Source organism: Micromonospora sp. C51, from assembly GCF_018070435.1.
In the GTDB taxonomy this organism is placed as follows: Bacteria; Actinomycetota; Actinomycetes; order Mycobacteriales; family Micromonosporaceae; genus Micromonospora; species Micromonospora sediminimaris.
In genome coordinates this window covers 173,015-223,138 of the sequence record NZ_JAGPXQ010000008.1, presented here as the reverse complement: position 1 = coordinate 223,138, position 50,124 = coordinate 173,015, and the positions used below count along the sequence as shown (strand labels likewise).

Annotated in this window: 35 protein-coding genes and 2 pseudogenes (1 of these 37 running past the window's edge); 26 read left to right on the top strand and 11 right to left on the bottom strand. The window is 66.3% G+C overall.

Annotation, left to right across the window (positions count from 1 at the left end):
• Nucleotides 1–712: 712 nt before the first annotated feature.
• On the top strand, nucleotides 713–1,582 hold the full coding sequence (locus KBX50_RS12610; protein ID WP_307870936.1) for a hypothetical protein: 870 nt from the start codon (nucleotides 713–715) through the stop codon (nucleotides 1,580–1,582).
• A gap of 122 nt (nucleotides 1,583–1,704) precedes the next feature.
• Nucleotides 1,705–2,504 (top strand): IS5 family transposase gene (locus KBX50_RS12605; protein WP_210937220.1). Its coding sequence is split into 2 segments (ribosomal slippage): nucleotides 1,705–2,041 and nucleotides 2,041–2,504, totalling 801 coding nucleotides; the frame shifts between segments, so codons are not numbered across the junction.
• Between the two features lie 138 nt (nucleotides 2,505–2,642).
• Here the strand turns inward: KBX50_RS12605 and KBX50_RS12600 are convergent.
• The gene (locus tag KBX50_RS12600; protein WP_210937201.1) at nucleotides 2,643–3,755 is read right to left on the bottom strand and encodes a hypothetical protein; all 1,113 of its coding nucleotides are present in this window, start codon (nucleotides 3,753–3,755) and stop codon (nucleotides 2,643–2,645) included.
• Nucleotides 3,756–4,044: 289 nt separating this feature from the next.
• Here KBX50_RS12600 and KBX50_RS12595 point away from each other — a divergent pair, with 289 nt between their 5' ends.
• Both KBX50_RS12595 and KBX50_RS32790 read left to right on the top strand, forming a co-directional pair.
• Nucleotides 4,045–4,230 carry a hypothetical protein gene (locus tag KBX50_RS12595; protein ID WP_158240193.1) on the top strand — a complete coding sequence of 62 codons (186 nt, stop codon included), beginning with the start codon at nucleotides 4,045–4,047 and terminating at the stop codon, nucleotides 4,228–4,230.
• A 176-nt stretch (nucleotides 4,231–4,406) separates the two neighbouring features.
• A pseudogene (locus KBX50_RS32790) lies at nucleotides 4,407–4,538 on the top strand (hypothetical protein); the annotation flags it as partial.
• A gap of 269 nt (nucleotides 4,539–4,807) precedes the next feature.
• Here the strand turns inward: KBX50_RS32790 and KBX50_RS12585 are convergent.
• The gene (locus KBX50_RS12585; protein WP_307870935.1) at nucleotides 4,808–5,152 is read right to left on the bottom strand and encodes a hypothetical protein; all 345 of its coding nucleotides are present in this window, start codon (nucleotides 5,150–5,152) and stop codon (nucleotides 4,808–4,810) included.
• A 214-nt stretch (nucleotides 5,153–5,366) separates the two neighbouring features.
• Between KBX50_RS12585 and KBX50_RS12580 the strand changes: the two genes are divergently transcribed.
• On the top strand, nucleotides 5,367–5,966 hold the full coding sequence (locus tag KBX50_RS12580) for a DUF6228 family protein (protein WP_307870934.1): 600 nt from the start codon (nucleotides 5,367–5,369) through the stop codon (nucleotides 5,964–5,966).
• Between the two features lie 151 nt (nucleotides 5,967–6,117).
• Here KBX50_RS12580 and KBX50_RS12575 read toward each other — a convergent pair whose 3' ends face one another.
• On the bottom strand, nucleotides 6,118–6,543 hold the full coding sequence (locus KBX50_RS12575; protein ID WP_210937199.1) for a hypothetical protein: 426 nt from the start codon (nucleotides 6,541–6,543) through the stop codon (nucleotides 6,118–6,120).
• Between the two features lie 157 nt (nucleotides 6,544–6,700).
• On the opposite strand from KBX50_RS12575, the gene KBX50_RS12570 reads away from it, so the two are divergent.
• Entirely contained in the window at nucleotides 6,701–7,279 is a 579-nt protein-coding gene (locus tag KBX50_RS12570; protein ID WP_210937198.1) for an NUDIX hydrolase, read from the top strand.
• A 136-nt stretch (nucleotides 7,280–7,415) separates the two neighbouring features.
• Here the strand turns inward: KBX50_RS12570 and KBX50_RS12565 are convergent, their stop codons facing one another.
• Both KBX50_RS12565 and KBX50_RS33580 read right to left on the bottom strand, forming a co-directional pair.
• Nucleotides 7,416–8,207 (bottom strand): hypothetical protein, encoded by a 792-nt coding sequence (locus KBX50_RS12565; RefSeq protein WP_210937197.1) that lies wholly within the window; start codon nucleotides 8,205–8,207, stop codon nucleotides 7,416–7,418.
• A 37-nt stretch (nucleotides 8,208–8,244) separates the two neighbouring features.
• Nucleotides 8,245–14,487 carry an RHS repeat domain-containing protein gene (locus KBX50_RS33580; protein ID WP_210937196.1) on the bottom strand — a complete coding sequence of 2,081 codons (6,243 nt, stop codon included), beginning with the start codon at nucleotides 14,485–14,487 and terminating at the stop codon, nucleotides 8,245–8,247.
• Between the two features lie 489 nt (nucleotides 14,488–14,976).
• On the opposite strand from KBX50_RS33580, the gene KBX50_RS12555 reads away from it, so the two are divergent.
• Entirely contained in the window at nucleotides 14,977–15,756 is a 780-nt protein-coding gene (locus tag KBX50_RS12555; protein WP_210937218.1) for a transposase family protein, read from the top strand.
• Between the two features lie 167 nt (nucleotides 15,757–15,923).
• Here the strand turns inward: KBX50_RS12555 and KBX50_RS12550 are convergent, their stop codons facing one another.
• Entirely contained in the window at nucleotides 15,924–16,640 is a 717-nt protein-coding gene (locus KBX50_RS12550; RefSeq protein ID WP_210822060.1) for a creatininase family protein, read from the bottom strand.
• A gap of 12 nt (nucleotides 16,641–16,652) precedes the next feature.
• Complete coding sequence (locus KBX50_RS12545) at nucleotides 16,653–17,822, bottom strand: hypothetical protein (protein ID WP_210937195.1); 1,170 nt, start codon at nucleotides 17,820–17,822, stop codon at nucleotides 16,653–16,655.
• 269 nt (nucleotides 17,823–18,091) lie between these two features.
• Between KBX50_RS12545 and KBX50_RS12540 the strand changes: the two genes are divergently transcribed.
• Nucleotides 18,092–18,736 (top strand): HAD family hydrolase, encoded by a 645-nt coding sequence (locus KBX50_RS12540; RefSeq protein WP_210822056.1) that lies wholly within the window; start codon nucleotides 18,092–18,094, stop codon nucleotides 18,734–18,736.
• Here the strand turns inward: KBX50_RS12540 and KBX50_RS12535 are convergent.
• The 3 genes from KBX50_RS12535 to KBX50_RS12525 form a co-directional block, all read right to left on the bottom strand.
• On the bottom strand, nucleotides 18,733–19,704 hold the full coding sequence (locus KBX50_RS12535; protein ID WP_210937194.1) for a hypothetical protein: 972 nt from the start codon (nucleotides 19,702–19,704) through the stop codon (nucleotides 18,733–18,735). The two genes, KBX50_RS12540 and KBX50_RS12535, sit on opposite strands and share 4 nt — an antisense overlap.
• A gap of 602 nt (nucleotides 19,705–20,306) precedes the next feature.
• Nucleotides 20,307–20,501, bottom strand: coding sequence for a DUF397 domain-containing protein (locus tag KBX50_RS12530; protein WP_210822044.1), 195 nt, complete (start codon nucleotides 20,499–20,501; stop codon nucleotides 20,307–20,309).
• A complete protein-coding gene (locus KBX50_RS12525; RefSeq protein ID WP_307870933.1) occupies nucleotides 20,498–21,310 on the bottom strand; it encodes a helix-turn-helix transcriptional regulator in 813 nt (270 codons plus the stop codon). The genes KBX50_RS12530 and KBX50_RS12525 overlap by 4 nt, the downstream gene beginning before the upstream one ends.
• A gap of 776 nt (nucleotides 21,311–22,086) precedes the next feature.
• Between KBX50_RS12525 and KBX50_RS12520 the strand changes: the two genes are divergently transcribed.
• The 14 genes from KBX50_RS12520 to KBX50_RS12455 all read left to right on the top strand — a co-directional run bounded on the left by KBX50_RS12520 (nucleotide 22,087) and on the right by KBX50_RS12455 (nucleotide 36,393).
• Nucleotides 22,087–24,450, top strand: a complete 2,364-nt coding sequence (locus KBX50_RS12520; RefSeq protein ID WP_210937193.1) for a nitrate- and nitrite sensing domain-containing protein — start codon at nucleotides 22,087–22,089, stop codon at nucleotides 24,448–24,450.
• Entirely contained in the window at nucleotides 24,447–24,851 is a 405-nt protein-coding gene (locus KBX50_RS12515) for a roadblock/LC7 domain-containing protein (RefSeq protein WP_210937192.1), read from the top strand. The genes KBX50_RS12520 and KBX50_RS12515 overlap by 4 nt, the downstream gene beginning before the upstream one ends.
• Nucleotides 24,848–25,438: an ATP/GTP-binding protein gene (locus KBX50_RS12510; RefSeq protein WP_210937191.1), complete on the top strand. Its 591-nt coding sequence runs from the start codon at nucleotides 24,848–24,850 to the stop codon at nucleotides 25,436–25,438. Before KBX50_RS12515 ends, KBX50_RS12510 begins: the two co-directional genes overlap by 4 nt.
• Before the next feature lie 40 nt (nucleotides 25,439–25,478).
• A complete protein-coding gene (locus tag KBX50_RS12505; RefSeq protein WP_210937190.1) occupies nucleotides 25,479–26,693 on the top strand; it encodes an ABC transporter substrate-binding protein in 1,215 nt (404 codons plus the stop codon).
• Nucleotides 26,694–26,731: 38 nt separating this feature from the next.
• Nucleotides 26,732–27,592 carry a branched-chain amino acid ABC transporter permease gene (locus tag KBX50_RS12500; RefSeq protein ID WP_307870932.1) on the top strand — a complete coding sequence of 287 codons (861 nt, stop codon included), beginning with the start codon at nucleotides 26,732–26,734 and terminating at the stop codon, nucleotides 27,590–27,592.
• On the top strand, nucleotides 27,592–28,623 hold the full coding sequence (locus KBX50_RS12495; RefSeq protein ID WP_210937188.1) for a branched-chain amino acid ABC transporter permease: 1,032 nt from the start codon (nucleotides 27,592–27,594) through the stop codon (nucleotides 28,621–28,623). Before KBX50_RS12500 ends, KBX50_RS12495 begins: the two co-directional genes overlap by 1 nt.
• The gene (locus tag KBX50_RS12490; protein ID WP_210937187.1) at nucleotides 28,620–29,417 is read left to right on the top strand and encodes an ABC transporter ATP-binding protein; all 798 of its coding nucleotides are present in this window, start codon (nucleotides 28,620–28,622) and stop codon (nucleotides 29,415–29,417) included. The genes KBX50_RS12495 and KBX50_RS12490 overlap by 4 nt, the downstream gene beginning before the upstream one ends.
• Nucleotides 29,401–30,132 carry an ABC transporter ATP-binding protein gene (locus KBX50_RS12485; RefSeq protein WP_210937186.1) on the top strand — a complete coding sequence of 244 codons (732 nt, stop codon included), beginning with the start codon at nucleotides 29,401–29,403 and terminating at the stop codon, nucleotides 30,130–30,132. Before KBX50_RS12490 ends, KBX50_RS12485 begins: the two co-directional genes overlap by 17 nt.
• A 68-nt stretch (nucleotides 30,133–30,200) precedes the next feature.
• Nucleotides 30,201–31,151, top strand: coding sequence for a hypothetical protein (locus KBX50_RS12480; protein ID WP_210937185.1), 951 nt, complete (start codon nucleotides 30,201–30,203; stop codon nucleotides 31,149–31,151).
• Nucleotides 31,148–31,933, top strand: a complete 786-nt coding sequence (locus KBX50_RS12475; protein ID WP_210937184.1) for a class I SAM-dependent methyltransferase — start codon at nucleotides 31,148–31,150, stop codon at nucleotides 31,931–31,933. The genes KBX50_RS12480 and KBX50_RS12475 overlap by 4 nt, the downstream gene beginning before the upstream one ends.
• A gap of 666 nt (nucleotides 31,934–32,599) precedes the next feature.
• Nucleotides 32,600–33,271 carry a hypothetical protein gene (locus KBX50_RS12470; protein WP_210937183.1) on the top strand — a complete coding sequence of 224 codons (672 nt, stop codon included), beginning with the start codon at nucleotides 32,600–32,602 and terminating at the stop codon, nucleotides 33,269–33,271.
• A gap of 343 nt (nucleotides 33,272–33,614) precedes the next feature.
• The gene (locus KBX50_RS12465; RefSeq protein ID WP_210937182.1) at nucleotides 33,615–34,262 is read left to right on the top strand and encodes a hypothetical protein; all 648 of its coding nucleotides are present in this window, start codon (nucleotides 33,615–33,617) and stop codon (nucleotides 34,260–34,262) included.
• A gap of 150 nt (nucleotides 34,263–34,412) precedes the next feature.
• Nucleotides 34,413–35,165 carry a DUF981 family protein gene (locus tag KBX50_RS12460; protein WP_210937181.1) on the top strand — a complete coding sequence of 251 codons (753 nt, stop codon included), beginning with the start codon at nucleotides 34,413–34,415 and terminating at the stop codon, nucleotides 35,163–35,165.
• Between the two features lie 289 nt (nucleotides 35,166–35,454).
• On the top strand, nucleotides 35,455–36,393 hold the full coding sequence (locus KBX50_RS12455) for a DUF6545 domain-containing protein (RefSeq protein ID WP_210937180.1): 939 nt from the start codon (nucleotides 35,455–35,457) through the stop codon (nucleotides 36,391–36,393).
• Here KBX50_RS12455 and KBX50_RS12450 read toward each other — a convergent pair.
• Nucleotides 36,346–38,808 (bottom strand): EAL domain-containing protein, encoded by a 2,463-nt coding sequence (locus tag KBX50_RS12450; protein WP_210937179.1) that lies wholly within the window; start codon nucleotides 38,806–38,808, stop codon nucleotides 36,346–36,348. The genes KBX50_RS12455 and KBX50_RS12450 overlap by 48 nt on opposite strands.
• A gap of 918 nt (nucleotides 38,809–39,726) precedes the next feature.
• On the opposite strand from KBX50_RS12450, the gene KBX50_RS12445 reads away from it, so the two are divergent.
• From KBX50_RS12445 to KBX50_RS12430, 4 genes and pseudogenes are all read left to right on the top strand, one after another.
• Nucleotides 39,727–46,707, top strand: a complete 6,981-nt coding sequence (locus KBX50_RS12445; protein ID WP_210937178.1) for a polymorphic toxin-type HINT domain-containing protein — start codon at nucleotides 39,727–39,729, stop codon at nucleotides 46,705–46,707.
• A gap of 20 nt (nucleotides 46,708–46,727) precedes the next feature.
• Nucleotides 46,728–47,186: an SMI1/KNR4 family protein gene (locus tag KBX50_RS12440; RefSeq protein ID WP_210937177.1), complete on the top strand. Its 459-nt coding sequence runs from the start codon at nucleotides 46,728–46,730 to the stop codon at nucleotides 47,184–47,186.
• Nucleotides 47,187–47,485: 299 nt separating this feature from the next.
• Nucleotides 47,486–48,660: pseudogene (locus KBX50_RS12435) on the top strand (IS701 family transposase).
• A 1,045-nt stretch (nucleotides 48,661–49,705) separates the two neighbouring features.
• A protein-coding gene (locus tag KBX50_RS12430; protein ID WP_307870931.1) for a tyrosine-type recombinase/integrase crosses the window boundary here: on the top strand, nucleotides 49,706–50,124 show its start. It continues 646 nt past the right edge of the window; the window shows 419 of its 1,065 coding nt (coding positions 1–419); the start codon lies at nucleotides 49,706–49,708; its stop codon lies beyond the right edge, outside the window.

Below are 50,124 nucleotides of genomic sequence, written 5' to 3'. Positions count from 1 at the left end.
TACAACGCGACCGCGTCGGCCTTGAACTCGGCGGGGTAGTGCTTCATCACCATCTGTCAGGGACTCCTGATCTCCCCGGACCATCACGATCCAAGGCTCAAGTGTCCAGGACCAGGGGGCAACTCCCAGCCGCTGACGGGCGTGATGACAGTGGTGTCGGCGTACAGGGCCGGGTGTACAGGCAGGTACGCCAGAGCGTACAGAGATCCACGTCCCTGAAGAGCCGACGACGCCTTGTCGAGCAACCTCCACGCCACAACGGCCGACCCACTGGCCGATTACACTCTGTCACTGCCGGGGTTAGTCGCGCTCGTACCGGATGGCGGCAGATCCGTGCATTTGATCTTGGTGGACCTGCGGCGGCGATCAAGGCAAACCACGCTGTCAACGGCGGCCTCAGCGCGTTCGCTGCCCGGCGAGCAGGAGTAGTGGATGAAGTTGAGAACAGCGACGGTGGGAAGCTGAAAGCGGGGAATGCGCGACCGCCTGCGTCTGGAAAGCCGCTGGAGCGAGAAGGTGTGTCCGCCTAACGTGGTCAGTTATGGATGTAATCGCCGAGGGTGACCTGCCGACGTTGCAGCGCTGGCTCGATGGCGTCGAAAACCACCCGCTGCGCTGGTTCTTCAAGTCCCGTCGCCGGGATCCGCTACCGCCGGGCACGGTCTACGCCTGGTGGCGCAACCCGATCCTCACCCCGATCGAGGAGACGCTGGTGCTCCTCGAGGCCGCCGCGCCGGCTGGACTCGGCGCGAAACGGCGCGAGTTTCGGGCCGCCCGCGGCATGGGTCAGCCGGCGATGGAGAGGTTCATGCCGCTACGGGCGGAGCTTATCGTCGCGTCGCTGCTGGCCGAGGCGACGGTGCCGTTTCGGTTCAACACCGGCGCCGGTCCTGACCTGCTCGTCGGCGGCGACCCGCCCGCCTTCGGCATCGAGATCGGCTCCCGCAGTCCGAGCAGCCTGTCGCACCTGAGCCGGGCGTTGAGCGCCGCACTGCGCGAGCGCGGCCTTCCGGACGGAGTGGAAATTCGCACCGACCCGATCCCGCCGGTCGCGATCCGTAGCAGCGTTCAGCGGTCGATCATCGAACAGTTCGTCCCGCCGGACGGCAGTCCCGGTGTCACCGCGCTGCGGGTGATGGCCGCCCCAGCCCGGCCGGCCGACGGCATCCCGGCGTCGTGGTTGACAATCCGTCGCGGCGGGAGCACCACGTCGTCGATGGCACCGTTCAACAGCCCTCATATGCTTGCCCTGGCCCAGTCCGTCGCCATGGAGGTGCTACGTTACAAACGCAAGATCCGCCAGTCGCAAAAGCTGCCGACGTTGCTGATCGTCGATCTAAGCGGCGGCGACCTGCCCGACGTTCGCTACTGGGAGACCACCTTTGGTCCGCTGTGGCAGCCCACCGACACCTATCTCGCTCTCGGCGCCATGCACGTGCTCACCACCCGCCGCGTGCCCGAGATCCGCTTCTCGATCAACCCGTACGCCGACAAGGCCGCCGTCGGCATCGTCTCCGAGCCACTGCGCGGCGTTGCCGCCCTTGCCGATCTCGCGAACCGGGCCAACCGTCAGCCCCGCTGACGACAGTCGAGCCAAACGACAAATGCCGGGTTAAGAGCTCCTAACGAAATGAAGGTTGGCGTGTCCTCGGGACGTGAGGGTCGTTCTGTCTGAACGTGAGGAGGGGTGAGCAGCCGCCGTGGATTGTCTCGGACGAGCTGTGGGCCGAGATCGTGCCGCTGCTGCCACCCCGACCACCGCGGCGGCACAGGTTTCCCGGCCGTGAGCCCTTGGATGATCGCAAGGTGTTGTGCGGGATCCTGTTTGTGCTCTACACCGCGATCCCGTGGGAGTACCTGCCCCAAGAGCTCGGGTTCGGTTCGGGGATGACCTGCTGGCGCAGGTTGCGGGACTGGAACGACGCCGGCGTGTGGCAGCAACTGCACGAAGTCCTGCTGGGCAAACTCCGGGCGACCGGGCAACTGGATCTGTCGCGGGCGGTGATCGACGGCTCCCATGTCCGGGCGCTCAAGGGTGGCCCAAAACCGGTCCGAGCCCGGTCGACCGCCGCAAGCCAGGCTCGAAACACCACGTCATCACCGACGCGGGCGGCATCCCCCTCGCCGCTAGTCTGACCGGCGGCAACCGCCACGACGTCACCCAGCTCATGCCCCTGGTCGACAAGGTCCCCCGGATCAAGGGCATCCGCGGCCGGCCCCGGCAACGACCCGACCAGCTCTACGCCGACCGCGGCTACGACTACGACTGCTACCGCCGCGACCTACGGACCAAAGGCATCACCCCGGTCATCGCCCGACGCGGAACCGGTCACAGCTCCGAACTCGGCACCCGACGGTGGGTCGTCGAGCAGACCATCGCCCTGCTGCACTGGTTCCGCCGCCTGCGGATCCGCTGGGAGATCCGCGACGACATCCACGAAGCCTTCCTCACCCTCGCCTGCGCCATCATCTGCTGGCGCCGACTCCAACACTCAAAGAGTTAGGAGCTCTAAGTAAGGTACGTAGCGCACACCTCGGCACTACTGGACATCCAGACCGAAGCGTCGGGCCGAGGTGCACAGCACGGAGTGTGGCGAGCGCTTCGCGGCATCAGAGTATGCCGCGGCGAGCGCGCGAAGAGCCTAGGTGTACTGGAGCACTTTCATCATTCTTTTGGCGGCCAACTCGGCCCGAAGTGTTTGATCGAGACTTAATAGGTACCTAACGGGCGAGCTGGATTTCAGTCCGTCCAGGGTTACCTTGCGTTGCCACCAAGCTTGGCCTAGAACGAGGCTAATTCCCGCAACTGTTGCAATCTTGGGGAAGCTTTGAAACCCAGGAGCAACAACTGCTGGAAGCGCTAAGCTTTGGACTGTGATGAGCCCCTTTATCGTCTCGACGTTGAGTAGTCGATAGCCCTTTTTTAGCCGCCCCAAAGGCTGCTTCACTTTTACCTCAAGATGTGCTGCGAACTTCTCAGCAAGAATGTCGGGCTCGCGCGTTATCGCGAGCTCTTCGAGGTCCTGACGCTGCTCCGAGACAAAGATTCGGAACCCGCTTAGTTCTTCTGACAACTTTTCACGAATTTCAAGTAGACGTTCGATCTTAATGTTCTTGAGATCGCGCGGCACTACGGAGTCTATCGCCAACATCGCAAACATTGCGCAGTCTGGCGAAGAGGGTTTCGGTGGACTCTCCGCCTGAACACCGATCAGCATGTACATTGCAGCTTCTACGCCCTTGACAGGCCCTAGATGCTCCGCTTGATCCGTGATTGGCTCGAGTCGATTCGCGCTCGCACACGCACTGGCGAGAGCCATCATGTAAGCTTTTGCAACAGTTTCGTGAACCCCCACCCACTGCCAATCGTTCCCGCGGCCGATTCGGGCCATCCCTTCCTCGTGAACGAACTGAGCGAATCCCTGGCTCATCTTGCTAGCGTGAATCCAGGCAAGTCCTCCGCTGGGTCCTTCCGGACCGTCGCTGCCCCAGTTCGGCCCGTCGGCATCATTGATAGCATTCCGAATTGAGAATCGCTCCCTCAGCAATGATCGGTGTTCACTCATAAAGTGGAGAAGTTCTGCGGCCGTCTCCATAGTGTATTTTTCTGGCTTGAGTGGTCTCACGAGACCTTCATTAACTAGGGTCTGGGTTTCTGCATCGTCGTTAATTTGATAAATCGCGGGCTGGAGTCGCCAGACCTTATCCCAATAAAGCATGCTGACCTTGAGCCATTCCAGATCGCGGACTCGCATGAACGGGTAATATAGTCCGTGCGCCTGCATATTGACCAGCCCCCAGGTCGCTCTAACGACGGAATTAGAGACGCAAGAAGGACCTAGCGTATCGCCTCCGCGCTACATATGCCTAGGTTTTTCCCGAGCGCAAATGCAGGAAACTGCTGTTGCCGCGTCCGTGCACTCATCTCGGCACGACCGGATGCCAGTGCCTCCGATGTCCGCTACGCGATGTGACGCTCGGCCTGCGGCCAGATCAGTGCGTCCGGATGACTGCACGGCCACGTGCCCTGGCAAACTCAGCAGCGTGTTGACCACCATCACCCTCCGGAACGTCGGTACCGCCGCTATCGTGGTCGGACTGCTCATCGCCCTGTTGACCCTCGGCACAACCACCGACCGTCCATTTACGCTGGCCTGGCTGCTCGTACTCGTCGGGACGGGCCTGCGGTTGGAGGCCGCCATCCGTGCGCCGAAACGCCAGGCACGATAGCCTCGACCGCTAACCTTCCCGGCAGTACAGCAGCCCAGCTGTCGGTGCGGCAGGCATGGAGGCTGGCGCAGTCCCATCGGTACGAGCGTGCTCCGACAGGTTGCCCGACAACGTGCGGTGCGTGACGGACTGCCGTCGCCGTCACGCACCCGGTTCGCGGCGCGTCTGGCTCTCTCGTGCGAGAGACGTCGTGGACATCCACCGGTTTGCCAGCCGCGGGCACTTCGCCGTCCTGGAACGGCACCGCACCCCTGGACGCGTCCTCCGGCGACCAGCATCGCGATCGCCTGTCCCGAGCCGGGAACCGGCGCATCAACCGGGCGCTGCACATCATGGCCGTCGTTGAACTGTGCCACGACACCGAAGGACGCGCGCCGATGGCATCGCTGACCCGAACGCCGCGCCAATCTTCGACGCGCAGGTCGCCAACTGGCTCCGCGCGCCGGCGCAGGTGGAAGCCGGGATCTTTCACCTCGCTACGGGGCGTTGAGGAACGACGGGCCTTGCAGCACGCGCGGAGAGGTCGCCTACATACCGCTCTGCGGAAGTTCCGGATGCACGCGACGTCTGGCTGGCGTCACACGGTGGCCGTCACAGCCAGTAGCAACCCGGGGTCGAGGTTCAAGGGGTTGCTGGTGCGTAGGCTGGCTTCCAAAGCAGCCGCCGCGTCACGTTCGGGCGAATCGGCATGGCACTCACAGTCCAGCCATTCGGATGCGTAGTAGGCGTCGCCGATCACGCCGAGGGGGTAGCCGAGGGATGGGCTCAGCCGCGCCAGTTCCCGGACCGCCGCGAACTCGTCAGAGTCTGTTCGCGCAGCTACCGCCTGCCCAACCACACGTCCGACCAACTCAATGGCCTCGTCTGCGGGCAGCTCGGTGATCGAAAGTTCAGCCAGCAACTCGGGCACCAACTGGTCCACGACCCAAGGCGACGCCATCCGAGACAGGCCGGCAAGCTCCGCGACCGCTTTCCCCTCCGCCCCTTGTGCGAGCAAGTGAGCGGCTACATCTGGCCAGTGACTGGTCAGTATGAGCCCAAGTTGGTGAGCGCAACCAACGGCGCGACGTTCATCGGTGGTGAGCACTCCGTCCACTCCACTGCCTCCGGTTTCGTCACCATCCGCACCCAACATCATGCCCCGACGTCCGGGACGTCCGACGTTGCTATTCGGCTACGACCGGCCGCCAGCACCTGCCCTGATCCCAGCTTCGATCACTAGCGCCACGCGGCAGAAGAGTGAACCGGCTGAGCCACCGTGGATTGAAATCAGCGCGAGGTCGGCTCGCATCACTGGCATGCTCTGCCTCGTGCTCCGGCAGTTGGATGATGGCATCGAGCTCACGGCCGAACCGGGCCGAGGGTCCGTACGCCTTCGTAGTCCCCACAGACCTTGGGATGACTTGGTGCTCGACCTTCGATGTGAGGTGGACGATGCCGGCGTCAACGCTGCGACCTTGGTCCGCACGCTCGACGGTGACGGGATCGTGGCCTGGACGGACTCTCTGGCTGAGTCGTTTTACGGCTGGGATGGCGTGCGTAGCTGGCAGTCACTCGAACATGAGCTCCGCATCGACGCGACGCACGACGGACGCGGTCTTGTCAGCCTCCGTTTCGTCATCCGAGGTCCGCAGGGCTACGAAGCGGAAGCGTGGGAGGCCTCTGTCGTGGTGACCCTTGACAGTGGCGAGGACATGCGACGTCTCGTCGCCGAACTCACCTCGTTGATCTCGTAGCACGCCTGGCCGGAAGCACGGCCGGCTGCTACTTTCGAACATTGACCGCACGGCCGATCACGACGCGTGAAGGCCCCGACTGAGCGCCGCGCACGATCGGCGGCAGATCAAGGCATCCGGGCGATGCGGTGTTGGCCGGCCGGCGTTGCGCTCAGAAGCCTCGAAAAATGCCGTCCGGGCCTGCCAAGCGCGCGAACTCAACAAGGTCCATGTTCGCGATCGATAGGTTGTTCTCGATCGCCTGGACCTGCCGTGGCAGTGTCCTGAACGGGTCAGTCTCGTCCCTTTCGTTCAGATTAACGACGAGCAAGGGACGTTCCGGCAGCGCGATGGTGACGGCGTCGACGACGAACACCACCGGGTGTCTGTACTGACGTGGGTAGGCGCGAGGATAGCCGGCGGCGATTGCCGCACCGCTGAGGCCGTTCAGCGCTCGGTCCTCGGCGAACTCGACACCGGCCACGAAGCCCTCTTCCGTGGGGCTCACGATCTCGCCCTTGAGTTGCTCCCACACGCCGTCGTCGCGGAAGTCCGCACGTACGACCGGAACACACCACGTCTCTGGCAGATCGGCCACAGTTAAAGCGTAGCGAGACGGACGTTCCTCCGGTGGCGGCAGGGGGCGCATTGTTCTCGCCACGACCGGTGCCGGGTTGATCCGGTTGCGGTGACGCCGCGTAGCGCGCGGCCTGCGGCAGATCCGGACGGTCCTCGCGCACTGAGAGACTGAGCTGATGCAGGCGACGACCAAACTCCTCGACGAGATCTACGCGCTCATCGACAAGCTGCAACCCTACGACGACCTTGAGGCTCGTCATCGTCAGGAGTCCCTCGCCTGGCTCCGCGAGACCGACGACGTGTTCCGCCGTGTAAAGCCGCGGACCCCCTCGCCGCACCTGGTCGCTTACTTTCTCCTGCACGACGACCTGGATGGAAGTGTCCTCCTGGTAGACCACATCAAAGCCGGCCTGTGGCTACCCGCCGGCGGTCACGTCGAACCCGGGGAGCACCCGGCAGACACCGTGCGGCGCGAAACGGCGGAGGAACTCGGTGTCCCTGCCGTGTTCCTCCCCCAACTTGGTGAACGTCCCCTCTTCCTCACCGTCACGGAGACCGTTGGCACGTTGGAACAATGGCACACCGATGTCAGCCTGTGGTTTGTCCTAGCCAGCAGCCGCGATCAGGTGTTCACCCCCGACCCCGGCGAATTCCGAGGTATCCGATGGTGGACTCCCCAGGAGATCAGTGACGCTGATCCTCAAACCCTTGACCCCCATATGGAACGCCTGATCTCCAAGCTCGCCACACTCTGACCGAAGCCATGCCAACGGAGCACCGGCTGTCGCAGGCAGCCCCGAGCTTCCTCTCGGCGGCTTACTTATCAGCTCCTGGAATTGGCCGTGCGCCACGTCATGATCACTCGAAGCTATCGACCGCTACTTCGAAAGCTCAGCGTGAGCCTTGTCGCAGAAGTTCAAAAACGGTCTTGACGTACTGGGGAATAACGCCCTTGCGGGCATAGTCGGCCTCACGCAAGAAGAACTGTTTTTGGCCCGCTGTAACCTCACGCTCCATCATTGAACGGATCATTGATTCGGATAATCCAGTCTCGTCATGCGCGGCGCCGCTAGAAATTTCTTCGAGGGCCTTCAGCAATGCCTGCTCCGCACCTGGGACGTAGAGGTAATCAGAACTGTCAGGAAGTCTCTGTCGAGACAGGTCGACACCGCGACGAAACGCAACGTCAGAGAAACTGGCGCCGGAAAAGTCATTTCGATCAATTACGTTAATTGGCCGCAAGGCGAGGTCTCGATATCCAGGTGGCTCGGCCTTACCTTCGCGCTCCAACCACCGTACGTTCGAGGCATACGAATTGGCCGAACCTGGCGGGGGCGCACCCCAGAATGTGATCGATTTGATGAATCCAGTGAAACGGCAGCCGATGAGCTCCCAGTAGTCGGTGACGAGGTTCGAGATACGCGTGCCCCGGAAATCGCAGTTGACGAAGCGTGAAAAACCTGCGCTGCCGGAAATTTGCGCATTGTCGAATGTGCAGTCAACGTAGGTTGTCTGCTCCATACCAGCTCCGAATGAGGCGCCTTTCAGACGCAGGCCGTCGAAGCTGCACCTGGTGAAGGTGGAACCAATCGCCGTAAAACCTTTCAGGCCTTGTTCAGCGTAGTCGACCCCCACGATGTGGGCGTGGTCAAATACTTGCCGATCTTGCCCGTCCGAAGTCACGCCGCCACTCCCGTTGCGCACCACGGTTCGTCGCTCCCTACTTCCACCGATAGAGTGCATATTCTATCCCACGATAGTGGGGCCCTCTCCGCTTATGGGCAGAGACCTCACCTGGTGTGGTCAACTCGATCACCCGGCCCGTAGCCGTGTCAAGGAAGTCCGGCCCTGTTGTTCGGTAGGTAAAGCGGCCCGGATAGCGCTGGTCGAGTCGCTGTGCCGTTATCTTGTGAACCTCTGAACCCCGGAACATGGTGAGCAACCATGGCTTATCGCGGACTCTGTTCCACTGGCGATCGCTGAGGCGCGCGTCAAGCTGAGCCAGCCCTTCACCAACAACCTCCTCCGCAATTTCCTCTACCAGCTCCTTGCCGCTTTTCTTGACCACCTTCTGTTTTGCGTTTTTGGTGGACGACTTGGATGATTTTTCTGCCTTCTTCCGTGAAGGGGTTGCCTTGGAAGCGGATTTCTTGGTCTTTTTCGGGGTTACGTTGACCTTTGTCGAAGACCTTCGCTTCGCCGCCTCCTTGGCTTTTGCTGCGGCCTTGCGCGCTGCCCGTTGCGCCACGGATCGGGCTTGGCTTGTGACTCGTGAGATGCTCACGCCACGGCTAGTTTTGGCGGCAGTGTTGGCGCGCGCTCGGTTGCTGCCTTTGCTGCGGCTGCCCCTCGGGAAGGACGACCGGAAGGGTGCCCATCCTCCGGTGTTGATGGAGCCGGTTGCCCCGCGTGGTCCGGATCCTCCGATGCTGCCTCCGGCGCCGGCTTCGCGCGTGTGGTGTAGGCCGTCGGGGTCGGAGTAGAGGTTGGGGTTGTTGGCGGCGTAGGTATAGGCGTTGAGGGTTTGGGGGTCGGTGTAGTTGATGAGGGGGTCGGCGGTGAGGAAGCGGCCGGTGGTGGGGTCGTATTCGCGGGCGCCGAGGTGGGTGTAACCGGTGGGGTCGGTGGTGCCGCCGACGAAGCCCTTGTCGTCCGGCCATGTGCCGGGTGGAGTGCTGCGGTTTTCGCCGAAGGGGGTGAGGCGCCGACTAGTGGTGGTTTGGGTGGTGGCGTCGATGGCGAGTTGGGTGGTGCCGTGGTGGTTGGTGGCTGTCCAGGTGAGGCCGCCGGTGGTAGTGCGGACCGCGTTGGGGTAATAGCGGGTGGCAGTGACCTGGCCGGTGGTGTGGCTGAGCCGATACTCGTTGCCGCCGACGTAGAGGATTCTGTCGGTGCCGGGATTGTCGGCGATGAGGCGGTTGCCTTCAGCGTCGTAGATGTAGGTGTGGGTGTTGGTGCCGTTCGCGAGGTCGGTGAGGTGGCCTTCGGCGTCGAAGGTGAGGGTTTGGTTGGGGTTGCCTGTGCTGTTGCGGGTTTTCTGGTAGCCGCCGTTGTCGTAGGTGTAGGCGGTGGTGGGTCCGCCGCCATCGGTGGTGATGCCGGTGACGGCGTGGGGTCGCGGCGCGCCTGGGGTGGGGTAGGTGTAGGTGCGGGTGGTGTCGCCGTCGGTGGTGTGCCGGGTGTCGGTGAGCCGGTTGCCGGTCTTGTCGTAGGTGTAGGAGTACCAGTAGGCGTCGGCGCCGCCGACGATGGATTGGCTGGGTGTGCTTTGGCAGGTGGCGGCGGTGGTGGTCCAGGCTTCGGTGAGTTGTTGCAGGTAGTCGTAGCCGAAGCACTGATTGGCGATCGTGGTGCCGCCGTTGGTTTCGGTGATGCTGGTGATGTTGCCGTCGGCGTTGTAGCTGTACTGCTCGGTGAGCTTCTCCACCCAGGTATCGGAGGCGGCGGGGTTCTCGGTGTGGACCTCGGCTGTGACGAGGCGGCCGGTGGCGTCGTCGATGGTGGTGGTGAGGCGGACGCGTTTGCCGCCGGAGCCGAGGATTTGTTGCTTGGGTGCGCCGTGCCATGAGTACTGGGCGCTGGCGAGGTAGGTGTCCAGTCCGGTGACACCGGCAAGGTATCCCTGGTCGGTGTAGGTGGAGGTGATTGTTTCAGCGGCCAAGCCGCCCTTGGCGGGCAAATCAACAGTCGCCAGGGTTCCGTCGGGGTGGTAGCCGTATTCCGTCATGTAGGTACCGGCGAGGGCGCCTTGGCTGGCGGGGATCGTGTGGGTGGTGCTGGTGGGCTGGTACAGGTCGGTGTAGCCGTCGGCCTGCTGGGTGTAGGAGCCGCTGCTGTGGTGACGGGTTGATGAGGTGAGTTGACCCTTGGCGAGGGTGTCGTAGGTCCAGGAGGCGCGCAAGGTGCCGGTGGCGTTGTCGTCGCGCAGTGCGGTGATGCGACCGAGGGCGTCGTAGGTGCGATGCAGCACCTCGCCGCGGCCGTCGGTGGTGCTGGTGAGTTGGTTGTTGTTGTCGTAGCCGTAGATGCGTTCGCCGACGTCGGGGTCTGTGGTGCCGGTGACGCGGTCGAGGCGATCGTAGGTGTGGGTCCAGGTGTTGCCGACCGGGTCGGTGACGGTGGTGAGTCGATCGAGCGGGTCGTAGGCGTAGGTGGTCTCGTCGTAGCCGCCGGTGGGACCGGTGCCCTGGTATTGACGCAGGGCGATGGTGCGGCCGTTGGCGTCCTCAATAGTGGTGGTGGGGATACCGTCGGCGGGTGGGTCGATGTTGGTGCGATCGCCGTCGTAGGTGAGGGTGGTGTGCCACTTCTCGGTGTTGTGGGACCACAGGGCGTCACGGGTGAGGTCTTCGTTGCCGTCGTAGGTGTAGCGGCGTTGGGTGGGCACGTCGGCATCGGCGAAGCTCACCAGGGTGGCGGTGGGGCCGCTGGCGTTGTTGTAGAACGCGGACGCCTTGACGGTCAGACCGCGTGAGTCGTAGCGGACATCGCCGATGACGCGTTTGCCGTCGGGTGCGGTGCTTTGGGTTTGCCGCAGGCGCAGGAGACCGTCGTAGATCTCGAAAGAGCTGATCTGGTTGCCGTTCGGGCCCAGCGTCTTGGTTTGTACGGTGGTGGGTGCGGTCTTGGTGACGCTGTAGACGTACTCGGTGTTCGGGGTGACGCTGGTGGGACGGCCGGGTAGCCAGGTTTTGGTCAGTCGGCCCAGCGGGTCGTACTGGGCGTGACTGACCTTGTCGTTGGCGTCGATCGAGGTGGTCGTCTGTCCACGCAGGTTGAGGGTGTCGGTGGTGTCGTGGCCGGCGGCGTTGATTTCGGTTACTGCCGTGACCGGGCTGCCCAGCTCAGGTGTGTAGGTGGTGGTGGTGGTGGTGTGGTTGAGGGCGTCGGTGCTGGTCTTGATCCGGCCGTGGGCGTCGTAGGTGCTGGTGTCGGTGGTGATCCAGTTCGCGGTGGTGCCGGTGTAGGTGGCTAGGTCGTCTACCCGGGTGGGTAGGCCCTTGGTCGGCGCGGCGCCGAGCGTGGCGGAGCCGTCGTAGTACACGCGGCTGCCCGAGAGGACGTTGGCGGGGCCCGGTGAGGCGGTGCAGTCGGTGACGATTTCCTCGGCTTGGTAGTCGATGAGCCAGGCGGTGGTGTTGCGGGCGTAGCTGTAGCTGGTGCAGGTCTCGTCGCCGGTGACGGCGTTGTCGCCGTTGTCGGTCGTGGTGGTCGGGGCGCCGTAGGTGGTGTCGAACTGGTGGAACACCTCTGCGCGGCGCCATGTGTTGGTCGCGGCGATCCAGGTGTAGGTGTGGAAGACCCGCGGCTGGGCGTACCACGCTTCGAAGGTGGTGGGCTGTGCGTGGGTGGCTGATTCGACGCGCAGGGCGGTGCGGTGTCGCCACGGGCCATAAATGGTGCGTTCGACGGGCTGGCCGCCGGCGGCGTCGTAGAGGATCTCCTCGCGCAGCATGCCGGTGTAGCTATTGAAGTCGGACAGGACGAAGGCGTCCGAGGCGGTGATGGTGACCGAGCGGGTGTTCTCACCGGCGTCGGTTCGGTCGCCGTGCATGCCGGTGAAGTAGACGTACCGGGACTGCGAGCGGGTGCCAGTGGTCGCTCCCTCGGTGACTGTCACCACGGCCCAGCCGCGGAAGTCTGACCAGCTGCGCTGCTCCAGCGGTGAGCCCCAGGCGTTGTCGTTGTGATGCCACAGCACCGGCGTGGAGGACCCGACGGTGGTTGCGCCCACCGGGGCGGAGGTGGCGTAGGCGTAAGCGGTGACCATGTCGGGGGAGGAGCCGACCAGGTCCCTCTCGAGGACTTGGGTCACCCGGTACTTGTTCCACCATCCCCAGCCACCGACGTTGTCCGGTGGCGTGTAGTACTGCGGAAAGCACCGCTTGGTGTTCGTGGCGGGGTCCGCGGGCAGGGATGTCACGGTGCAGTCTGATGCCTCGTAGGTGATCTGGAGCTGGCTGCCGGTCTCGTTGGCGACACTGGTGATCCGGTATTTGTTCGTCAGTGGCACCCCGGCGGTCACGTTGTGATCGGTACGGTTGGCCATCCGCGTGCCCCCGAATGTCACCGTTGGCAGCGCCTGGGTGGAGGTGCCGTGCCCACCGGTGCGGGTGATCGAGGCCAGCCACAAGGCGGGTGAGGTCAGCGCGGCGTCCTCGCCTGTTGCCGGGAACTGGTGGGTGAATGACCAGGTGTCGACCGTCACGTAGGAGGAGCCGCTGTAGACCTGCGCAGTGATCGACTGCAAGCGTCGTGCGGTCCAGAACGTCGGAGCGCCGATGCTGCACGTGGTGCCGGAGCATCTCAGGTCCCACGGGGTGTCGGGCCAGTTCGCAGTGGTCGGGGTGGTTGCGGTTCCACAGGAGGACAGACACCGGTCGGCCGTGGTGAACAGGACCTGCATGGCCGGAGTGGTCGGTTGCGGGTAGCCGCGCGACCCGTACTCGATACGCGACAGGTACGCCGCCCGGTCATAGGTCGACACCGTGTTGGCGTTCCCTGCGCGCGCCGTGCGGTTGTACTCCTTGGTGTAGAAGAACGACATCACGTTGCCGGCGGGGTCCTCGACGCGGTCGAGGTTCCACCGGTAGGCCATCGCACAGTAGGAGCCAGCGAACCCGCCAGCCTTGTAGCACGGCTCACCGGTGTGGTTGGAGAAAACAGGGGCGCCGAGCGTGGAGAATGTCTCGCGGTTGTCGACCCAGTTCCAACCGAAGTGGTACTTGGTGCCGTCGGGGGCGGTCAACCTCCAGCGCTCGTTGTTCCAGTTGTGAGTGGTCTGCGTCCCACCGGTCACATACTCGATCTTGGTGCCGTCGTCGTTGGCCTTACGCCAGGCGCCGGTGGCGTCGTTGCGGATCAGCTCGGTGGACTGACCGTCCAGCACGAGAGTTAGATTGTGGTCCCGCCAGCACAGATCTGCGGTGGCGTTGGTGTAGGCAGGCGCGTTAGCCAGGTCGTCCTTGCACGGACGGTAGGACCGCTCGATGTAGCCCGGGTTGTAGTCCCAGCCCTCCCCTACCCAGGATGTCTGGGTGTTTTCCCCGTTTGTCTGCCCGTCCACTCGACCCGACGAGTAGTCCAACGCGATCTCAGGATCCAGCCCGCCCGCAGACTCCGGCACCGGCATGTCGTAAGACCACGAAAAGTTACCGGACTGGGCTCCCGCCGCCCACCTCGCCGACGACGCCAGCTGCGTCTTGGCGAAGGTGCCAGTTTGACTCGATGTCCCCGCTACCAGAGCTACGACAGCGCTAGGGATTGTCTCCTGAGTGGCTCCGAAGGAGACATCCGCAGGGGCCGTCAGAGCGAGGGACACATCGGCCGTGACGACCTCGCGGACGCTGTCGTTCTTGCTCGGGATGACATGCAATTCGCAGGCATCAGTGTCAGACGGCTGCGCGCAATCAGTGAACTGCACAAGTTGCAGACGGGAGGCCCATGCGGCGCCGAACATGCCCCGCATGGTCGAGTAGTCGAACTCCACCCCCACCCTCGCCTCGGCGGACTGCTCGTCTGCGCGAGAGACACGCGCAAGGACCGGCACGTCTGCGGTCTCCGCCTCGTCCTTGTCCAGCACCTCCACTCGCACCCGCGACGGTGCCGCACCGTTGGCCCTCATCACCCGCACCGGCAAGCCACCCACCGAGGTCGTGGGCGCCTTCCTTGCCACGGCAGGCTCCCGCACCTCCAGGACCGCGCTGCCAGCCGCCGGCGACGCACCCGACCCTGCCTTCCACTGCTCTCCCGCCGACTGCGACATAGACGCCGAACGGCTGCCCATCTTGGACACCGGCACCGACCGGTCCTTCGACACCCCCGGAGCCGACGGCGCAGCAGACGCCGACGGTACGTACGGCAACAGCGTCACCGCCAATACCATCACCGCGACCAATGCGCCCCGATGCAACAGCTTCTCGAGAAACACGAAGACAGTCGATGCCTCGACCGTGTCGTCCACCACAGCTCCACCTCCGCGAGCAAAGTGATCGAAACGTAGAGGCCCACAACGGAGAGAGCAAGAGCGACTACAAACTGCTACCACAAAGCGGCCAAACATGAATCAAACCTGCTGCGGCAGCACCTTCGGTGACCGAGGTCCACGGGTTCGCAGGCGTAGATCGGGATGCGATTTGAGTCGGGTAGCGAGAGGTGAAGCCCGTCGGCCCGATGCGATGCCGAGCGGCACGGTGGATGGGACCAACAGTGCAAGCCCGTACGCTCGCGGTCATCTTCGCCGGCCTCAAGCGCGACTGGCCGCCAGCCCTTCGATCGAGCATCCGCACATCGGCAGATCCGCACGCCGAGAGAACGGACGGCTCAGCAACATCCCGTAACGCAACGTCACCGACTTGGACCGTCGTCAGAGTAGGCAGCGACTCGCCGGACGCATACCGAACTAAGGGACGTCTCGTAACTCCGTCGCCTGTCCATGGTGGATCATGTCGGGGTGCAGGTGATCTCGGCAGCCCGCCCGGAGTGGATCTTCCCGTTCACCGGGCTGCAGCCCGTCCAGTTCCGCCGGCTGGTCAAGTTGGTCGCTGAGCGGGGCGGTGACGCGATCGCTGATGGTCGGCCGGGGCGGCAGTGGTCGCTCGATCTGGCTGATCGGGTGCTGCTGGTCGCGGCGTACTGGCGGACGAACCTGACGATGCGGCAGATCGGTCCCCTGTTCGGGGTGTCGCACTCCGCCGCGCACAGGGTCATCGACACCCTCGGCCCGCTCCTCGCCTTGGCTCCGGTACGCCGACGTCGGGTAGACCAGATCGCCATCGTCGACGGCACCCTCGTCCCGACCCGCGACCACCGCCTCGCCGCACCGAGCAAGAACTACCGCTACTCCACGAACCTGCAGGTCGCCATCGACGCCCACACCCGTCTCGTCGTCGCCCTCGGTGACCCGCAGCCCGGCAACCGCAACGACACCATCGTCTACCGCACCTCCGGCATCGACGCCAAGCTCGCAGGTAGGCCGGTCATGGCCGACGGCGCCTACCGCGGCAACCCCGACGTGATCATTCCCTACCGCAAACCCACCGACGGCAGCGAGCTACCCGTCTGGAAGAAGGACCTGAACAAGCAGCACCGCACCGTCCGAGCGCAGGTCGAACACGCCCTGGCCCGCATGAAGTGCTTCAAGATCCTGCGCGACTACCGCCGCGCCGCCCACACATTGACCGACACCGCTTCCGGCATCGCCCACCTCCACAACATCATCCTGCTCGGCTGACACCAGCACCGTTACCAGGCAACGCCTTCACCGAGTTACGAGACGTCCTTTAGGCATCAGGTTGCACTTGCAGCCGTACGTACCTCTGCACTCGGATCTATACACCGACAGGTGGCGGGACGGCGCGGTTCTCGCCTCCCTTCACAGGATCGGTCGGACTGTTCCCGTCACCCCTGGCTCAGCAGGGCGGCGAGATGATCGTCGAACGACTGCGCGAGGCTTGCCAGCAGGGCTTTGCCCTTGGCTGCGGTGCCTGCTGAGGGGCGGCCGATGACGCCCGTCTTCGTGTACGCGCTCATCCCGTGGAGTAGCAGCATCGGTCGGTCGTCTGCGGCGTGGTCTCCAGCGCTGAAGTCCTCGCCGACCGCGTGGGGCTGTACGTGTAGCAGGATGGAAACTTCCAGCTCACCGGCGTGCATATCGTGGTGGGCGTCGCTGTCCAAGCGCGCTTCTTGCCGGGCTTTTGCCCAGTCGGTGCGGGTTGGGAACAGCGTCATCGAGCCGGGCGTCACGGTATTGGCGGTCTGCACGATGTTGGACAGCACGTAGTTGCCGCCGTGGCCGTTGACGATGGCCAGCCGGGTGATTCCGCTCGCGGCGAGCGAGGACCGGATGTCCTCGATGACCGCTGAGAGGGTTTGGTGGCTGATGCTGACGGTACCGGCCCAGCCGGCGTGCTCGTGCGAGCACGACAGCGTGATCGGCGGCAGGACCAGGACGTTGTGCTGTCGCGCGATGGCCGCAGCGATTGCGGTGGCGACGATCGTGTCGGTGGTCAGCGGTAGAAACGAACCGTGCTGCTCGAAGCTGCCGACGGGTAGAACGGCTACCTCAGGTGCGCTCGCGGCGACGTCGGTGCTGGTGATAAGCGGCAGCAGGTCCATAGGGTCATCTTGTCACTGGGTTGTCACTGCGGTGCGGTGCCTGTCGATGAAGGTCCGGGCTGAGGGCAGTGCGCTGTGCCGGCGCAGCGCTATCGCGAGAGGCTGGGTAGCGCGTATGACACGGTAGGAGGCGGCCTCGTCCGCCAGCCGCAGCGCGCTCATTCCGTGGTCGGCAGCGCGTTCCGGGTCGTAGTGCAGGTAGCACTCGGCGAGGTGTGCGTGCCAGAGTCCGGCGTCGATCGGTGCGATGGCGGCTAGGTCGCTGAGGAGCTCCTCGAAGATCGTGGTGGCGGATGCCGGATCACCGAGCAAGTGCCGGCAGCGGGCGTCAACTGCGGCAACGTAGCGCGGGTCGCAGTGTCGGGCGAAGTCGTCCTCATCGACCGCGTTGGCATCCACGCCGGGCAGCTCATGTTGGGCCGCCATGATTGCGGTACGTGCCTCGTCGTCGCCGCTGGCAGCTAATGCCTCGGCCATGCGGGTAAGGCACAGCGCGCGGGTTCGGGCTGGTACCGAACGGGGTGCCAGGGAGCGGCGTGAGAAGACAATCGCCGCCCGAACGTCGCCGTTGTCGAGGGCACGTTGACTCTGCCGCATGAGCGTGTAGGCGGCAAGCGATGCGTCATCAGCCTCAATCGCGCGACGGTGCGGCCGGTCAAGCCACGCCCAACCTTCGGGCGCGGCGGTGTTGTCGGCGATCCAACTCATGAACTCCGACCAGCGGGCATCGACCCGTGCAAGGTGCGGACGACCGTGGCCGCCCTGGAGATCATCGAGAACTTCGAGGTACTCCTGCACACGGCCTCTGAGTTGAGGCCAGGTTCGCATGGGTTGGTTCGTGAACTCGTCGAGTGCATGTAGCCATGCCTCTGGATCGCCGTCGAGAAGTTTGCCACCGACGCGGACGTGGAGTGGCCGGCGCGTAGCCGGTTGGTCCGGGACATGGCCGGATCGGATGGCGTCCGGGGTACGCCGCGGACTGTAGAGGCCGAGTTCGGTGTCGGTGGTGGCGCCGAGCACGTGGCGGAGGGCAGTGCGGCGTTCGCGGCTGGGCCAGCGATGTTCTCCGCGTTCGAGTTTGCCGACCCATCTGTGGTCGACGTAGTGGGCGGTGAGGCTTCGCCCGGGGTAGAGGAGGTCGAGGGCGGTGTTGATGGCGTCGGCCAGCTCGGCTCGGGACATGCGCTGGCCGGGCCGGTGCGGTGACGTCAGGCGTTGGCGGGCCTGGACGAGCAGCCTGTTGGGCGTGATGACGGTGTCGGGGTGGCGCGGCATCTACACCTCCCTCGTGGGGCAGGCAAGTGCCGATCGAGCCGCATGGGTAGTCGACACCCCCGATGGAAAGTAAACACCCTGCCGGTGCCGCACCGGATGGCTCTCCCATAGATGGGAGTGCCGCCCGGAGGCAGCCCTTTAGAGTAGAACGCTGGCCCTTCCCGGAGGTGTCGTACGTGATCAGGTCTGTTGTGTTCGATGTCGGTGAGACGCTGCTGGATGACACTCGGGAGTTCCAGGCGTGGGCTGACTGGCTGCGCGTGCCAAGGCATACCTTGTCGGCTTTGGTGGGGATCGTTGTGGCGCAGGGCCGCAACAACGCCGAAGCGTTTCAGTACCTGCGTCCCGGCATCGATCTCTCGGTCGAACGTGAGCGCCGTGAGCGTGCTGGTCACGGTGAGATGATCAGCGAGGATGATCTGTATCCGGACGTTCGTCCCGCCCTCGCTGAGTTGCGGAGAGTCGGGTTGTGGGTTGGTGTGGCTGGCAACCAGACCAGCCGGGCCGCGGAGCTGCTGCGGCAATTGGCGCTGCCGGTCGATGCTGTCGCGACGTCCGGCGAGTGGGGGGTTGCCAAACCGGATCCACGGTTCTTCACACGGGTTGTCGAGTTCGCCTGCGGCAGCGCGGACGAGATCCTGTACGTCGGTGACCACCGTGACTATGACGTGAGAGCTGCTCAGGCTGCTGGGCTGCGGTCGGCGTTGATCAAGCGTGGCCCTTGGGGGCATCTGTGGGCTGGCGACCCTGTGATGGCCGAGCACGGTGTCTGGGTGCTGGAGTCGTTGGAGCAGTTGCCCGGTCTGGTTCGGCCGGGTTAGCCGACCGCTGCCGTTGCCCATCGCGCGTACTCGGAGAGGCGGTCGTCCGTCGATGCTCGTGAGCGCAGCAGGGCGAGGACCTGACGCACGTGAGGGTGGATGCGGGTGTGTTCGGGCGCTGCTGTCCTTGCGTGCAGCAGCGCATCGACGGCTTGCGCAGGAGTGCCCGTCTGAGCGTGGGCGCGGGCCAGGTCGATGTAGAAGTGGGAGCGACGTTCGCTGGGAACGGTTGTCGGTGGGGCCCAGCCCTCAGCCGCGCGCAGGGCGGCGTCAGGGTCGCCGGAGTCGAGGGCGAAGGTCATTCTGTGTATGCGGACCGAGGAGGGGCCGAAGGCGGTGCCGTGATATTCGCCCTCAGGCACCGCCCGTGCGTGAACCTCGGCCTCTTGTAGATGGTCCCAGGCTCGCGATGGTCGCTGGGCGAGGCCAGCGAGTACTGCGGCGCGCATGTGCAGGGCACCATATGCCGCCCGGCCGGTTTGGCTCGTGCAGGAGCTGATGTTGGCTGCGGCCCGCTCCAGCAGCGCCCGTCCCAGGTCCGGCCGGCCGTTGTGGAAAAACAGCTCCCCGCGTACGTACTGGGCCGTCGCCATGATTGCTGGGTCCGATGTGTCTTGAGCTGTACTGGTCATCATGGTGATGATGCGGGCTGACAGGTCGTGGTGACCGAACTTGTCCGCAAGAGCGTCCGCCGCCCGGTACGCCTGAGTCAACAGGGCGGCGATGCTCTCGTGTCGTGCGCCGGTGCAGGTGAGTCGCGCGCGGTGCAGCTCATCGAGTAGGGCGGGGACAACGGTCGCGAGCTGGTGGTAGTTCGAGGTAAGGCGCAGACGCACGACCTGGTTCACGGCGGCGCGAAGGTCATCCGCAGGCCGGACCGGGCCGTCGGGGGGAACGTCGAATGCGTCGAGGCAGGCACGGAGCCCGGTGAAATCGATGCGCGTCGGAGCAGGAACGAGGCGGCTCACGGCATCTGGACCGGGGTCACCGGGTGGCGTTCGTCGTGGGCTGTAGAGGCCGAGATCAGCGTCAGTGGTGGCGCCGAGAGCACGTCGGAGAGCGGCGCGGCGTTGCTCGCTGGGCCAGCGGTGCTCCCCGCGTTCCAGCTTGCCCACCCATCGGTGGTCGACGTAGTGAGCGACGAGGTCCCTGCCCGGGTAGAGCTGATCCAGAGCGGCGTTGACCACATCGGCAAGTTCGGCCCGGGACATGCGCTGCCCAGGCCGCCGCGGCGATGACAAACTGGCACGTCGCTCGGCCATGAGCCTGTTCGGCGTGATCATCGTCTCCGGATGACGAGGCACCAACACCTCCTTTCGAGAACCGACCGGACCGGTACAGATAGGCGAGCGGGCTCGCCGGACGCCGGGAGACGCTGCCGCGTGGCGTGCGGTTTCTGGCTGTCGCCATCGTGGTGGCGAGCACACTCAGAGTCAAGGAAGTCCCGGGCGGCGTCACCGAGACGGGAGCCCGTCTCGGTAACGCTACTTATGGACGCGGTATCGCGAGCCCCCTGAAGCCGGGCGCGTCTTGCCCGGGTCGTGACGCGAGAGGTGCTTGTGCCTCTCTGTCACGATGGGGATGCGAATCCACCATCACGAACGGCTTCGGTGAAGGCGTGCCATTGTTCCGGCTGGAACCGCAGCACCGGTCCGGCGATGTTCTTCGAGTCCCGTACCAGGACCGGTTTGGTGGTGTTGGCAACCTCGACGCAGTTGCCGTCGTCGCTGTAGCTGGACTTGCGCCAGATGTGCTGGTGTGTCATACCGAGACTCCTTCAGTGGGTGCCAGGCGCTCCGCCGCGGCGCGGAGGAGACGAATACTCGATTCAGGTGAGAGCGCGGCGGTCTTGAGCCGGCTGTGCAGGCTCAAATAGGGGTCCAGCTCATCTGGGTCGGTGTGGATCACGTCGTGGGTGAGGGTGTCGACCGCGATGGCCTGTGAGCTCTGCGGGTCGCGATAACGGTAGATCGAGTACGCGGACCGGGGAGCGCTGTGACCCCTGATCGATGCATCTACGGGCAGCACCTGGACGGTCACGGATGGATGGTGCGCGCACACATCGACGATGTGTCGAAGCTGCTCGGCGACGACGACGGGGTCGGCGGCGCAACGTCGGATCGCGATCTCGTCGATGACGGCTTCGTACCGCGGCCCGCCAGCGGCGAGCACCAGGCCCTGGCGGCGAGCGCGGGCGGTGACTGCGGCGGCGGGATCGAATTTGTTACCGTGACGGGCGGGTTCGCTGCGCAGCCGGGCGTCGGCGAACGCTGGTGTCTGGAGGAGGCCGGGGATTAGCGAAATGGCGTACTCGGTGATGGTTTTGGTGCCGCTTTCGAGGTCGGCGTAGATGGCCTGTCGGACGCCCATCCGTTGGGCCTCGGCCACCCACCATCCACGCGCCCATCCGTCGGCCGCCGCATCCATGATCGCGGTCCGCCGTTTCACGCCTACCGATAGGTAGTCACAAATTCCGCTGACGAGATCGATGTCAGGGCCGAGATGTCCGTTTTCCAAAGCACTAATCTGCTGTCGCGGAAATTGCAACGCACGGGCAATGGACTCGCCCGTCACATCATGCTACTCCCGCAGGCGACGGATTTCGCGTCCGAGCCATCGTCGGCGGACGTACGGACTGGGACGGTTCACCGGCAGCCTCCACGGACCACGCAAGCCCGGTCGACGGTGCAGTCGGCCGGGTGAGGTCACTGTAACCCCCCAATCCGTTGGGTGCCCTTGATGCCGCCTGACGGTCCGCCGTTGTTTCCCCAGGCCAGAGGCTGGTCGGACCGCAAGTGGGTACATGAGGTCGGACCCAAGGTCGGCATTCCCGGCGCAGGCCAGTCGTCGGCATGATCTCCGTGAATGGCAGGAACGCTCTGCTCGGGCAACGAACTGCCAATCCGTGTTCGTCCTCGAAGGTGGGCGGCGTCGGTGCGTTGCGATTGGCGATTGTGGTTTTGATCAGTCTGGCTATTGGTCGTCGGTCGGGATGGTCACCTATCGGAGTTCTTGAAACGTGGTGTGGCCGGTGCGGAAGTCCTGGTCGCTGCATTACCTGTGTGCAGGGCGGTAGCAGCGGTCGGCCGGTCCGCGAAGTCCAGCAGCAAGTTTGATCACCAGCAGAGCCGGGTTCAGGGGTGACGAGGTTGGAGAACGCTGCGAGATGGGGCGTCCGAGCGAGGACGCCGACGACATCGATCGCTACGACGTCAGCACAACCAGCTCCCAGGTGGCCCACCGGGTCCGCGGAGATGGCCCACGCGGGCGCCGCTGGTGGCGCTCGGCTTCGTGAATCTGTCTCGCTGTTGGCATAGGTCAATGGCGCTGCGATTTGAAGGGTTCTTATTGTGCGTGTTGCCCGGAGACTGGCGTTGTTGCTGGCCATTCCGCTGTCCGCGACCGTGCTCTTCGCCGCGTGGGGTGTGACCTCGACGGGGCACCAGGCGATGGCTGCTAATCGGCTGGAGTTGCTGGTGGCGACCTCGTCGGCTGTCGGTGACGTGCTCTATCAGCTTGATCGGGAGCGTCAGGTCGCGGCGGCGGTGGTCTCGGATGTCGGTGGCGGGTTGAATGCTTTTCTGGAGCAGGGCGCTGTGTCCGACAGCGCGATTGACGCCTACCGGCAGCGCCGGGCCGAGCTGGACCTGTCCCAGCCCGCAATGGCGCGGCTGGTCGGTCCATGGGATGAGCAGCTGCGGCTGCTGCCGGCGTTTCGGGAGCAGGTGAAGGCGCGGTCGGCGTCGTTGACGGCGGTGCTGGTGCGGTATCGGGCGGCGATCGGCCGCGGGTTGGCGGTGCGGGAAGCCGTGGGCCAGGTCGGCGGCGCCGATGGCACGTTGGCTGACCAGTTGCGCGTGGCGGCGGCGTTGTCGCAGGCGTCGGAGTACGCCGGTATCCAACAGGTCGCGGTGGCGGCAGGTAGTGGCCGGCTGGTGTCGCAGGCGGTGCAGCGGGATCTGGCGGCGACGCGGGCGGGATTCGATGAGGCGTTGCTGGTGGTGTCGCAGCGGTCGCCGGCGGTGTGGCGGGGTTGGCTGGATCAGGCGTTGACCGGCGAGCAGGTGCTGGCGGCCCAGCGGTTCGATGACGAGATCGCCCGGACTCAGGTTGGTCAGCGGCTGCGGGTGAACCCCGGACGGTGGCTTGCCGCGAGTGGTGAACGTCGGGACCGGCTGCACGAGGTGCAGACCCGTATCGACGGCGACATCCTGGCGGAGGTTGGGCGGGCGCGGAGCCGGCAGTGGGTGACCACAGGGGTGCTGTCCGGTGCGGCGATGGTGCTCGTGGTGGCAGCGACGCTGTTGGCGTCGTGGCAGGGACGGGCGTTGGCGCGGCGGCTGCGGCGGGTCCGCGACGCCGTCACCGGGATGGCCACAGACGAGCTGCCGTCGCTGGTGCGGCGGGTGGCTGCGGCGGATCCCGCCGACCCCGGATCGGTACCCCCTGCGCCACGCACCCTGGCACCGGATGCGACTCGGGACGAGGTCGACGAGGTTGCGGCCGCTTTCGACACGCTCGCGGCTACGACGTACCAGATCTCGACGGACCTGGCGCGGCAGCGGCTGGTGGCGGTGGGTGCGGTGGAGGCGGTGGGGCGGCGGTGCCAGGGGATCACGAACCGGCTGCTGGGTGAGCTGGACCGTGCGGAGCGGGACGAGAAGGACGCGGCGACGTTGGAGACGTTGTTCGCGGTGGACACCCTGGCGGCGCAGCTGCTCCACGGTACGCAGAGCTTGTTGGTGCTGTCGGGGCGGACGCTCGGGGTGGCCTATGAGGAGCCGGCTGAGCTGGTGACGGTGGTACAGGCGGCGCAGAGCCGGATCCAGGAGTACCGACGGGTCATCGTCGGCATGGTCGACAACCGGATCCTCGTGCCGCCAGCGCTGATCGACGATCTGGTCCATCTGCTGGCGTCGCTGGTGGACAACGCCACCCGCTACAACCCCGGCGACGTGGTCGTCACCGGCCATCTGATGGGCAACCGGGTGGTCCTGCAGGTCACCGACACAGGCAAAGGCATCAGGCCGGACCTTCTCGACCAGCTCAACGCGGAGTTGGCGGCGCCGTCGCCGATGATCGGGGTGGAGCACATCCGCCGCCAAGGCGTGGCCACGGTAGCCCTGCTGGCCGCCGCGCACGGGCTGCGGGTGCGGCTGCTGCCCGCGTCACCGCACGGCACCGTCGCCGAGGTCGAGATCCCCGCCGACAAACTCCTGATCCGGATCCCCGAGCGTGTCGCGCTGCCGACCGGACCGGTCGCTGGCAGACGCGCCCCGGGCGGCACCCCCGCCTCCGACCTGTCCCTTCCCGCCGCCCCGGCACCTCGCCCGGCTGCTCCTTCCGGCCGGTCAGCACTGGCGGCGGACACACCAACGCAGACCCTGCCGCAGATCCCCGCGCAACCGGTTCGCCCTGGCGGGCAGGAACCGCCCCCCATCTATCAACAGACTGCCGACAAGCACCGCCGATCCGAATGGTTCGAGGAGGGCGGCACCGTGCACATCGCCGTGGCCGCACCGCCCGGTGGCAGCGCGACGACCACGTCGAACGGACTGCCTAAACGGCAACCGTCCACGGCGTTCACGCCCTCGCCCCGGCCTTCCCCTGCCGAGAAGCGCCGCCATGCGACCACGGGCCTGGCCCAAACCGCAGGGGCCTACCAGCGCGGCCTCGGCCGCAGCTCCCTCCAGCCGAAAGAAGGACAACGATGAGTACCAGCAACCTGAGTTTCCTGCTGAACCACAACGTGCGCGTGGTGCACGGCGTCAGTCACGCCGTCGCGGTGTCCGTCGACGGACTCCTGCTGGCGTTCACCGACGGTCTCAACGTCGACGCCGCCGAACGCCTCGCCGCCGTCGCAGCCGGACTGAACAGCCTGCTCAAAGGCGCCGCCGACGAACTCAACGCGGGCGGGGTACGGGGCAACATCACCGACACCGACCGGGGCTACCTGATCCTGACCAGCCTGAGCCGCGGCGCGTCACTGCTCGTACTGGCACGTCGGGACGCGGATCTGGCATTCGTCACCGCAGAACTGGAACGATTCGCCGAGCAGGTGGGCGACTCCCACCTGAACCCGTCGTTCGCGGCAGCGGCGGCCGGCGCCCGATGACCGCGCCAGTCACGACGCTCCGTCCACCGACAGGTGGACCGCCGGGGTTGAAGATCGTGCTGACCGGGCCCTTGGGGGTGGGCAAGACCACGCTGGTCGGGGCGGTGTCGGACATCGTGCCGCTGACGACCGAGGCCCGGATGACGGCCGGTGGCGACGACACGTCGCACAGCCCGGGGAAGGTCACCACGACGGTGGCGATGGACTTCGGTCGTCTCGCCATCAGCAACGTCACCGTTTACGTGTTCGGGACGCCGGGCCAGGCACGGTTCTGGTTCATGTGGGACGCGATCGTGCGAGGCGCGGTCGGGGCGGTGGTGCTGGTCGACACCCGCCGGCTTGCGGACTCGTTCCGGCACCTGGACTACATCGAGCGTCACCGGCTGCCGTTCGTGGTGGCGGTCAACCAGTTCCCCGACACCCGCACGTACGCGGCGGATGACATTCGCAACGCGCTCACCCTCGCCGGTGATGTGCCCATCGTCGAGGTCGACGCCCGCGACCGCGACAGTGTCCGCCGACTGCTCATCGCCCTGGTTGAGCACGTCATCGCCACCACGCCGATGCCCGCCATCGTCGCTTCCTGACCGCCTGGCCTCCACCCCTCGAAGAGAAGGAGCACAGCTCATGCGACATGTCCGTTCACGACTGCGACGACCAATCGCCACCGTCACCGCCGCTACCCTGCTCGCTACCGGTGCGGCGTGCACCAGCGGCAGCGCCGACGACGACCGGGTGCGCATCGGGCTGTTGGTGTCGCTGTCGGGCATCTACAGCAGCGTCGGCGAGGACATGCAGCGCGGATTCCAGCTCTATCTGGACACCCACGACGGCCGTCTTGGTGGCCGTGAGATCGACTTGGTCGTCGCCGACGAGGGCGATGGCCCCGCCACCGCCGTGCCGGCCGCGCAGAAGCTCCTGGAACGTGACCGGGTGGTGGCGCTGACCGGGTTGGTTGGCGGCGCCACGGTGGACAAGGTCCAAACCCTCACCCACGAACGGCGCATCCCCCTGCTCGGCGCGAACGCCCGACCCGAATTCGCCCCCGTCGCCGGCAAGCCCCGCGACCTGTCCTACACGTGGCACACCTCTTACAACTCCGACGAGCCAGGGATCGCGATCGCCGAGTACATCAAGGCTCAGGTCGGTGACGGGACGGTGTACGCGGTCGGACCGGACTATCAGGGCGGCTGGGACGAGTTGCGCGGCTTCACCGACACGTTCACCCGGCTGGGCGGAAAACTCGCCAACCCGGACGGGAAAACGGTGTTCACACCGTTCCCGAGCACGGAGAACTTCCTGCCATACCTGAACAAGGCCGCCGAGACCCAACCCACCGCCGTGTACACCTTCTACGCCGGCGGGCCCGCCGTCGCGTTCGTCAAGCAGTACCAGCAGTCCGCACTCAAGGACGTACCGCTGTACGCGGCCGGATTCCTCACCGAAGGAGCCGTGCTCGACGCCCAGGGCGCGGCCGCCACCGGCATCCGCAACGTCCTCAACTACAGCCCGACCCTGCCGCACCCGACGAACCAGCAGTTCGTCGCCGCCTGGTCCGCCGCCGGCTATCCCGGACAGCCGACCACATTCGCGATGGCCTCCTACGACGCCGCCGCGGTCCTCGACCGCGCCCTCTCCGCCATCGACGGCACCGTCACCGGCGAGACGCTGAACGCGGCGATCGGGCAGGTGGGGCGCATCGACAGCCCGCGCGGGGACTGGCAGTTCCACCCGACCGAGCACCGGCCGGTGCAGCGCTGGTACCTGCGCGAGGTCAAACCCGACGGACCGGTGCTGTCCAACGTGTTGCTGCAGGACCTGACCACCCTGCCCACCACCTGACGTCCGTCGACACGACCAATTTGAGGGGTGCCGTACGTGTGAACACCGTCGTGATCACCGCTGTTGACGGGGTCGCCTACGGGCTGCTCCTGGCGATCGCCGCCGCCGGGCTGACCGTGGCGTTCGGTGCCGGTGGAGTGCTGAACCTCGCGCACGGCACCCTCGTCGCGGCCGGCGGCTACATCGCCGCGACCAACACCTCGGGCACCTGGGGCAGCCTCGCCGCCGCAATCATCTTGGCCACGCTCGTAGGGGCGGCCGGGGGAGGGATCCTCGCGGCGGCGACCGCCGGGCTGCGCGGTCGAGGGCACCTGGATCAGGCGCTGTTGACCTTCGGCGTCGCGTTGATCGGCGGGGACCTGCTGACAACGGTGTTCGGGTCGGACGTACTGCGGCCCCGGATGCCCGCGGCGCTGGAGGCGACCGTCGTGGTCGCGGGGTACCGGTACCCGGTCGACCGGCTCGCCGTGGTCGCCGTCGCCGTGCTGGTCGCCGTTGCCGGCTATGTGGTGTTGCAGCGAAGCCGTGCGGGTCGGCTGATCCGGGCCACCGTCGACGACCGGGCGATGGTGGCCGGCATCGGCGTCAACCCCCGCACCGTGGACGCCGGTGTGCTCGTGGCCGCCGGGGCGCTCGCCGGCCTGGCCGGAGCGCTGGCCACTCCCATCCTCGGCGTCGGACCGGGCACCGCCGACGCGACCTTGCTGCTGTCGCTGATCATCGTGGTCTGCGGTGGTCTCGGCTCCGTGCCCGGCGCCGTCGCCGCGGCGATCGGCGTCGGTGTCGTACAGACCGTCGGTGTGGTCACCATCCCGGCGCTGGCGCCGTACCTGCTCATCACCGCGATGGCCGTGGTACTGCTCGCCCGCCGCACCTCCCTGCCCGGTCAGGTGGCGTGATGAGCGCGTACGTCCCGACCGCCGCCATCTTTCGGATCCGGCCGCTGTCCATGGTGCCTGCGGCTCTGGCAGTTGTGGTGATCATCGCCGTGGCGGTGTCACCGGATCCGTACCTGCATGTCACCGTCGCCCGGATGCTGCCCCTGGCCTTGCTGGCGGTCAGCGTCGCGGTGGTCACCGGGCACGCCGGCCTGCCCACCCTCGCCCATGTCGCCCCCTACGCCGCCGGCGCCTACCTCACCGCCCGCCTTGCCCTCACGGGCATCGATGTGACCATCGTGCACCTGCTCTGTGCAGCCGCCCTTGGTGCGGTCGTCGCGGGTCTGGTCGGGGCGGTGCTGGTCCGCTACCGGGGCTCGGTTTTCTTGATGCTGAGCCTGGCGGCCGCTGAGTTGACGGCGATCACGGCGGGGCAGTGGCGGGCGGTCAGCGGCGGCACCGACGGCCTCGCCGGTATCCCGGCACCCCGCCTCCTGCCCGGGCAGGCACCATTGCTGGGCGACCGCACGGTGCTGCTCTACGCCTCGACCATCATGGTGGCGGCGACGGCTGTGGCGGTGTGGCTGCTCGGCGGGCAGCGGCGGCTGCTGCTCACCGCCGCCCGCAGCAATGAGCACCGCGCCCGTGCCAGCGGTCATCCCGTCCACGCCTACCTGTGGACGGTGCACACCGCCGCCGGGGGACTGGCCGGCATCGCCGGGGCGCTGCTGATCCACACCCACCGGTGGATCACCCCAGCCGACGTCGGCTTCAGCACCGCCGCTCTGGCGTTGCTCGCCGTCATCATCGGCGGCGCGCAATCGCTGCCGGGCGCTGCGGTCGGCGCGGTGATCGTGCTCACCGGCCGTGACATCGTCGCCGCCGATTTCCCCGGCCACGCCCCGCTGCTACTCGGCGGCCTGTTCGTCGCCGCTGTCTACCTGCTGCCCGGCGGTCTGACCGCGCTGCCCGGCCGCCTACGTCGGCCACGCCGCTCGCGCATCCGCCCGGCCAGCGAGGTGACCGAACCCGCTGTGGGGAGTGTGCCGTGAGGACCGTCCACCGCGTCGCCGCCGAGCCGCCGCCCTCGCCGCGCGGCACTCGTCGCATCGATCACGCGCACGGCACCGGGCTGGTCGCCACCGGCCTGCGCCACGCCTACGGCCCGCTCACCGTGTTGGACCTCGACACGATCGCCATCGCCCCAGGTGACCGGCACGCGGTCATCGGACCCAACGGCGCCGGCAAGTCGACCCTGCTGAACCTGCTCGCCGGCACCACCCGAACCCAGACCGGCCAGCTCACCTACAACGGTCAGCTCGTCACCCGACGCGGGCCGGAGTGGCGAGCGCGTGCCGGCCTCGGCCGCACCTTCCAACACCCCGCCACCTGGCCCATGAGCTGCCTCGACTGCGTGCGCATGGGGGGCTGGCAGCACCGCCGCAACCCCGACCGCACCCCGATGGAGGTGCTGGACCTGGTCGGCCTGGCCGACTACGCCAACCATCAGGCGGGCAGCTTGTCGCATGGGCATCGGCGGATGCTCGACCTGGCCGTGGCGCTGGCCGGGCAGCCCCGGATCCTGCTGCTCGACGAACCCGCCGCCGGGCTCACCGACACCGAAACCGCCCGACTGCTCGACATCCTCCACAAGCTGCCCAGCTGGATGGCCGTCGTACTCGTCGAGCACCACATGGATGTCGTCGCCGCGTTCGCCAACTGGATCACCGTGCTGCACCACGGACGCCGCCACACCGACGGCCCCGCCGACGCCGTGCGCGCCGACCCGGCCGTCGCCGCCCTCTACCTCGGCACCAACGGGGGTGACGATGCTGCACATCCGTGACCTGACCGTCGCCTACCCGGACGCGACGCCGGTCCTGCACGGCGTGACTCTCGACCTGCGCCACTCAGGGGTGCACGCGCTCGTGGGCCCCAACGGAGCCGGCAAGACCACCTTGCTGCACACCCTCGCCGGACACCTGCGGCCCGCCAGCGGCACCGTCTACCTCGACGGCCGGGAAGTGACCGGCTGGCATCCCACCGCCGCCGCGCGAGCTGGCGTCGCGCTCGCTCCCCAAGGCCGTCGACTGTGGCCGTCGCTGACCGTCGGCGAGCACTTCGCCGCCACAAGACCGGCCAGAGACCGCGACGAGACGTGGACCGTTGAGGAACTTCTCGACATGTTTCCGCCGCTGGCCGCCCGCATGGGACATCGCGCGCATCAGCTCTCCGGTGGAGAGCAGCAGATGCTCACCATAGCCCGCGCCCTGCGCACCGCCCCCCGCCTGCTGCTGGCCGACGAACCCACCGAAGGACTCGCCCCCATCGTCACCGACCAGATCATCACGGTGCTGCGGGACCTGCCCGCCCGAGGAGTGACGGTCCTCGCCGCGCTCCCGCACGCAGGTGTGGCCGCGAAGATCGCCGACACCATGCACGTCCTCGCCTCCGGGCAGCTACTCGGCTACACCCGAACCGCCGCCACGGTCAGCGATGTGCTGCGCCAGCACCTCACCCTCACCCACCCCGGCGACGAGTGTCCGGAGCCCGAACAATGACCTCCAACCCCGTCGCAAACTGCCCCATCACGAGGCCGCCACCACCAGAGCCGGACTGGCGCACCGCCATGCGGGGCCCAGCGGTCGTGGTCACCCTGTCGCTGGCCATCGCCACCAGCGTGGCGGTTGTGCCTGCTCGGCCGGCACCCGTCACCACCCCGACAGGCTGCTCGGTCTCTGCGGCACCGCAGCTTGACCTGGCCGCCTCCGCCGCACGCCATGACCGGTCAGCGGCCACCCGCGTGGCCTACCCTCGGCCCGCTCGCGACGTCTTGCGGGACCTCGCCGCCACCATCCGCGCCAGCCCGTGCGACACCGTGTCGGGCCGCTACGACCTCATCCGCTACGTCCAATGGCGAAAGGACCCGTCCTGGTGGGGAACGCTGCGGGAGGTCGTGCGGTGGCATGCCGACGATCGATCCGGCGCTCAGCTCACCACCCAACACCCGCCTGGCCCAGTGCCGGTGGGAGAGGACTGGTGGAATGCGGGCCACATCCCCCACCACATTCCCACCGACACGGTGGTCGACCCGCTGTTTCGGTTCCTCACCAGCGACCTCCTGCTCCCCGCCAACGGCCGCGACGTCAACGCCGCCGACACCGTGCGGGCCGTCGCCGAGATCGCGTCCTGGCACACCCTGCGCCGCGACGACCGCGCCGCCGTCCTGACCGTCCTGGCCCGACACGACCAACTCGTCTACTACCCACGAGTGTCCGACCGCGCCGGCCGCGTCGGCGTCGGGATCACCGCCACCGACAACGACGGTCACCGCAGCCTGCTCATCGTGCATCCCACCACCGGCAACATCCTCGCCTACGAAACCGCCCGCCCTGACCAGGCCGGCGGCTGGCGACCCACCAGCTACCTCCTTGTGCTCGGCCACAGCCGCGTCAACGTCCGCTGGTGGGAACCACCCAACCCGCCGTTCCCGACCCGGCACCATCCCGGACGCGCACGGATCGACCTGCACGTGCCCGCCACACCCTGCCTACCCGCGCCTGAAGGAGATGCCCGATGAGCACCACGGCCTACCAGTTTCGCAACGCTCCGCAGCAACTCGACCCCCTCCAGCGCGTGCTCGACCCGATCACTCGCCACGACCTCGCCAAAATTCCCATCCGGCCCGGCTGGACGGTCCTGGACGTTGGCGCCGGCGCCGGTTCCGTCACCCGAGACCTCGCCGACAAGGTCGGCCCCACGGGCACGGTCATCGCCGTCGACATCGACACCCGCCTGCTCGAACCCACGGCCGTCATCGACGTCTACCAGCGTGACCTGCGTGACGGTCTCGACCTGCCGATCGAGCCGGGCAGCCTGGACCTCGTCCACAGCCGCTGCGTCCTGGAACATCTCGACAACCGCGTCGACCTACTCGGGCAGATGATCACACTGCTGCGGCCCGGCGGCTGGCTGGTACTCGGCGAAATCGTCCACAGCCGCGCCCTGATCCACCACGCGCCCACCGACGACGACAGCCACCTGATCTACCGGGTCATCCACGCCATCCTCGACACCCTCGCCACCGGCGGCACCGACCTGGACTGGGGCAACCTCACCCACGCCCACCTGCTCGACGCCGCCATGACAAACATCTACAGCCACACCCGCGCCGACACGTGGACCGGCGGCGGGCCCGGCTGCCTCCTGCTCGCCGACAATGCCCGCCAACTGCACGACCGACTTCTGCAGGCCGACCTCACCGATGCCGACCTGATCCGGTTCGGGGAACTGATGGTCGACCCCGCGGTCTCGGTCCGCGGCTACCAGTTCACCTCCACGATCGCTCGCAAACCCCAGTAGACCTCAAGGACGCGGGTGGGAAGGGACTGACTCCTTCCCGGTTCCACCCGTGTCCTCGCCGGGTAGGCGCCGCCACGGCGCATACCCAACCGGCCATCACTCAGATGGTCGGTCTGTGGCCGGCGATAAACGGGTTCCCCCGTTGCCCTTTATCGCCGGCCACACCCCTCGGCGACCCGCAAGGATGACAATGCACCGCACTGATGCCTACCCGGCGCTGACGTGGCGTCGACGACCGGCCGACAGGCACCTCGTCGGTCCATCGACGAGCCGGGCCCTGCTCCATGCGGACCGCGACGTCGACGACGCGGTTTCGCAGGCGTATGCCGACCACGCCGCTGGCGCCTGCGACGACGCCCTCCGCGCCTTGGCAACCCTTCACATCCAGGTCGCAGACGCGTACGGCCGAGACAATCGGCACAGCCTGATCATCCTCGCTCACTTCGCCCAGCTCTACCGTAGGTGCGGATGGCACGACCTTGCCCGCCGCTGCATCGGCACCGCTCTTGCCGCCGCCACCCGCTACCTACCACCCGGCGACGACCTACCCGACCAGCTCGCCGCCGCCGCTCGATTCACCGCCGACGACACGCACACCAGCGTGTGCCGCCAACATCCAGTCCCTCGATCCGGCTCGGACGGAGATCTTGCGGGAAGGACCGTGCGGTGCCGCACTTCGTGATCGACCGTGCGGTGGACCTGTGGACCCGCCGCCGCCCCGTCCGAGACCCGGACCCGATCGCGTCCGCGGTTCGCGCGGTAGCCGACCTCACGCCGGTGCCCGCCGATCCCCGTTGGGCACACATGGTCGCCGCCGCACTCGACGACCTCAACGCCGCGCAGCAGCACCACGGTCCGCATCACCGACGCACCCTCACTGTGGCACTCACTGTCGCCGCCGGCTTGCGGCCGGCCAGCAGCGCCCTCGCCGCCATCTACTATCGCGCCGTTGCTGCCGACGGCAGCGCCCCCAGAGCCCTGACCCACTGGGACACCCTCGACCTGTTTACCGCCTGGCACGCCCTGGGCGCCGCGCACCGCATCGACCACACCGCGCCGCTGCTCGTGCGTGATCTGATCCGCATCCGGGGCTACCTCCACCCTTCGACTATTGCCACGTGCGTGACGTGGGCGCACCACGCTCCGACACACCCACGCGCCACCCGGCTGGCCACGTACGCCATCCGGCAGCTCCACCATGTCCCCACGCCCACCACCCGCGCCTCCCTGGCTGCACTCGCCCGCCTCGCTACGACGCGACCAGCCGGCTGCGGTACCGCCCGAACGACCATCAACCGAGGCCACCGCATCGACGACGTCGAGGTCGACCATCCGTGAGCACCAGTCTCCGGCTGAGTCATCCGAACGAACACCAGCACCGGTAGCGTCCTGCTGGCCCGCCTCGCGTGATTACCACTTGGGAGGGTGTATGGCCATTCTCGGGCGGAGATTTCTGCACCGCCGACGACGCCAATCCGCGCGATGTCTAACTAGGTCTAGCCGTATCAGTAGGTCCGGTCAGCGACGCCGTGATGCAGTGGTGAGGTGATTCGGCGGCCCTCAACGGGGGCAGGGCCGCAGACGATTCTGGCTGAGTCTTCCTAACATCCATCTGCCCCCGGATTGGCGTTTCCTCATGAACGTAACTGTCTCCGGGGTCAGCCTGCGACGGTGGTCGACCGTGGCCCTGAACATGATCGCTCAAGCCTTGGCCACCACCTTTCACCGCTGTGTCCAGAGCAACGGTCTTATTCTCGCCGGTGTGCTGGCGGTTGTTGCGCTCACGGCGGCTTGCTCGTCAACGGAGGAGTCCCAACCGGTGTCACCTGGAATCACTCCCAACGTGACCGAGCCAGGCTCCGGGCGTGCCGCGGACTCCGTGTACCGCAGGGCGGACGACCTGTGCACTCACGTGGATTTCGCGCCCCTGACCCAAGTGCTGGGAGCCGCCGCCGCTCAGCGAGGCCAGGCCCACGACATTGCGGGCGCCACGGACGCGACGTGTTCGACCACCTTGGGAGACCTTCCGGAGGGTGCGTTCGTCCGGGTACATGCCACCACCGGCGACCCTGGTTCGGGGCGCGTCATCTTCGACAGTCTGCGCCCCGCCCATCAAGCGGACGGCGCCCTGACCGACATCGCGGACCTCGGCAGCGCCGCCTATACCTACCAGGACGAACTCACCGGCAGGTACGTCATAACCCATGATGGCAATCTTTACCTCACAGTTGTCGTGGTCCCAGCCGTCGACGGTATGGACCTACCCGCAGATCTGGTCGATCGGATGACCGAGACGGCGCGGGCGACGATGTCCCGCTTGCGCGAGTAGTCGCCCATTCTCGGACGATACACAGAAGGCAGCTGGGCATCGGACACACGCGTGCCCACCCGAACCCCCGCGTTGCCAGTCCTGCCACTTGTGCAGATCCAGTGTTGCTGCCCGAGGAACCGCAATTTCATAGATGCCGAGTTGAGGGCGATGATGATTCTGTACAACACGAGCATGGGTGTCGCCGCCGGACTGGCCATGCTCGCCGTGGTCCGCTTCTGGACGAACATCCGGGCGCTCCAAGCAACCGGCGACACTGCGGTCGTCACGTCGGGTACGTCAGTTGACGGCAGCGCCGCGACGCTGGCAAGCGCGCTTCACGGGGGGCACGACACAACCTTCGACCCCGCGGACTTCGCGCCGACGTTCCTCGCCCTCGGCAGCATCCTCGCCGGACTCGCTGGCGCCATGACCGTCACACACCCTTTGACGGCCAACCCGCCGGTCAACATCGTTTTCGGTGAGCCGTGCCTGTGGTTGGGGGTGCTGCTCATCGCCGCTAGTTTTCACGTGTCGCGTCGTCGACACGTGACGATCGCAGCGATCAAGGTCGCCTCGCCGGTCGTCTTCGCGGTAGGGCTGGTCTTGGCCGCCTGCGCGGCAGCGATCCTGCGGTTCTCGCTGATCGGCGCTGCACCGGTCGAAGAGCCCATCACCGGCCTGTTGAACGGCTACCCTGCCATCGAGAACTCGTTCTTCGCTTTTCTCTACGCCTTGTCGGCCGCAGGGGCGCTGGCGTTTCCGTGGCTCGTCACGACACGAGCCGACGCCGCTTGGGTCGTTGTCCGGTGGAGTTGGTCCATCGCGGGGGTGGGATTCCTCGTGTTCAGTACGCTGAACTTCTACACCCACATCGGACTCATGGTCAATCTGACCCGCCCCGGCGCCGACTTCAGGTTCTAGGAACGCTCGACGCCGGATGCGACAACCCGCAGGAACCCATCCTCCTAGGAAGCCTGCGGATGGTGGCTGGTGCCTCATCCGGCGCAGGAGCGACCTCATCGTGGTGCAGCAGCCCTATCGATCTACTCGCGACTCCGATGGGTATTCCTGAAGGCTGCTCATCGTTACAATCTGACGCTTGATCTCGACAACGGCGCTAGCGTCAGGAGGTTGCATGCTGCTGGCTCGGGCACGCCTGACGCGGCGGTTGAGGCGGGCCAACCTTCCACCCCCGCCCGCCCCGTACAGGGTGGACGACTGGTGCGAGACGATCGGACGCGCACGAGGCCGCACCCTGCGGGTCCACGACCTGCACCTGGGCGTCGACCTGCCGCCGGGACTCCTGGTCCGACGCCACGACCAGGACACCATCGTCGTCGACGCCGCGCTGCCCGCGCTGACACGGACCCAGACCATCCTGCACGAGGTCGCGCATATCGTCCTCGACCACGACGGCGACGCACGACACGACGACATCGACCCCGCCGTCGAGGCCGAGGCCGAGCTGGCGGCCGACGTGCTGTACCAGTGGTTGACCTCGGCCGAACGCAATGCACGCGCCGCCGTGCACCGGCAAGCTGCCCCAGCGTTGTCCCGGATCGGGCTGACCTGGTGGGCCGACCGTCGTGCTGACTGGCACCTGCTGGAGCTGTGGATGACCCTGCGGGGGGCCGTCGCGGACGTGGCGATCATCAGCACCAGCACCGCCGCACCCGTGGCGGTGGAGATTCGCAGCAGACGCCACCGCCACCGCACCGTCATCGAGGTCCACGAGGCCCTGCGCGTCCTGCAACCATGGTTCAGCCCACGGGTGCACGACAGCGCCACCCGACGTGCCCGACGCCACCGGCTTCACCCCGACGCCGTGATGGCCGTCGCGGATGCCGCCACCGTCGCCGTCGCCCTGCGACACCGCCGTACCTCGCAGCCCTCTGCTGCCAGCGATACACGTCTGTTGAACGCGCAGCACGGCGAGTACGACGTACCGTCCGAGGCCCGGCGCCTTGCGTGCATGGCCCGTGCCCTCCACGACTCACCGCTGGTCATGGCGGAGATCGCCCGGTGGGTACCCACGCATACCCCTGCCAACACCGCGGTACCGGCGTGCAGCGGCCAGCCCGAGCGGCCCTCCGGCAGCCTCCTACGATCCTCGACCGGAGGCGGCGGCTGCGCGGCGAGCGCGGTGTAGCTGAACGACCTTCGCCCCGCCGCTGAGAGCTTTGGGCTGCCACAGCAGGGCGTGATCCCGGACCTGGCTGGGAAACATCTCGCCACCGACCAGCGGACCGCTACCCAAGGCGCAGCCCAAGCCGGCCAACTCACGCCGTTCCTTCTCGGTGCGGATACCCGGCGCGACGACGGAGAGATCCAGATCGGTGGCGAGGTCCACCGCGGCGCGGATCACCGACCGTGCCGGCTGCCATCCCGCGTCCAGGGCGTAGGCGGGGTCCAGCCGCAGCATGCTCCACTCGCCTGCTGCCAGCGCCTCCAGCCCCACGTGTCCGCTACCGAAGCGGTCCATCAGCAGCCGCACACCGAACTGGCCAATCCACTCGGCCGCCTCGCGTGCGCTTGGATCCGGCGGTGCGCCGACCGCCAGCACCAACGACCGTCCCGATGTGGCGCTGTGCTTGCCGAGCAGGTCGCGGACGGATTCGACGAATGACTGGGTCAGCGCGGCGGCGGGAATCGGCACCACCATCGCCACGTCGGGCAGCACATCACGCCACACCGCCGCAGCGGCAAGCGATCGGGCCACCACTCGTCGGGCCAGGATGTCGAGGCTGCCATCAGCGGCGTCGATGAGCTGAAAGACGTACTCGTCGCAGGCGAGCACCTCGTGCCGCGAATAGAGCCAGCGCGGTACGGCCTGCATCATCGTGATTCTGCCGCTGGCCAGGTCAACGATCGGCTCGAACGCGATCGACAGCCGGGAGCTGTTCAACTCCCGGGCCAGCGACCATTCCCGCACGGGACCCGCCTGATACGACACCAGCCGGTCGTCGCCGCGCTGGTTGGCCCGCCACAGCACCCGCTCGGCCGCGTCGAGCAGATCGGCGCCCGGCACGCCGGACGCCATCCCCGCGCTCGCCCGAACCACCAGACGGTGCCCGTCGAGTGGTATCTCGCGTCGCAGCGCCGCGACCGTCCAACAAGCCCGCTGATAGGCCACACCGACGGTGACATCCGACATCACCAGGGCGAACGTCACGTCACCGACCCGGGCCACCGAGTTCTCGTCCGGGAACGCTCGCCGCAGCCGGTCGGCGAGGACCCGCAGGAGATCCAGTGCGCAGTCTCTGCCTGCCGCATCGGCCAGGAACGCGTAGTTGTCCAACCGGATCACTACGGCATGAACGGTCCGACCGGGCTCGCCGCGTCCTTGATCGAGATGGTACAGCAGGCCGGTGCGGTTCAGCAGGCCGGTGTCGACGTCGTGGCTGGCAAGCGCCTGATGACGGCGTGCCTCCTGGCTTAGCCGATTGTAGGCGTGCGCCAGGTCCAAGCTGGACGACAGCGTCGCGGCGAACGCCCGCAGGGTGACGTCCTCACGTGCGGACAGCGTCCTGCCCGGCTCACCCAAGTAAAGCGTCAGGACTCCATGAATTCCGTCCGCGGCGCCGCTGACCCCGAACGGCATCGGGTACTGCGCGTCGCCTGCGTCAGGTGCGTCGTCTGCGGGCCCGTCGTACACGAGGCGGGCAACACCACCATGCTGACGGGCCCGTACCACACGCTCGCCGGCCGAGATCTCAATATCCGCCGCTGGGACATCGAACAGGTCGACCGCACCACCGGCTGCGGTGCGCAGCACCACATCGACTTCACGCGACGTCAGTGCCTCGCTCAGCGCAGCCAGACGCTCCCACGTTCGGCGCTCCTCCGACACCCTCAGCCGGTGTGCGAGCACGAGATGCACGACGAGCATCACCGCCGGCAGCCCCACGAGCACCCGCATGTCCAGCGCTGTGGCCATGGTGACCACACCCGCAAGGACGATCTCCGCCGCGGCGACGGACAGACGCGTCAACCACAGCCCGCGCAGCGCGACACCGAAGGGCCGCTTGGTGGACAGCGTGACCGCGACCGTCGTCACCAGTTCCCCGGACCCCACCACCACGACCGCCGCGATTGCCAGGGCGACCAGACTGTTCGCGACCGGCAGCGCGGTAGACGGCGGTTCGCTGAGGACTGGACGGACGCCAAGGGTGACCATCACGCCGGCTGCGAGCGCTGCGGCGATGATGTCCATGCTCGTGTTGTGCACGGCCTTGTGCAGCCAGGCCGAGCGTGGACGTCGGGACACCAGCCGCGCCACGCTCACGCCCGCAGCAGCAGTCACGATCACCCACGGTGCCGGCAACACCCAGGCGCACACCAGGCACGCCATCGGCGTCAGAGTGACCCGCATGGACACTCGGGGCAGGCGGACCGAGAACGCCGCGCCCATGGCCATCAGCGCAACGCCCAACCACAGATAGACCTGCTGGTCCGATGTCGGCGACCCGAGGTTCGGTATTGCCCAGGCGAGGCAGGCTACTGCGGCCGCAGCGCCTGACGTGGTGAAGAGAAGCATCGGCACGCTGTCACGCCGCAGCGGCATCGATTGATCCCCCCGTGGTTGTAGGTCCGCTCCCGCCTCAGGAGCGCCAACCGTAGCAGCCCCTACGTTGCCGAATCAGTCCCACTCGACACCTTTGCGCATAGCCGCGCCCCTTCCTCAAGAATGGCAGAGGAAACGGTATAGGTGGATGAAGATTCGACCAACACTGGACAGCAGATTGATCGGCACCTGCATGCTTCGACCAATGGTGCATCGGTGACACCCACCTGCGCGGCGTAGTGGCCTTGCCGAACGTGACCGCTGCCTGAGATTGTGTCAATCGCGGAGCTGCCCCGACCGGAAAAGCGTCGCGATGACGCCGAGCCGATCAACGTACTCCAGGGCTGACAGCTCGTCGGCGCGGGACAGAAACCCGGAGCGACGCCTCGCGGATATCGGAGATCGCCGACGAAATGCTCGGCGAACGCGAGGCGAGCCCGCGCCGGCCAGGGGGGGCCTTGGGCGGGGCTGAGTGGTGTCTCGACGAACAACGACGAGCCAACGACTTCCGCCGCCGTCGTACGGAGCCATGGTCTCGGCACCGCTGCCCGCGGCAGGGCGGGGGTGTGGGGCGGTGCCGAGGTAAGAGCCTGCCCTTCATGGCGCGCGCCGGGACCCGGCCACCGATCAGGGTGTGGCGGTGCTCCAGCAGCTACGCCACCTCGCAGGGGCGACCCTTGATGTTGAAAGTTTGCTGAAGATTTCTTTGCGTGAGGGTGGCCGCTGGCAGTCGCGGAGCTGGTGGGCTGTTATGTGGCTTATGGCGTCTGGTGGGCGGCTGTCATCAAGGACTGCAGCGGCAGATGATCCACTGATGGTGATCGTCCTTCATGGATGGTGCGGGCTCCTGGCCTTGTGTGGGATCGGGTGGGATGCCTAGCGTGTCGGTCACTTTCTTGATCGACAGGAGGGCTGCTGATGCCTGCTGGCCGCCGTGGGGGCACCGCGTTCGACCGTTCCGGGGCGCGGGGGAGGGCCAGGGCCGCTGTGGTGGCGGTGGCGGTGCTGCTGGGCTTGTTGCCGGTGGTGCAGTTGCGTGGGCCGGCGGTCGCGGCGGCTCCGGCGGTGGAGCCGGGTGATTCGCGGTCGGTGGCGGCGGTGGGGGTGCGGCAGGCGGAGCAGGACCCGGATCCGGATGACGAGAGCACGGTGACCGAGCCTCTTCCGGCGGGGACGTTCCCTGCCGGTGGGGAGGCGGTCCTGGATCTGCAGGCGGACGCTGAGCAGCGGGAGGCGTTCGGGCTGACGGTCGAGCCTGCCGAGGAGGCGCCTGCGGGTGAGGGTGTGGCGGCGCGCCTGGCTGGTGGGGTGGGGTCGGTGCGGGTGCGGTCGTTTGACCGGTCGGCGTCGGTGGCGTTGGGTAACGCGGGCCCGTTGTATTCCCTGGCGCGGGCGGACGGTTCCGCGTCGGCGGGTGCGGTTCAGGTGGTGGTGGATTATGCGGATTTCGCGCAGGCGTATGGGGGTTCGTTCGCTGACCGGTTGAGGTTGGTGCGGTTGCCGGGGTGCGCGGCGACGACGCCGGAGGTGCCGGAGTGTTCGGCGGATCCGGTGTGGGTGTCGGCGGCGAATGATCCGCATGCGAAGACGTTGACGGCGGTGGTGGACGTTGCCGGTGACGCGACGGCGGCTGGTAGCCGGACGGGTGTGTTCGAGGGCTTCACGGCGCAGACATCGGTCGAGTCGGTGGGCGTGTATGCGCTGGCGTCGTCGGCGTCGGGTGGGTCGACGGGTTCCTACACGGCGACGGATTTGCAGCCGTCGGGGTCGTGGCAGGTGGGGGAGAGCGCGGGGTCGTTCACCTATTCGTATCCGTTGCCGGAGCCGCCGCTGCCGTATGGGCAGACGTTGGGGTTGCAGTTGTCGTACAGCTCGTCGGTGGTGGATGGGATGACGCACGGCACGAACAACCAGTCGGGTCCGGCGGGGTTGGGGTGGTCGTATTCGCCGGGTTATGTGGAGCGGATGTACAAGCCGTGCCGGACGTATCCGACGGAGATGTGTTGGGAGTCCCCGGACGGTGAGGACGGGGAGGCGGCCACCAATGATGTGGCGGCGTCGCATATCACGATCTCGTTGCAGGGGCAGTCGACGCAGATCGTGAAGACCACGGCGGGGGTGTGGAAGCCGGTCGACGACTTCGGGTGGCGGGTGGAGTTCCTCGCCGGTGGGGCCGAGAGTGACGGCTATTGGAAGGTGTGGACGCAGGACGGCACGGAGTACCGGTTCGGGTATGAGCGGGACTCGGTGTGGAAGATGTCGATCCTCGGCGACGAGGACGGGGAGCCCTGCCACGACGGGTATCCGAAGTCGTGTCGGGATCCGTGGCGGTGGAACCTCGACCGGGTTCTGGACGCCAATGAGAACGAGACGTATCTGCACTGGACGCGGGAGACGAACCACTACAAGCGGGCCTCGAGTGGGTCGATCCTGGAGTACGACCGGGGCGGCTACCTGTCGGAGATCGAGTACGCGAAGAACGTGACCGAGGCGGGTGCGGTTCCGGTCGGCAAGGTGGTTCTCGGGTGGGCGCACCGGTGTGTGGAGCGCACCACCGAGGATGACCCGTTCAACAATGAGCCGCCGTCGTGTCCGTCGCTGTCGTCGAATCCGACGTCCTACCCCGACGTGCCCGGGGATCTGCTGTGCGGGTCGTCGTCGTGTGGGAACTACACCCAGTCGTTCTTCACCGCCAGAATCTTGGACCGGGTGACGTCGTACCAGTGGAACGCCGGCACGGCGGCGTGGAACAACATCGGCCGGGTGCAGCTGCGCTACAAGGTGTCCAACCCGCCCGGTCTGACCGAGCGGGTGTTCGTGCTGGACTACATCCGCCCGATCGGTCTGATCGGCGCGGACGCCAACAAGATCGACATGCCGCCGGTGAACCTCGACTACGTCGACGGTGTCCAGCCGAACTTCCGCGACGGCCGCGTCGACTACGACGAGACCGGCCTGGGTGTCTCGGCGATGCGGATGCCGCGGCTGCTGGTCGTCCGCAACGGACTCGGTGGCCGCACCGAGGTCACCTACGGCACCCAGAAGCCGTGCCCGCAGGGCGGGTCGGACCAGTCCGGGTTCACCAGCTGGCACAACGGCAAGCAGGGCAACTGGGACGTCAACACCGATGACTGCTACCCGATCTTCCACTCACCACCGGGCGCCGAACCCGGCTTCGGGATCTTCCACAAGTACCTGGTCAAGAAGGTCGTGGTGAAAGACCAGGTCGGTGGGTCACCGGACCAGGTCACCCAGTACGACTACTCCGTCGGCACCCCGGCGTGGAAGAACCCCAACAACCCGCTCGTCCCGGACGCCAACGAGTCGTGGAGCGTCTTCGCCGGCTACAACCGGGTCCGCGTCGTGCAGGGCTCCGGTACGGATCCGTCGAAGTACACGGTGTCGATGTCGAGGTTCTTCCGCGGCATGTACCACGACATCTACGACCCCGGCAGCGGCGGCGGCATCAAGGAAACCACCGTCACCGACTGGGCGGGCAACGTCTACCACGACCACTCCGCCCGCGCCGGCCGGACCCTGCAAACCCGCCAGTACCGGATGACCACCTACCACGCGAACCCCGCTGACGCCTCCTACACCGAAGTCGCCAGCACCCGCTACGACCACATCATCCAGGGCAGCTTCAACGGTCCCGGCTACGCCAACCCCCGCCAAGTCCGCGTCGGTTTGGAGAACCACCGCGTCAAACTCGACGACGGCACCTGGCGCGAAACCTCAGAACACACCGTCTACGAGTCCACGTACGGGTTGCCGATCCGGTTCCACCAGTACAACGAGGTCGGAGTCGCGGACAACACCTGCACCTCCTACACCTACGCCCAACGTGACATCCCGAGCGGTAACTACCTGATCAATTTCCCGGAGCGGGTGGAGACCTGGTCCGGCGATACCTGCGGCTCCGGAACGCTGCTGTCCCGCGCGGTCACCTTCTATGACAACTACACCGTCGAAGGCTCCCAGAGTCCGTACGACGGCAACGTCGCCGAAGTTCACACCTACCACGGTCCGACCAGTTACGTGTCGAGTGGTCGGAGCACCTACGACAACACCGGTCGGATCCTGACCACGACCGACTCGGCGGGATTGACCGTCACCACCAGCTACAGCCCGGGCGTCAACTGGCCCGACAACGGCATCACCAGCACCGTCGGCGGTGGCTTCAACCACTTCAGCACCACCCTGATCGACCGGCACACCGGTGAACCGTCGCGGATCACCGACCCGAACGGCAAGGTCACCGACCTGCTCTACGACCCGCTCGGCCGTCTCGTCGAGGTATACGCGCCGGGGCAAGCGAAGTCGTCCGGGGTGCCGTCGCTGCGGTTCAGCTACCAGATCACCTCCAGCGGCACCGGCCAACCCACCGCCCCGGCGCGGACCAGGACCGAAACGCTGCAATCCCACGACGGCAGCCCCGTCTACCTGAACTCCTACCAGTACGTCGACGGGCTCGGCCAGGTACGGGAAGTCCAGCAGCCGGGCCCGAACGGCGGACGCGTCGTCTCCGCCACCACCTACGATCCTCGCGGCAACGTCGCCGCCACCACCGCACCCTTCCACAACAGCTCCGCCGCCGGTTCCGGGTTGGTCAACCCGAGCCTTGCCACCGTTCCCGCTGTCCGCGAGACGACCTACGACCACCTGAACCGGGCCACCGCAGAGGTGGACAAGAAACTCGGCACGGCGTGGCGGCAGACCGCCACCACCTACTACGGCGACCGCACCATGGTCGTCCCGCCGTCCGGCGGGACGAAGACGGTCAGCCACATCGACACACGCGGCAACACGACGCGCCTGGACCAGTACACCTCGGCCACCAACCCGAACACGTACCAGAGCACCACCTACACCTACGACCTCCTGGACCAACTCACCACGGTCGTCGACCCCGACGACAACACCTGGACCAACACCTACGACCTCGCCGGCCGCCTCACCCAGAAAGTCGACCCGGACTCCGGCACCTCCACCACCCACTACGACACCGCCGGTCGAGTCGCCTACAACCTCGACGGACGCGGGCAGAAGATCTCCACCGAGTACGACGCGCAGTCCCGCACCAAGGGCCGGTGGGCCGGCGACGTCGGCACCGGCACCCGCCTGGTCAGCTACGTGTACGACAGCATCGCCAAGGGACGCCTCACCTCGTCCACGAGGTGGCACGACGGCAACGCCTACACCACTGCGGTGACCGGCTACACCGACCGCTACGAACCGACCGGCACCACCGTCACGATTCCCGCAGCCGAAGGCACCCTCGCCGGCACCTACACCACTGGTGTCGCCTACAACCTCGCCGGCAAGATCACCCGCCAGACCCTGCCCGGTATCGGTGGTCTACCCGCCGAGACCATCACTTCCGTCTACGACACCAACGGATACGCGCGCTCCACGACCGGCCAGATCGCCGGAGCACCCGACACCGAATACCTCGCGGACGCCACCTACTACAACCACGGACCCGCACACCAGAGTCTGCACGGCACAGCCGGCAGCCAGGTCCGGCAGACCACCACCATCGACACCGGCACCGGGCGGCTCGACAGCCACGATGTCGCCACCGAAAGCCCCACCACCCCCGGAACGTTCACCAGCAAATTCACCAGCGGCTACACCTACGACCAGACCGGCAACATCACCTCAATCGCCGGAAAGACCAACGGCACCACCGACCAGGTCGAATGCTTCACCTACGACCAACTACGTCGGCTGACCCAAGCTTGGACCCAGACCACCGCGACCTGCGCCACCCCCCAACGCGCCGGCGTCGACCCCTACCACCGCTCCTGGACCTTCGACGCCCTTGGTAACCGGCTCACCCAAACCGACCACAACACCACCACCGGCAACACGGTGTGGACCTACAACACCGGCGCCCTCCACGCAGTGACCGCCCACCAGATCGCCTCCGTCACCGCCACCGGCCCCCTCGCCGACACCGGCACCCGCGGATTCGCCTACGACGACGCCGGCAACATGACCCAACGCACCACCCCCACCGGCACCGCCCAGACGCTGACCTGGAACCCCGAAGGCCGACTGGACACCCTCACCGAAGACACGAACTCCACCGAGTACGTCTACGACGCCGACGGCAACCGACTCATCTCCCGCGCAGACGACAAGACCACCCTCTACCTCGGCAGCACCGAGCTCGTCGTTACCCCCACCAGCGGCGGACCCTCCGGCACCCGCTATTACGCCGGCATCGCCGTCCGCGACGCCTCCGGGCTCAAGTGGACCATCAGCAACCACCAGGGCACCGGCCAGGTCCAAATCGACGCTGACACCCTGGCCAGCCAACGCCGCCGCACCATGCCCTACGGCGAACAACGCGGCACAACCCCATCAGTCTGGCTCGGCAGCAAAGCCTTCGTCGGCGGCACCCAAGACGACACCGGCCTCACCCACCTCGGCGCCCGCGAATACGACCCCACCCTCGGCAGATTCATCTCCGTAGACCCGGTCATGGACCTCGCTGACCCCGAGCAATGGCACGGCTACGCCTACAGCCGCAACAGCCCCGCCACCTTCAGCGACCCCTCAGGGCTCTACGCCCTCGGAGACGGCGCCGGCCACGTCAGGGCCTACAAGGGCCACAACGGCACCAAGATCGTCGACTACACCCCGAAGACCAGCAGCAAAGGCACCACCACCCCTCCCGCCAACCCCACCCCTCCAAAAAAGAAGACCACCGCGAAGAAGGTCTTCGGCGGCTTCTTGACCGGCGCCAAAAACGCAATCGTCAGCCCCATCGTCGACACCTTCGACGCCATCAAGAACAGCTGGGTAACGACCTACAACAACGCCAACGCCGTATACAAAGGCGACATGTCCCTCACCGACGCGCTGTGGGACACAGGCAAAATTTTCGCCGAAAACTACGTGTCCGCTCTCATCAGCCCGGCTGTTGCGATCAAGGACATCTACGTCGGCTGGTGGAACGCATGGTCGAACCTGGCCGAGGGAGACATCGAAGCAGCCGTAGCAGCCGGCACGGAATCAGGAATCGGCGCGGCAACTCTCGCAGGTGGCGCTCGCTTCGGGTTCAAAGGCAAAGGTGCGTGCACACACAGCTTCGCACCAACCACCGGCGTCCTTCTCGCTAACGGCACCACGAAAGCCATCGCCGAGGTCAAGGTCGGGGACCTCGTCCTCGCCACCGACCCCGAAACCGGAAACGACGAAGCCAAACCCGTCACCCAAACCCACACCAACCAAGACACCGACCTCACCGACCTCGACCTACGCCTAGCCGACAACTCCACCACCATCCTCGAAACCACCCAACACCACCCCTTCTGGAGCCAAACCAGAACTGAATGGATCAGCGCAGCTAAACTCCACCACGGCGAGCAGCTCTCGACCATCGACGGGGCCAGAGTCACGGTCGAGGCCGTCCGCAACCACCGCGGCGATGAACAGATGCACGACCTTACTGTTGCCGACATCCACACGTACTATGTGATCGTCGGGGACACGCCGGTCCTCGTCCACAACTGCGGCAACACTCCTCCGGGCGTTAGTTGCAGTTGTTCACCGGCGACCGGTGCGGGCCCGAATGTTCCGCCAATTCGGGTTGAGGGACCGTGGACTCGTGGCGATATTGGCCGCGGTGCACACGGCTTGCGCCCGAATCATCTGGGCGACCGGATTGAGATTCACCACGCGGATCAAATGCCCGGATCGCCAATTCATGAATTGGATCAAGTTGTGCATAGAGGGCCCGGATCCCAGCTCCATCCGAACGCGAATAATCAGGGCGTTACCGGGGCGATGCGAGCGGAAGACACGCAACTACACTGGTGGTACCGCTCGCAGGAACAAGGGTGGGGACAGTACGGGCCTGACCTTTGGTTCGATAACTGGCCTGGCTAGAACGCGACAGGGAGACAGTGATGGAGTTCGAAGAGTTTGAAGCCCAGGTTAACGCCTTCCACGCAGAACGGGCGGGTAGGCAGTACCCTCCTGGGTTTCAACTCTTCGACTCCTGGACCGCGACAGATGATGATCTTGCTGGGGTGGAAGCGGAGCTAGGGACGCAGCTGCCATCGAAATACAAGCGATTCATGCGAGTGTTCGGCGGCGGTGTCTTTTCGTTTGTAGAGTTGCTGCCCGCCAAATCGCCAGATGGCCGCATTGAAGATCTATTGTCTGTGAATGCAGGGGCATACGCTGTCCCAAATTTTGTAGCGGTTGCGCCTGTCGGCACCGGCGACTGGTGGGGATTCGTCTCCGAGAATGGTGTATGTCGTGACCAGGTGAGCTTCCTTGATCATGAAGACGGCAGCATCCGATATGACTCGGATGACTTCTATGAGTTCGCCTCCATAAAGGGACTTCGGATGGGTCGCTGATATCGAATGAGTACCGCGTTCGACCGGTCCTGACGTCGTTGCGAACCGTAGTGACGTCGCAACTTGGCGAGCTGACCTGCGTGATTGTTTGCTTGGGGCTGGTCTCACGGATGCTGCCGTACTAGTACTCCAGCCGCACTTGCCTGATCTAACGTTTCAGCAGCTCACGGTGATGATCGACGTCGGAGTTGTGACTGCCGGGTAGCTGCGGATGTCGATGCTATCCGGCGGACGGGTAAGTGGTCGCACCGTCTGTCTGTTGTGGTTGGTCGTGGGGCGGGCAGGCTGCCGTGCTTGTGTTGATCGATGAGATTGTGGGCTGGCGGGCGGGTCTGGATGATCTGTTGGCGCGGTTCGCGCACCGGTTCGGGCGTGCGGAGCCGCGCCGGCAGGCGCTGGCCTACCTGGTCGGGTTGCTGTCGCCGTTGGCGAGCAAGAACGGTTGGACCTTGGCCGAGGCCGCCGGCGATACCACGCCGAATCGGATGCAGCGGCTACTCAACAGATCCGCTTGGGACCCGGGACGCGGTTCGCGACGACTTGTTCGCCTACGTGTCCGAGCACCTCGGCCACGACGACGGGGTGTTGATCGTCGACGAGACCGGGTTCCTGAAGAAGGGGATCAAGTCAGCCGGGGTGCGGCGCCAGTACTCCGGCACGCCCGGGCGGACGGAGAACTGCCAGCTCGGGGTGTTCCTGGCCTACGCCGGCCCGGCGGGGCGCACGCTGGTTGACCGGGAGTTGTATCTGCCCCGCCGCTGGTGCGATGATCCCGCCCGCCGCGCCGAAGCTGGCATCGAGGCGGGCGTCGGGTTCGCCACGAAGCCTGCGCTGGGGCTGCGGATGCTCGAGCGCGCTGTCGCGGCGGGGCTGCCGGCGCGCTGGGTGACTGCGGATGAGGCCTACGGGCAGGACTCGAAGTTCCGGACGTGGTTGCAGCAGCAGCGCATCGGCTACGTCCTGGCCGTGCCCCGCAACCAGCGGATCCCGACCACGGCCGGCAACTCTCGTCCGGACGTTCTCGCCGCCGCCGCGCCGGCTCTGGCGTGGAAGCGTCGCAGCTGCGGCGACGGCGCGAAAGGGCCACGGCTCTACGACTGGGCCGTGGCCTCTCTGCCCGGCACCGTCGACGGACACGGGCACTGGCTGTTGATCCGCCGCAGCATCACCGACCCCACGGATCTGGCCTACTACCTGCTTCGGACCCGCCGACACTCTCGACGAGGATCTGATCCGCATCGCTGGCACCCGTTGGGCGGTCGAGGAATGCTTCCAGACCGCCAAGACCGAGGTCGGTCTGGACCACTACCAGGTGCGTCGGTACGACGCCTGGTACCGGCACATAACCCTCGTTCTGTGCGCCCACGCCTACCTCGCCGTCACCGCCGCCCAGGCCAAAAAGGGGGCGCTGGATCCGATGACGGCCTCATTCCTCTCACCCTCGGCGAGGTCCGACGTCTCCTGGCACACCTGATCACCACCACCCGACCCTTCGACCACATCCATCGATGGTCACGATGGCGACGACGACACCAGTACCGCGCCAGAACAGCCCACCACCAGCGAAGACTTTAACTCCACCAGGTGCGGCTGGAGTACTAGACAACCGCCGATCTACCAGAAGCTCGCTTCGTATCGATTCCACTACGCCGCGCTTCATCGCCTTGCGACTACGCGCCCTGCCGAGTCCCCGGACGCTCACTGAGGATTCTGTCAAGGTGCGTTGCTGTCTGCACCGAGCCATCGCGATCGCCGAAGCCATCCTCGTCCTGCACCACGTCGAACTAGCCGCTACGCAGGATCGAGTGGCTGACGAATCCAGACATCGGTAGTCGAGTCTGTTGCAGCTCTTGTCGACAGAGAATACCTTACCGCTATAAGCGGCAAGGAATAGCGTGAAAGTGGCGGACTCTCGACAAGCTGGGGCGTGTGGTTGTAGGTCATCCTGGTATGGTGATGCCCCTTTCTTCCCTGCGTCCAGGCCGAATAGATGCCTAGATCTCTCTCAACTTTTTCCCGATTCGTTCTGCCACTTTTATGGCGATTCGCTCCATAGGCGAACGGGGCATCCCCATGCAGGATACGGAAAACACAGAAACGTATCGCGAAGAGACTCTAAATCGGACTAGGGGTCACAGTGGGGGGCGTGCCGGTATGCCGCTGCCTGATGTGACTCGGCGTGAACGTCAACCACCTGCCCACTATGTCATATCGTCTATTGACTCCAGTGGGCGTCTTGCCGACCGTCGTGTCGTGCGCGCTCTTGGCTGGGCGGCCGGCGACCGAGTCACCATCACCTGCCAGGACCACCGAATATTCGTCCGGCGTTATCAACACGGCACCCTCACGATCGGAAGCCACGGATACCTTCGGATCCCTGCAACCATTTGTCACCGCCTCCGGATCAAGAAAGGGGACCGGCTACTAGCGCACGGCGACCCGCAACATGGCTTACTAGTGATCTCTACCGTTGATCTGCTGGAACACTACGCTCGGCAGTGTCAGTAGGTGGTGCGATCGTGGACAAGGACGGTTCAGAAATCGCAGCCTTGGATGCTGCCCGGCTGCTGCTCGCACGAATGGGCATTTCTCCAGACCGGTTGATAGCAACAGCGGCGTCGCCTCAGCTGATTCCGACCTTCGACGACTACATTGAGCGTGTGTCGAAAGCCGTCTCGCACGGCACCCTCCGAGTCTATGCCAGCTACTGGAATAAAGTGCGGGAGGCGTGGGGAACCCGCCCGATCACCGAACCCACCCCACTGGAGATCCGACAGCTCGCCGAAACAGTCAAGGAGAAGCGGACGATTCGACGCAACTCACGCGGCGGACGGTCAGCGGCAGAACACCTCATCTCAGCACTGCGATGCCTCTACCGTCACGCGGTAGCCGACGGCCTGATATCCGACCACGACAACCCCTCGAAACGGGTTCCGAA

Excerpts from the sequence above, each read along its gene's own strand:
- KBX50_RS12505 (WP_210937190.1), top strand. The coding sequence starts at position 25,479 with ATGCGACATGTCCGTTCACGACTGCGACGACCAATCGCCACCGTCACC.
- KBX50_RS12475 (WP_210937184.1), top strand. The coding sequence starts at position 31,148 with ATGAGCACCACGGCCTACCAGTTTCGCAACGCTCCGCAGCAACTCGAC.
- KBX50_RS12600 (WP_210937201.1), bottom strand. The coding sequence starts at position 3,755 with ATGCGAGTCCGCGATCTGGAATGGCTCAAGGTCAGCATGCTTTATTGG.
- KBX50_RS12580 (WP_307870934.1), top strand. The coding sequence starts at position 5,367 with ATGCCCCGACGTCCGGGACGTCCGACGTTGCTATTCGGCTACGACCGG.
- KBX50_RS12550 (WP_210822060.1), bottom strand. The coding sequence starts at position 16,640 with ATGGACCTGCTGCCGCTTATCACCAGCACCGACGTCGCCGCGAGCGCA.
- KBX50_RS12445 (WP_210937178.1), top strand. The coding sequence starts at position 39,727 with ATGCCTGCTGGCCGCCGTGGGGGCACCGCGTTCGACCGTTCCGGGGCG.
- KBX50_RS12450 (WP_210937179.1), bottom strand. The coding sequence starts at position 38,808 with ATGCCGCTGCGGCGTGACAGCGTGCCGATGCTTCTCTTCACCACGTCA.
- KBX50_RS12510 (WP_210937191.1), top strand. The coding sequence starts at position 24,848 with ATGACCGCGCCAGTCACGACGCTCCGTCCACCGACAGGTGGACCGCCG.
- KBX50_RS12530 (WP_210822044.1), bottom strand. The coding sequence starts at position 20,501 with ATGACACACCAGCACATCTGGCGCAAGTCCAGCTACAGCGACGACGGC.
- KBX50_RS12515 (WP_210937192.1), top strand. The coding sequence starts at position 24,447 with ATGAGTACCAGCAACCTGAGTTTCCTGCTGAACCACAACGTGCGCGTG.
- KBX50_RS12440 (WP_210937177.1), top strand. The coding sequence starts at position 46,728 with ATGGAGTTCGAAGAGTTTGAAGCCCAGGTTAACGCCTTCCACGCAGAA.
- KBX50_RS12460 (WP_210937181.1), top strand. The coding sequence starts at position 34,413 with ATGATGATTCTGTACAACACGAGCATGGGTGTCGCCGCCGGACTGGCC.
- KBX50_RS12570 (WP_210937198.1), top strand. The coding sequence starts at position 6,701 with ATGCAGGCGACGACCAAACTCCTCGACGAGATCTACGCGCTCATCGAC.
- KBX50_RS12495 (WP_210937188.1), top strand. The coding sequence starts at position 27,592 with ATGAGCGCGTACGTCCCGACCGCCGCCATCTTTCGGATCCGGCCGCTG.
- KBX50_RS12480 (WP_210937185.1), top strand. The coding sequence starts at position 30,201 with ATGCGGGGCCCAGCGGTCGTGGTCACCCTGTCGCTGGCCATCGCCACC.
- KBX50_RS12545 (WP_210937195.1), bottom strand. The coding sequence starts at position 17,822 with ATGTCCCGAGCCGAGCTGGCCGACGCCATCAACACCGCCCTCGACCTC.
- KBX50_RS12485 (WP_210937186.1), top strand. The coding sequence starts at position 29,401 with ATGCTGCACATCCGTGACCTGACCGTCGCCTACCCGGACGCGACGCCG.